This is a genomic window from Arthrobacter sp. (genome assembly GCF_031179985.1).
Lineage (GTDB): Bacteria > Actinomycetota > Actinomycetes > Actinomycetales > Micrococcaceae > Arthrobacter.
On the sequence record NZ_JAPSHJ010000001.1, the window covers coordinates 177803 to 230001 of the forward strand.

43 protein-coding genes, 2 tRNA genes and 1 pseudogene (1 of these 46 cut by a window edge) are annotated in these 52199 nt (G+C 62.8%); 13 read left to right on the forward strand and 33 right to left on the reverse strand.

The window, feature by feature from the left end; translation table 11 throughout:
- A protein-coding gene (thiC, locus tag RIN13_RS00925) for a phosphomethylpyrimidine synthase ThiC (protein WP_375164634.1) crosses the window boundary here: on the forward strand, nucleotides 1-1428 show its 3' portion. It extends 417 nt beyond the left edge of the window; the window shows 1428 of its 1845 coding nt (coding positions 418-1845); its start codon lies beyond the left edge, outside the window; the stop codon is at nucleotides 1426-1428.
- On the opposite strand, the gene RIN13_RS00930 is transcribed toward thiC, so the two are convergent.
- Nucleotides 1397-2131 carry an alpha/beta hydrolase gene (locus RIN13_RS00930; protein ID WP_309105447.1) on the reverse strand — a complete coding sequence of 245 codons (735 nt, stop codon included), beginning with the start codon at nucleotides 2129-2131 and terminating at the stop codon, nucleotides 1397-1399. The genes thiC and RIN13_RS00930 overlap by 32 nt on opposite strands.
- Before the next feature lie 60 nt (nucleotides 2132-2191).
- Nucleotides 2192-3778, reverse strand: a complete 1587-nt coding sequence (gene ffh, locus RIN13_RS00935; protein WP_309105448.1) for a signal recognition particle protein — start codon at nucleotides 3776-3778, stop codon at nucleotides 2192-2194.
- A gap of 164 nt (nucleotides 3779-3942) precedes the next feature.
- Between ffh and RIN13_RS00940 the strand changes: the two genes are divergently transcribed.
- Entirely contained in the window at nucleotides 3943-5337 is a 1395-nt protein-coding gene (locus RIN13_RS00940; protein WP_309105449.1) for a glucose-6-phosphate dehydrogenase, read from the forward strand.
- A 79-nt stretch (nucleotides 5338-5416) separates the two neighbouring features.
- On the opposite strand, the gene RIN13_RS00945 is transcribed toward RIN13_RS00940, so the two are convergent.
- Both RIN13_RS00945 and RIN13_RS00950 read right to left on the reverse strand, forming a co-directional pair.
- On the reverse strand, nucleotides 5417-5755 hold the full coding sequence (locus RIN13_RS00945; RefSeq protein WP_247045651.1) for a P-II family nitrogen regulator: 339 nt from the start codon (nucleotides 5753-5755) through the stop codon (nucleotides 5417-5419).
- Nucleotides 5752-7113 (reverse strand): ammonium transporter, encoded by a 1362-nt coding sequence (locus RIN13_RS00950; RefSeq protein ID WP_309105450.1) that lies wholly within the window; start codon nucleotides 7111-7113, stop codon nucleotides 5752-5754. Before RIN13_RS00950 ends, RIN13_RS00945 begins: the two co-directional genes overlap by 4 nt.
- Nucleotides 7114-7361: 248 nt before the next feature.
- Here RIN13_RS00950 and RIN13_RS00955 point away from each other — a divergent pair, with 248 nt between their 5' ends.
- A complete protein-coding gene (locus RIN13_RS00955; protein ID WP_375164635.1) occupies nucleotides 7362-8609 on the forward strand; it encodes an MFS transporter in 1248 nt (415 codons plus the stop codon).
- Nucleotides 8610-8618: 9 nt separating this feature from the next.
- On the opposite strand, the gene ftsY is transcribed toward RIN13_RS00955, so the two are convergent.
- From ftsY to coaD, 7 genes are all read right to left on the reverse strand, one after another.
- Entirely contained in the window at nucleotides 8619-9833 is a 1215-nt protein-coding gene (gene ftsY / locus RIN13_RS00960) for a signal recognition particle-docking protein FtsY (protein ID WP_309105451.1), read from the reverse strand.
- An 87-nt stretch (nucleotides 9834-9920) separates the two neighbouring features.
- Entirely contained in the window at nucleotides 9921-13586 is a 3666-nt protein-coding gene (gene smc / locus RIN13_RS00965; RefSeq protein ID WP_309105503.1) for a chromosome segregation protein SMC, read from the reverse strand.
- Nucleotides 13587-13776: 190 nt separating this feature from the next.
- Nucleotides 13777-14745, reverse strand: a complete 969-nt coding sequence (mutM, locus tag RIN13_RS00970; RefSeq protein WP_309105452.1) for a bifunctional DNA-formamidopyrimidine glycosylase/DNA-(apurinic or apyrimidinic site) lyase — start codon at nucleotides 14743-14745, stop codon at nucleotides 13777-13779.
- 8 nt (nucleotides 14746-14753) lie between these two features.
- Nucleotides 14754-15473: a ribonuclease III gene (gene rnc / locus RIN13_RS00975; protein WP_309105453.1), complete on the reverse strand. Its 720-nt coding sequence runs from the start codon at nucleotides 15471-15473 to the stop codon at nucleotides 14754-14756.
- A 23-nt stretch (nucleotides 15474-15496) separates the two neighbouring features.
- Complete coding sequence (gene rpmF, locus RIN13_RS00980; protein WP_247045637.1) at nucleotides 15497-15700, reverse strand: 50S ribosomal protein L32; 204 nt, start codon at nucleotides 15698-15700, stop codon at nucleotides 15497-15499.
- A 37-nt stretch (nucleotides 15701-15737) separates the two neighbouring features.
- Entirely contained in the window at nucleotides 15738-16262 is a 525-nt protein-coding gene (locus RIN13_RS00985) for a YceD family protein (protein WP_309105454.1), read from the reverse strand.
- Nucleotides 16263-16429: 167 nt separating this feature from the next.
- Entirely contained in the window at nucleotides 16430-16930 is a 501-nt protein-coding gene (gene coaD / locus RIN13_RS00990) for a pantetheine-phosphate adenylyltransferase (protein ID WP_309105455.1), read from the reverse strand.
- 92 nt (nucleotides 16931-17022) lie between these two features.
- Between coaD and RIN13_RS00995 the strand changes: the two genes are divergently transcribed.
- The gene (locus RIN13_RS00995; RefSeq protein ID WP_309105456.1) at nucleotides 17023-18252 is read left to right on the forward strand and encodes an aminotransferase class I/II-fold pyridoxal phosphate-dependent enzyme; all 1230 of its coding nucleotides are present in this window, start codon (nucleotides 17023-17025) and stop codon (nucleotides 18250-18252) included.
- The gene (locus RIN13_RS01000; protein WP_309105457.1) at nucleotides 18252-19037 is read left to right on the forward strand and encodes a fused MFS/spermidine synthase; all 786 of its coding nucleotides are present in this window, start codon (nucleotides 18252-18254) and stop codon (nucleotides 19035-19037) included. Before RIN13_RS00995 ends, RIN13_RS01000 begins: the two co-directional genes overlap by 1 nt.
- 18 nt (nucleotides 19038-19055) lie before the next feature.
- Here RIN13_RS01000 and rsmD read toward each other — a convergent pair.
- The 4 genes and pseudogenes from rsmD to thiL form a co-directional block, all read right to left on the reverse strand.
- Nucleotides 19056-19643, reverse strand: a pseudogene (gene rsmD / locus RIN13_RS01005) (16S rRNA (guanine(966)-N(2))-methyltransferase RsmD); the annotation flags it as partial.
- Between the two features lie 33 nt (nucleotides 19644-19676).
- Nucleotides 19677-21944 (reverse strand): ATP-dependent DNA helicase RecG, encoded by a 2268-nt coding sequence (locus RIN13_RS01010; protein WP_309105458.1) that lies wholly within the window; start codon nucleotides 21942-21944, stop codon nucleotides 19677-19679.
- The gene (locus RIN13_RS01015; protein WP_309105504.1) at nucleotides 21934-23004 is read right to left on the reverse strand and encodes a DAK2 domain-containing protein; all 1071 of its coding nucleotides are present in this window, start codon (nucleotides 23002-23004) and stop codon (nucleotides 21934-21936) included. The genes RIN13_RS01010 and RIN13_RS01015 overlap by 11 nt, the downstream gene beginning before the upstream one ends.
- A 22-nt stretch (nucleotides 23005-23026) precedes the next feature.
- The gene (thiL, locus tag RIN13_RS01020) at nucleotides 23027-24052 is read right to left on the reverse strand and encodes a thiamine-phosphate kinase (RefSeq protein ID WP_309105459.1); all 1026 of its coding nucleotides are present in this window, start codon (nucleotides 24050-24052) and stop codon (nucleotides 23027-23029) included.
- A 77-nt stretch (nucleotides 24053-24129) separates the two neighbouring features.
- Here thiL and RIN13_RS01025 point away from each other — a divergent pair, with 77 nt between their 5' ends.
- Nucleotides 24130-24633, forward strand: a complete 504-nt coding sequence (locus RIN13_RS01025; protein WP_309105460.1) for a DUF3515 domain-containing protein — start codon at nucleotides 24130-24132, stop codon at nucleotides 24631-24633.
- Between the two features lie 181 nt (nucleotides 24634-24814).
- On the opposite strand, the gene RIN13_RS01030 is transcribed toward RIN13_RS01025, so the two are convergent.
- From RIN13_RS01030 to leuC, 6 genes are all read right to left on the reverse strand, one after another.
- A complete protein-coding gene (locus tag RIN13_RS01030) occupies nucleotides 24815-25963 on the reverse strand; it encodes a D-alanine--D-alanine ligase family protein (RefSeq protein ID WP_375164638.1) in 1149 nt (382 codons plus the stop codon).
- On the reverse strand, nucleotides 25960-27012 hold the full coding sequence (locus RIN13_RS01035; RefSeq protein WP_309105462.1) for an NAD(P)H-dependent glycerol-3-phosphate dehydrogenase: 1053 nt from the start codon (nucleotides 27010-27012) through the stop codon (nucleotides 25960-25962). Before RIN13_RS01035 ends, RIN13_RS01030 begins: the two co-directional genes overlap by 4 nt.
- Nucleotides 27009-27836 carry a lysophospholipid acyltransferase family protein gene (locus tag RIN13_RS01040; protein WP_309105463.1) on the reverse strand — a complete coding sequence of 276 codons (828 nt, stop codon included), beginning with the start codon at nucleotides 27834-27836 and terminating at the stop codon, nucleotides 27009-27011. The genes RIN13_RS01035 and RIN13_RS01040 overlap by 4 nt, the downstream gene beginning before the upstream one ends.
- Nucleotides 27837-27848: 12 nt before the next feature.
- Nucleotides 27849-29174 (reverse strand): UDP-N-acetylglucosamine 1-carboxyvinyltransferase, encoded by a 1326-nt coding sequence (gene murA, locus RIN13_RS01045; protein ID WP_309105464.1) that lies wholly within the window; start codon nucleotides 29172-29174, stop codon nucleotides 27849-27851.
- A 152-nt stretch (nucleotides 29175-29326) separates the two neighbouring features.
- Nucleotides 29327-29929 carry a 3-isopropylmalate dehydratase small subunit gene (gene leuD, locus RIN13_RS01050; protein WP_309105465.1) on the reverse strand — a complete coding sequence of 201 codons (603 nt, stop codon included), beginning with the start codon at nucleotides 29927-29929 and terminating at the stop codon, nucleotides 29327-29329.
- A gap of 8 nt (nucleotides 29930-29937) precedes the next feature.
- Complete coding sequence (gene leuC / locus RIN13_RS01055; protein ID WP_309105466.1) at nucleotides 29938-31392, reverse strand: 3-isopropylmalate dehydratase large subunit; 1455 nt, start codon at nucleotides 31390-31392, stop codon at nucleotides 29938-29940.
- Between the two features lie 112 nt (nucleotides 31393-31504).
- On the opposite strand from leuC, the gene RIN13_RS01060 reads away from it, so the two are divergent.
- Both RIN13_RS01060 and RIN13_RS01065 read left to right on the forward strand, forming a co-directional pair.
- Nucleotides 31505-32224 carry an IclR family transcriptional regulator gene (locus RIN13_RS01060; RefSeq protein ID WP_309105467.1) on the forward strand — a complete coding sequence of 240 codons (720 nt, stop codon included), beginning with the start codon at nucleotides 31505-31507 and terminating at the stop codon, nucleotides 32222-32224.
- Nucleotides 32225-32283: 59 nt separating this feature from the next.
- Complete coding sequence (locus tag RIN13_RS01065) at nucleotides 32284-32844, forward strand: DUF1697 domain-containing protein (protein ID WP_309105468.1); 561 nt, start codon at nucleotides 32284-32286, stop codon at nucleotides 32842-32844.
- 32 nt (nucleotides 32845-32876) lie between these two features.
- On the opposite strand, the gene RIN13_RS01070 is transcribed toward RIN13_RS01065, so the two are convergent.
- The 8 genes from RIN13_RS01070 to RIN13_RS01105 form a co-directional block, all read right to left on the reverse strand.
- Nucleotides 32877-34493 carry a GTPase gene (locus RIN13_RS01070; protein ID WP_309105469.1) on the reverse strand — a complete coding sequence of 539 codons (1617 nt, stop codon included), beginning with the start codon at nucleotides 34491-34493 and terminating at the stop codon, nucleotides 32877-32879.
- Complete coding sequence (locus tag RIN13_RS01075) at nucleotides 34490-36265, reverse strand: dynamin family protein (protein WP_309105505.1); 1776 nt, start codon at nucleotides 36263-36265, stop codon at nucleotides 34490-34492. The genes RIN13_RS01070 and RIN13_RS01075 overlap by 4 nt, the downstream gene beginning before the upstream one ends.
- Nucleotides 36266-36439: 174 nt before the next feature.
- A tRNA-Glu gene (locus tag RIN13_RS01080) sits at nucleotides 36440-36515 on the reverse strand.
- A 124-nt stretch (nucleotides 36516-36639) separates the two neighbouring features.
- Nucleotides 36640-36711: transfer RNA gene (locus tag RIN13_RS01085), tRNA-Gln, on the reverse strand.
- 362 nt (nucleotides 36712-37073) lie between these two features.
- A complete protein-coding gene (locus tag RIN13_RS01090) occupies nucleotides 37074-37802 on the reverse strand; it encodes an HAD family hydrolase (RefSeq protein WP_309105470.1) in 729 nt (242 codons plus the stop codon).
- Nucleotides 37802-39325, reverse strand: coding sequence for a glutamate--tRNA ligase (gltX, locus tag RIN13_RS01095; protein ID WP_309105471.1), 1524 nt, complete (start codon nucleotides 39323-39325; stop codon nucleotides 37802-37804). The genes RIN13_RS01090 and gltX overlap by 1 nt, the downstream gene beginning before the upstream one ends.
- Before the next feature lie 96 nt (nucleotides 39326-39421).
- Nucleotides 39422-40198 (reverse strand): fumarylacetoacetate hydrolase family protein, encoded by a 777-nt coding sequence (locus RIN13_RS01100; protein ID WP_309105472.1) that lies wholly within the window; start codon nucleotides 40196-40198, stop codon nucleotides 39422-39424.
- 38 nt (nucleotides 40199-40236) lie between these two features.
- On the reverse strand, nucleotides 40237-41016 hold the full coding sequence (locus RIN13_RS01105) for an MBL fold metallo-hydrolase (RefSeq protein WP_375164639.1): 780 nt from the start codon (nucleotides 41014-41016) through the stop codon (nucleotides 40237-40239).
- Between the two features lie 141 nt (nucleotides 41017-41157).
- On the opposite strand from RIN13_RS01105, the gene RIN13_RS01110 reads away from it, so the two are divergent.
- Nucleotides 41158-41751, forward strand: coding sequence for a hypothetical protein (locus tag RIN13_RS01110; protein WP_309105474.1), 594 nt, complete (start codon nucleotides 41158-41160; stop codon nucleotides 41749-41751).
- A 140-nt stretch (nucleotides 41752-41891) separates the two neighbouring features.
- Here the strand turns inward: RIN13_RS01110 and RIN13_RS01115 are convergent, their stop codons facing one another.
- The 4 genes from RIN13_RS01115 to RIN13_RS01130 form a co-directional block, all read right to left on the reverse strand.
- A complete protein-coding gene (locus RIN13_RS01115) occupies nucleotides 41892-43004 on the reverse strand; it encodes a branched-chain amino acid aminotransferase (RefSeq protein ID WP_309105475.1) in 1113 nt (370 codons plus the stop codon).
- Between the two features lie 109 nt (nucleotides 43005-43113).
- Nucleotides 43114-44166, reverse strand: a complete 1053-nt coding sequence (locus tag RIN13_RS01120) for a 3-isopropylmalate dehydrogenase (protein WP_309105476.1) — start codon at nucleotides 44164-44166, stop codon at nucleotides 43114-43116.
- Nucleotides 44167-44264: 98 nt separating this feature from the next.
- Nucleotides 44265-44981 (reverse strand): sortase domain-bontaining protein, encoded by a 717-nt coding sequence (locus RIN13_RS01125; RefSeq protein ID WP_309105477.1) that lies wholly within the window; start codon nucleotides 44979-44981, stop codon nucleotides 44265-44267.
- A gap of 159 nt (nucleotides 44982-45140) precedes the next feature.
- A complete protein-coding gene (locus RIN13_RS01130) occupies nucleotides 45141-46064 on the reverse strand; it encodes a hypothetical protein (RefSeq protein ID WP_309105478.1) in 924 nt (307 codons plus the stop codon).
- A gap of 465 nt (nucleotides 46065-46529) precedes the next feature.
- Between RIN13_RS01130 and RIN13_RS01135 the strand changes: the two genes are divergently transcribed.
- The 4 genes from RIN13_RS01135 to RIN13_RS01150 all read left to right on the forward strand — a co-directional run bounded on the left by RIN13_RS01135 (nucleotide 46530) and on the right by RIN13_RS01150 (nucleotide 51852).
- The gene (locus tag RIN13_RS01135; protein WP_309105479.1) at nucleotides 46530-47711 is read left to right on the forward strand and encodes a histidine kinase; all 1182 of its coding nucleotides are present in this window, start codon (nucleotides 46530-46532) and stop codon (nucleotides 47709-47711) included.
- Between the two features lie 96 nt (nucleotides 47712-47807).
- Complete coding sequence (locus RIN13_RS01140; RefSeq protein ID WP_309105506.1) at nucleotides 47808-48494, forward strand: response regulator transcription factor; 687 nt, start codon at nucleotides 47808-47810, stop codon at nucleotides 48492-48494.
- Between the two features lie 98 nt (nucleotides 48495-48592).
- Nucleotides 48593-49366: an ABC transporter ATP-binding protein gene (locus RIN13_RS01145; RefSeq protein ID WP_309105480.1), complete on the forward strand. Its 774-nt coding sequence runs from the start codon at nucleotides 48593-48595 to the stop codon at nucleotides 49364-49366.
- Between the two features lie 2 nt (nucleotides 49367-49368).
- Nucleotides 49369-51852: an FtsX-like permease family protein gene (locus tag RIN13_RS01150; RefSeq protein WP_309105481.1), complete on the forward strand. Its 2484-nt coding sequence runs from the start codon at nucleotides 49369-49371 to the stop codon at nucleotides 51850-51852.
- Nucleotides 51853-52199: the final 347 nt, after the last annotated feature.

Below are 52199 nucleotides of genomic sequence, written 5' to 3' on the forward strand. Positions count from 1 at the left end.
ATCATCACCCCGGAAATGCGGTTTGTGGCTCTCCGCGAAAATTGTGACGTTGAGTTGGTCCGCAGCGAGCTGGCTGCAGGCCGGGCCATCATCCCGAACAACATCAACCATCCTGAGTCCGAGCCGATGATCATCGGCAAGGCCTTCCTGGTGAAGATCAATGCGAACATCGGAAACTCCGCCGTGACAAGCTCCATTGCCGAAGAGGTGGACAAGCTGCAGTGGGCCACGCGGTGGGGTGCTGACACTGTCATGGACCTCTCCACCGGCGATGACATCCACACCACCCGCGAATGGATCATCCGCAACTCCCCCGTGCCCATCGGCACCGTCCCCATCTACCAGGCACTCGAGAAGGTCAATGGAGAAGCCAACGCCCTGACCTGGGAGATTTTCCGCGACACTGTCATTGAACAGTGCGAACAGGGCGTGGACTACATGACCATCCACGCCGGCGTCCTGCTCCGCTATGTGCCGCTCACAGCCAACAGGGTTACGGGCATCGTGTCCCGTGGTGGCTCCATTATGGCCGGCTGGTGCCTCGCCCACCATGAGGAGAACTTCCTTTACACCCACTTCGACGAGCTGTGCGATATTTTCGCGATGTACGACGTCGCGTTTTCGTTGGGTGACGGCTTGCGGCCCGGCGCCACAGCAGACGCCAACGACGCCGCACAGTTCGCCGAGCTCGACACGCTGGCCGAGCTCACCCAGAGAGCCTGGGAGTTCGATGTCCAGGTGATGGTGGAAGGCCCCGGCCACATCCCGTTCCACCTGGTGCGGGAGAACGTGGAGCGCCAGCAGGAGCTCTGCAAGGGAGCGCCGTTCTACACCCTTGGCCCCCTCGTCACCGATGTCGCCCCAGGGTATGACCACATCACTTCGGCTATTGGCGCAACTGAGATCGCCCGCTATGGCACCGCCATGCTCTGTTACGTCACCCCCAAAGAACACCTGGGCCTGCCGAACAAAGACGATGTGAAGACGGGTGTCATCACCTACAAGATCGCCGCCCACGCCGCAGACCTTGCGAAAGGGCATCCCGGGGCGCATGAGCGCGACGACGCACTTTCCAAGGCACGGTTCGAATTCCGCTGGCGGGACCAGTTCGCGCTCTCGCTCGATCCGGTAACCGCCGAGGCTTTCCACGATGAAACACTGCCGGCCGAACCAGCCAAGACTGCTCATTTCTGCTCCATGTGCGGCCCCAAATTCTGCTCCATGCGGATCAGCCAGGACATTCGGAACGAGTTCGGGTCTGCGGAGGCCCAGGCGCAGGTTGCAGAGATTGCTGCGCTGACGGCCGGTATGCGGGAGAAAAGCGAGGAATTCCTCGCCGCCGGCGGCAAGGTGTATTTGCCCGAATTGCTGGTTCCGGCCAATTCCGGGACAAGGATCAGGAAGCCCGGGACTGCTGACGCCGACTGACGTCAGCCAGGAATGAGCGGATGATGCGGTCTCCCTCGACGGAATCGTGAGGCCGGTGCCCTCCCGCCGCAGTGCGGTGCAGGGCACCGGTTTCGCGCAGATAAGCAGCGATCTCCTCATAGAGCGGCTCCCACCCTCCAGTCAAAACCAGGGTTGGTACCCCCGGCACAATGTGGAGCGGCGCTTCCCACGGCGGAGCCTGGAGCCGAAGCCGCATCGCTGCTCTGCGTGCCTCGGAGGTGGTTGGCCCGGGCGCTTCGGCCGAAAAAGCGCGGCGGACGAATTCGCGCTGGAAGTCTTCGTCCCCAAGCTGGTGCCTGACCTCGAAAAGCGGCTCCATGAGGGACCTATGGGCCGTGGTCGCGGGAAGTTCAGCAGTCAAGGACAAGCAGGCCGGCTCCACCAGCGTCAGGGAGTGCACCAGATCCGGGCGCTCCACTGCTGCCATCATTGCCGAGATTGCGCCCTGGGAGTGCGCCACGACATGACCGCCGGCGACTCCGCGCCCCTCATCGCTCAACGCCCCCAGAATGATGGCAGTATCAGCGGCGAAGTCGGTCTCAAGCGGCTCCGCCTCGGCGTCGAATCCGTAACGCCGCAGGAAGAGGGCATCATAGGCCAGGGCCATGCCGTGCTGTTTGGGCCAGGCAGCCGATCCAAAGCTGCCTGAGCCGTGGACGAACACTACCCGCTGCTTGAACATGACCCAACCCTAAGGCAATGCCCGGGCAATGAGCCCGGGCGACATCGATGCCTTGGTTACTTACTTGTTTCCGCCGAGGAACTTGTCGAAGCCCTTGGGCAGGTTCAGCTGGGCGGGATCGAAGTCGCCGCTCTGTTGGCCGAAAGCGGCACCGGTGGGAAGGGCTTTGGCAGCCTGCGAGCGCCGGGTCTCGGCGTCGCGCAGTTCCTGGGCCGCCTTGGCAGGGTTACCCGACCTTGCCTTCTTCTTCGGGGCGTTTTTCGCACCCTTGCGGGCTCCCGCACCGTTTCCTGCTCCGGGCATGCCCGGCATCCCCGGCATGCCGCCGCCCTGGGCCATCTTCTTCATCATCTTCTGGGCCTGGGCGAAGCGTTCGAGCAGTCCGTTCACCTCAGAGACGTGCACACCCGAACCACGGGCAATACGCGCCCGGCGTGAGCCGTTGATGATTTTCGGCGCAACGCGTTCGTGCGGCGTCATGGACCGGACGATCGCTTCAACCCGGTCAATTTCCCGCTCGTCGAACTGCTCAAGCTGCTGGCGGATGTTTTGGGCACCCGGCATCATCATGAGCATTTTCTTCATGGAACCCATGTTGCGGATCTGCTGCATCTGGGCCAGGAAATCATCAAGCGTGAAGTCTTCCTGGTCAGCGAATTTCTTCGCCATCCGGGCAGCTTCGTCCTTGTCCCAGGACTTCTCGGCCTGCTCGATCAGGGTGAGGACGTCACCCATGTCGAGGATCCGGGAGGCCATGCGGTCAGGGTGGAAGAGTTCGAAGTCATCCAGGCTTTCACCGGTGGACGCGAACATGACGGGCTTCCCCGTGACGGAGGCGATCGAGAGGGCAGCACCGCCGCGGGCGTCGCCGTCGAGCTTGGAGAGCACAATGCCCGTGAAGTTCACACCTTCATCGAAGGCCAGCGCGGTGTTGACGGCGTCCTGGCCGATCATGGCGTCGACGACGAACAGCACTTCGTTGGGGACAATGGCCCGGCGGATGTTCCGTGCCTGATCCATCATGTCGGTATCCACACCGAGACGTCCGGCGGTATCGACGATGACGACGTCATGCAGTTTCTGCCGCGCTTCCTCCACGCCTGCCTTGGCAACGGCAACAGGATCGCCGGCCGGGTGCTCAAGTTCGGAGGTGGCGCCGGGGTGCGGTGCGAAGACTGGTACGCCCGCCCGCTTACCCACCACCTGCAGCTGGGTCACGGCGTTGGGCCGCTGAAGGTCGCAGGCAACGAGGATGGGGCTGTGGCCCTGGGACTTCATCCATTTGGAGAGCTTGCCGGCGAGCGTTGTCTTTCCTGCACCCTGCAAACCCGCCAGCATGATGATGGTGGGGCCGGTCTTGGCTAGGCGGATCCGCCGGGTTTCACCGCCGAGGATCTCGACGAGTTCCTCGTTGACGATCTTCACGATCTGCTGACTCGGATTCAGGGCCCCGGAAACTTCAGCGCCCAGCGCGCGATCGCGCACCCGTGCGGTGAATTCACGCACCACAGGCACGGCGACGTCGGCATCCAGGAGGGCACGACGTATTTCACGGACCGTGGCATCAACATCCGCCTCGGTGAGGCGGCCCTTGCCGCGGAGATTCTTGAAGGTTGCTGCCAACCGGTCAGAGAGTGAATTGAACACGCGCCGTGCACTTCTTTCAGTTGTTCTCGGATGACGGCCAATGAGGCACGCCAACGTCGTGGACTGGTGTTCGTCCGGACTGCTCGTCCGGACGGACTGCCTCGACAACGGGACTCGACTATCTAGGGTACCAAGAGCCACCTTCAAGATGGCATGCTGGCAGGGTGACCAGCCAATCAAGTGTGCAAACCCTCCTCATTCTCGGCGCTTCCGGTGATCTAACCGGCCGGCTCCTGCTACCCGGGCTCGCCAGACTGGCTGCAAAAGGCCGTGCAGGCGGCCTCACGCTCGTGGGCGCAGGCTCGGACCCGTGGACGCCGGAACAGTGGCTTCGGCGGGTGGAGACCTCCTTCTCGGATGCGCTCAGCGAGGCAGATCCTGTCGGGAAGCTGGAACTGGAGAGAATTGCCGGGTCCACGGGCTACCAGCAGCTGGACGTGACAGCCGGCGGGGAGCTCGGAACCCTGCTGAAAGAGTTGGAGGGCCCGGTGGCCGTCTACTTTGCGCTCCCACCGCAGGTAAGCCAGAAAGCCTGTGAAGTCCTTATCCCTGAGGAGGTTCCGCCGGGGACGCGGCTGGTGATGGAAAAGCCGTTCGGATCCAGCGAGGCCACGGCCCGGGAGCTGAATAACACGTTGGTGGGCCTTGTTCCGGAGGACCACATCCATCGCGTAGACCACTTCCTGGGAAAAGCGACGGTGCTGAACATCCTTGGCCTCCGTTTCGCGAACACGTTCCTGGAACCGGTCTGGAACCGGAACTACATCGAGAAAGTGGAGGTCATCTTCGAAGAGGACCTCGCCTTGGAAGGGCGCGCACGCTATTACGACGGCGCGGGTGCTTTGCGGGACATGATTCAGAGCCACTTGCTGCAGATCATGGCACTGATGGCCATAGAACCGCCCGCAACGGTCGGCGAACGCGATCTGAGGGACGCCATCAGTACCGTTCTGCGGGCCAGCAGCATCAAACCGCCCTTCAGCAACACCTCCCGCCGGGCGCGCTACACAGCCGGTTCCATCTCAGGCCGAAGTATCCCTGATTACGTCCAGGAACAGGGTGTTGATGCGTCCAGGAACACGGAGACTCTTGCAGAGGTCCGGGTTGAAGTGGACAACTGGCGCTGGCAAGGAGTCCCGTTCATCCTCCGCTCCGGAAAAGCCATGGGAAACAAGCGTAAGGAAGCGGTCATCACCTTCCGCCCTGTGCCCCACCTTCCGGCGGGCTTCACGGGGGTGGACTCCCCCAACCAGCTCCGGATCGGATTCGGGCCTGACACGCTTCAGTTCGACGTCGACGTCAATGGTCCGGGCAATATCCTGAGCCTTGACCGGACAACGCTGAATGCGGTGTTGAGTGCCTCCGACCTCCTGCCCTATGGCGAAGTCCTGGAGGGGGTGCTCACCGGAGATCCTTTGCTGTCCGTGCGCGGCGATGCCGCGGAGGACTGCTGGCGCATCGTGGACCCTGTCCTGCGCGCCTGGTCAAACGGTGAGGTGCCTCTGGAGGAATACGACGCCGGAACCACAGGGCCGGCTTCCTGGCCAGGTTCGCCATAACCAGCAAAAGCAGGCCGGATACCTTTCCAGGTACCCGGCCCGCTTTGTGTTTCAGCTGTGTCAGCCTCTGGTCCTTGAACTAGATTGCTGCGGAACCGCGTTCTCCGGTGCGGACCCGGACGGCTTCAAAAACGTCCACGGTCCAGACCTTGCCGTCACCGGCGCGCCCTGTGTTGGAGCTGGCGATGATGACATCGAGGATGTCGTCCGCCTGTTCGTCGGTGGCCAGGACCTCCACACGGATCTTCGGCAGAAGGTCCACGTTGTACTCAGCACCGCGGTAAACCTCGGTGTAGCCGCGCTGCCGGCCGTAGCCGCTGGCTGCGCTGACCGTCAGGCCCTGTACCCCGTACGCTTCAAGCCCTTCCCGGATGGACTCAAGCTTTTCCGGCCTAACGATTGCTGTAATCAGTTTCATGCGCCCACGCTTTCCTTACCTGCTGCTGCATCAGTCTTTGTGCTGTCTGCGGGTGCTGCTGCGGCGTCGCCCTGCGGCTTGCCGGTGATCAGTTCATGCAGCGGCTGGAAGCTTCCGCCGTGGCCGCCCACGCCGAACTCGTAAGCCGTCTCTGCGTGCAGGCTGAGGTCGACACCCACAGCTTCCTGCTCCTGGGAGACCCGGAAGCCCATGGTCTTGTGGATGGCCAGGCCGATCAGGGCGGTGAGGATCGCGGAGTAGGCGATGGCGATACCGGCTACTGCAAGCTGCGCCCAGAGCTGGGTGAAGCCGCCGCCGTAGAAGAGCCCGCCGCCAACGCCGTCAGTCGGCGTTGCGATAAAGCCAAGAGCTACAGTACCGATGATGCCCGAAACGAGGTGGACACCCACAACGTCCAGGGAGTCATCGAAGCCCCAGCGGAACTTCAGGCCAACAGCGAGGGCTGATGCGATGCCGGAAATGAGGCCAAGACCCAGTGCACCGATCGGCTCGACGTCTGCACAGGCCGGAGTGATGGCCACGAGGCCTGCGACAACACCGGATGCTGCGCCCAGGGAGGTGGGGTGTCCGTCGCGGATGCGCTCAACGATGAGCCAGCCGATCATGGCTGCGGCAGGGGCAGCGAGAGTATTTACCAAGATGAGGCCGCCCTGCTCAGCGGAAGAGGCGAGGCCGCCGTTGAAGCCGAACCAACCGAACCACAGGATCGCAGCTCCAAGCATCACGAACGGGATGTTGTGCGGGCGGTGGTTGGGATCCTTGCCGAAGCCCTTGCGGTTGCCGATGATCAGGACGAGGATCAGAGCCGCCACACCGGCGTTGATGTGGACAACGGTACCTCCGGCGAAGTCGATCGCCGTGCCGAGGGCCTGGCCGATTGCGCCTTCCGCACCGAAGAGGCCGCCACCCCAGACCATGTAGGCCAGCGGGCAGTAAACAAGAGTTACCCATACTGGTACGAAGACGGTCCAGGCGCCGAACTTGGCGCGGTCTGCAATGGCACCGCTGATCAGGGCCACGGTGATGATGGCGAAGGTAGCTCCGTAGCCGGCGAGGATGAGGCCATTTGGCGAGTCCGCCGAGTTGACGCCCTCAAGACCGAAGCTGGTGAACGGGTTTCCGACAATCTGCAGGAAGCCTTCACCCCCCGTCATGGAGTAGCCCCAGAGGACCCAGACAACGCCCACGATGCCGATGGAGATGAAACTCATCATCATCATGTTCAGCGCCGCCTTGGCGCGTGTCATGCCGCCGTAAAAAAATGCCAGCCCTGGTGTCATGAACAGCACGAGTGCCGCCGCAACCATGAGCCATACGTGACCTGCGGTAAGTTCCATGGTGCACGTCCTCCCTTGCCTGATGCTTGATAGATGCCTATTGATGCTGCGAAGTGATCCGCTTGCCAACGCCTTGTTTGCGTTCTTAGAAGATTTTGGCTGTGCTGTGTTTCACTCACGGAGGATTTAGATTGCCGGGTTGTTACAAGAATCTCCCGGAAGTAAATGGTGCATATCCTGCTTGTTACGGATATGTTTCACGAGTCCAAAACCCCATCCCCCGCTTCTATCGCTAGGATCCAAGCACCATGACCAAACGATCCCCTTCCGGTAACGGGGCCAAGGGAATTTCCGCGGATACCGCACCGCCGGGCAGGGGGCTGCCCCGCGATATCAAGGTGATGTTGGTTGCAGCGTTCCTTATCGCCCTGGGATTCGGCCTGGTAGCGCCCGTGCTCCCGCAGTTCGCCACCACTTTCGACGTCGGGGCGACTGCCGCTGCCGTGATCGTGAGTATTTTCGCCTTGATGCGCCTGGTCTTCGCTCCGGCCGGTGGCGCCCTGATTGTCAGGTTCGGTGAGCGGCCCATCTACGTGGGCGGGCTGCTGATCGTTGCTGCTTCTACGGCAGCGTGCGCTTTTGCCCAGGACTATTGGCAGTTGCTCATTTTCCGGGGGCTGGGCGGAGCAGGTTCAGTGATGTTCACGGTTGCCTCAATGGCACTGGTGATCAGGCTCGCTCCCCCTGAGAGCCGCGGCCGCGTTTCCGGAGCGTATGCTTCCGCGTTCCTGATCGGCAACGTCTGCGGGCCAATCGTGGGAGGCCTGCTGGCAGGTTATGGGCTCCGCGTTCCCTTCCTGGCCTACGCCGGTGCCCTGGTGTTGGCTGCCTTGGTGATCCAGACACAACTCACCCATGTGACGGGATCACGCGAAGCGGGTAAAGCCAATCCGCCCATGGAGCTTCGCCAGGCGCTGGCAGACAGCGCCTACCGTGCAGGCCTCGTCTCCAGCTTCGCCAACGGCTGGGCAACTTTTGGCGTAAGGATGGCCACCGTACCCCTGTTCGCCGTGGCCGCGATAGGCGCGGGCACTGAAGCAGCAGGGTGGGCTTTGGCAGTTTTCGCCGCCGGAAACGCCGCTTCGCTTTCCTTCTCGGGACGGCTGGCAGATTCTCTGGGCCGCCGGCCAATGATGATTACCGGCCTGCTGCTGACCGGTGTGGCCACAGGTGCCATTGGATTCACGTCCGACATGATCTGGTTTCTGGTGGCATCAGCCGCAGCCGGCATCGGCTCAGGGATTCTGGGGCCCGCGCAGCAGGCCGCCATTGCCGATGTGATTGGCAATGAGCGGTCCGGAGGGCGTGTTTTGGCCGTGTTTCAGATGACGGCGGATACCGGGGCGATCATCGGGCCAGTACTCGCCGGCGTCCTGGCGGACCAGCTTGGGTACGGCTGGGCGTTCGGCGTCACCGGCGGTGTGCTTGTGGTCGCCGCCGTCGGCTGGCTGCTGGCCCGGGAGTCCCTGCAGCGCCCGTCCGGTCAGCCAGCCTAGTTGGTGGTGCTAGTTCAGCAGGGCGTCCACGAAGCCTTCAGCCTCGAACGGTGCCAGGTCATCAGCACCTTCACCGAGGCCGATGAGCTTGACGGGCACTCCAAGGGATTTCTGGATGGCGACGACGATCCCGCCCTTCGCGGTGCCGTCCAGCTTGGTGAGGACGATGCCGGTGATGTTTACTACCTCGGCAAAGACACGGGCCTGGTTCAGCCCGTTCTGGCCGGTGGTTGCGTCCAGGACCAGGAGGACCTCGTCCACCTCTGCGAGCTTCTCGATGACCCGCTTTACCTTGCCGAGTTCGTCCATCAGCCCGGTCTTGTTCTGAAGCCTTCCGGCGGTGTCAATCATCACCACGTCGACTTCCTGGTCGATGCCGGCCTTGACCGCCTCGTAGGCGACAGAGGCAGGATCCGCACCCTCGACGTCGGACTTAACGGTGGGTACGCCCACACGCTGACCCCAGGTGGCCAACTGCTCAGCGGCGGCTGCGCGGAAAGTATCGGCAGCGCCGAGCAGCACGTCCTTGTCCTCGGCCACCAGTACCCGGGCGAGCTTGCCCACAGTGGTGGTCTTGCCGACGCCGTTGACGCCAACTACCAGCATCACGGCAGGAGTATCAGCGTGGCGCTCCACCCGCAGGCTCCGGTCCATTGAAGGATCCACCAGCTTGATCAGCTCTTCGCGCAGGAGTGCCTTGACCTGTTCAGGCGAGCGCGTGCCAAGTACCTTGACCCGTTCGCGGAGGGCATCCATCAACTGCATGGTGGGCCCCGTGCCAAGGTCCGCCAGCAGGAGGGTCTCTTCGACCTGATCCCAGACGTCCTCATCGATTTTGTCACTGGACAGCAGGACCAGAAGCCCCTTGCCCAGGATGTTGTTGGACTTGACGAGGCGCTCCCGGAGCCTGTTCAGGCGGCCGGCCACCGGGAGTGGTGTTTCAACCTGAATGGTCTCCAGCCCGGCAACGTTGTCCGGCACCTCAGTGATTTCAAGGTCTTCGAGGTCGACGCCGGCAGGAGCGTTGCGCTCCTTATCAGCCACAGGCCTGTCCGCAACCAGTGTGCCGCGGGCTCCTTGCTGCGGCGCCCCGGGATCGTTCAGGTCACGCGTTCCGGGGTAGCGGTTGATGTTCTTCCGGGTCTTCATGAAAACCGGAATCAGGCCGCCGATAACCACCAGGGCAGCAAGAATGGGCAGAAGAATAGGGAGGATGTCGTTCACTCCCCTAGCTTCTCACAATCGGGAACGGTGTTTTCTGAAGGCCCGTAGACCGTGGCGCTCCCTGGGCCCGTCAGCTGGAGCCTTTGCTCAGACCTCAGCGGCGAGGCGTTGGCTGATGACGGTGGAAACGCCATCTCCCCGCATTGTCACGCCATATAGAGCGTCGGCCACTTCCATCGTCCGCTTTTGGTGGGTGATGACGATGAGCTGGCTGGATTCCCGCAGTTCCTCGAAGATGGTGATGAGGCGACCAAGGTTGGTGTCATCAAGTGCTGCCTCCACTTCATCCATGACGTAAAACGGCGACGGCCTGGCTTTGAAAATAGCAACAAGGAGAGCCACTGCTGTGAGGGACCGCTCCCCGCCTGACAAAAGTGAGAGGCGTTTTATCTTTTTTCCGGCCGGACGGGCTTCCACCTCGATGCCGGTGGTCAGCATGTCTGTGGGATCGGTCAACACGAGCCGGCCTTCGCCGCCGGGGAACAGCCGGGCAAACACCCGCACGAATTGGGCTGAGGTGTCGGCGAAAGCCTCCGCAAACACCTTCTGCACGCGTTCGTCGACTTCCTTGATGATGTCCAGGAGGTCCTTGCGGCTGGACTTGAGATCTTCCAGCTGCGTGCTGAGGAACTGGTGCCGTTCTTCGAGGGCTGCGAATTCCTCCAAGGCAAGGGGGTTGACGCGACCCAGCGAGGACAGGTCCCGCTCAGCCCTTTTCAGGCGTTTTTCCTGTTCCTCCCTGACATAGGGCTTGCCCTCGAGTACAGGGTTTCCGTCTTCATCGACCGGGGCGCGCAACGATGCCCATTTGTCGGTTGTCTCCCCTGCAGGCACCGGAACAGGCAAATGGGGACCATAGTCAGCTATGAGCTGCTCAGGCGTAAGCCCAAGTTCTTCAACAGACCGGAGCTCGAGCGCCTCGATCCGAAGCTGCTGCTGGGCGCGGGCCAACTCATCCCGGTGCACAGAATCGGTCAGGTCAGCCAGTTCCCGGGCAAGGGCATCGTTGCCTGACCTGACTTCCACGAGTTCGCGGTCCCTCGCTTCCTTCTGTTCCTCAGCCTCATCCCGTTCCTGGCGGGCAAGTTCAACCGATACGTCCACGAAAGCGGCGGCCTGCTCCACAGCAGCGGCGACAGAGGCGGCCCGGGCAGCCTGGAGCCGGCGCCTGGCAGCCCGCTGCGCCGCTTCCTCCCGTGCGCGGCGCTCGGTGGCGGCCGCCCTTTCAAGGGAGGAGGCCCGGTTCCGGGTGGCTGTCAGTTGTTCTTCGGCACTCCGCAGCGCGAGCCGGGCATCCATTTCGGCAGCCCTGGCCAGCGACGCCGCCAATGCCAGGGCGTCGCGGTGCTCTGAGGACGGTTCCTGGTCTGCGGGCGCCTCCTCTGCGGCGGCGAGGCGGGCCGCTACCTGCTGCAGAGCTTCCCGCTCGGTGAGGATGTTTGCTTCCGCCGCCGTCAACGAGGCAGCCAGCCGTTCGCTCTCCCCCACAGCGCTGCGCAGCACCGAATTCAAATGGCCAAGGCGTTCGGCGACAGCGGCGAGCCTGGCATCGGAATCGTGCAGTTTTTCGAGCGCCGCTTCCGTCCTGTCCTCGGCTTCCGCCCTTTTTGACTCGGCAGAGGCCAACGCAAACCGCGTGCGCTCCAGGTCCGCCACAATGCCTTTTATCCGGGCATCGGCGTCGTCGACCGCGGCTTGCACCTCAAGCAGCGACGGAACCGAGGCGGAACCACCGCTGACGGTCAGAGCCGTAAAGACGTCCCCGGCACGCGTCACGGCGGTCAGCTCGGGACTGCCGGCTACGACTCCCGCTGCGGACTCCAGGTCTTCAACAACGACGACGCCGGTAAGCAGCTCCGCCAAGGCTGCCTCGCCTGGCCTGGACGTTTCGCCCTGGTTCGAGGATTCCCCCAGATTCGAGGATTCGATGAGCTCCGAGGACTGAACAAAACTCAAGGCCCACCGGGCACCTGCTGGGAGCTCTGGAGCAACTGCCTGAACCCGTTCCCCGGGCGTGGCTGATGCGCGGGTCCCCGGCCCGGCGCCTGCGAGCAGCAGCGACGCACGTCCGGCGTCGTCGTCCTTCAACAGCTGGACTGCTTCAAGGGCGGTGCCGGCATCCCTTACCACCACGGCGTCTGAGCACGAACCCAGAGCCGCAGCGATAGCCGCTTCGTAACCGGCCTCAACCTTCAACGTCGAGGCCAGTGTGCCCATTGCGCCGGGAAGCCTGGCATCAACGATGTGGCTGGTACCGTCCTTGCGGTTCAGGCCCATTTGCAGGGCATCCCGCCGGGCGACCAAAGCGTCCCGCTCGCGTTCGGCCTCGCGCTCCGCGGCTCTCAGCTTCTCGATCTCGGCGAGTATTTCCTCAAGCACGGCGCTGGCGTTTTCGTAGTCAGCGTCGAGGCTTTCCTCGCCGTCCTCAACCCCTGCCACCTGGGATTCGAGGGCAGTGAACTCGGACTGTGCCAGACGGCGCCGTTCATCACCGGCGGCTTTTGATTCCCGGAGGCGACCCAGTTCAGCTTCCGCTGACTCCACACGGGACCTCGCCGCGGCAACCTGCCCGGCCAGACGTGCCAGCCCTTCCCGCCGGTCTGCCGCTGCCCGAAGAACTGCGGCCAGTCGCCTGTCCTCGGCGGCCGCGGCCTCTTCGGCCTCTTTCTTTCCTGCTGTCGCAGTTTCCAGCTCAGTGCTCTTGACCCCAATGAGATGCTCGAGCTCAGCCTGTTCGGCCCGCACCCTGGCTGCCTGCTTTTCCAGCTGTTCAGGATCCCGTCCAGAGTCAGGAAGGGGGTCGGAGGCGCCAAGCAGCCGGCGCCGCTCCGTGGCCAAGGAGCCCAACGAGCGGAGACGCTCCCTGTGGGCGGTCAGCTGGTACCACGTATCGCGGGCAGCGCTGAGCCTCGGCGTGGCTTCAGCTGCCAGCTGCTCCAAAGCTGCCTGCCTCCGTCGACCGCCTTCAAGCTCCAGCTCCACCACACCACGGCGCTCCTTGAGGGCAGACTCGTCGGCAACATCCTGTTCGAAGGCGGACTGCAGCTGGACAAGGTCGTCGGCCAGGAGTCTGGCACGCGCGTCACGGACCTCGAACTGAACCGTCTGGGCACGCCGGGCGATTTCAGCCTGCTTGCCCAGGGGCGTCAGCTGGCGGCGGATCTCCGATGTCAGGTCACTAAGCCGTTGGAGGTTGGCCTGCATGGCTTCGAGCTTGCGGACTGTCTTTTCCTTGCGACGGCGGTGCTTGAGTATCCCAGCGGCCTCTTCAATGAAGCCCCGGCGGTCCTCGGGTGTTGCGTGCAGCACCTTGTCCAGCTGCCCCTGGCCGACGATCACGTGCATCTCACGGCCCAGTCCCGAATCCGAGAGCAGCTCCTGAATATCCAAAAGTCGGCAGCCGGCACCGTTGATGGCGTACTCGGAGCCGCCGGTCCGGAAGAGCGTCCGCGAGATGGTGACCTCGCTGTATTCGATCGGCAGTGCGCCGTCGGTGTTATCGATGGTCAGCGAAACGTGCGCCCGGCCAAGGGGCGGGCGGCCGGAGGTTCCGGCAAAAATGACGTCCTCCATTTTGCCGCCGCGCAGGGTTTTGGCGCCCTGTTCACCCATGACCCAGGCCAGGGCGTCCACCACATTGGACTTACCGGAGCCATTGGGACCCACCACAGCAGTGACGCCAGGCTCAAAATCGAAGGTCGTGGCCGACGCAAACGACTTGAATCCCCGGACAGTCAGGCTCTTAAGGTGCAAGGTGGTTCGGATCTCCTGAATAGCTGCGATACTGGTTGACGCGGACAAGGTTCACCTGCAAGGTGACGGAAGCAGCGGTAGCTTTCCTGCCCAAATCTACTGCTTGGCAGCGACATTCAGCGGATTTCCGGCGCTTTACCAGGCAGTTTTGCCATCGGTCACTCGTCTGAAGTCGCGGCGGCAGGAGCGGTTACCAGCGTCCGTTTCGTGGTCTGGGCTGGCACACGGGGCAGGTGTAGGAGGAGCGGTTCATGAACTGCTCCCGCTTCATCAGACTGACCAAGCCGACGCCGGCGCACCGCTTGCACTCCTGCCCCTCCCTGCCGTAGGCGTTCAGGGAGCGGTCGAAGTAACCGGAGACTCCATTGACATTGACGTAGAGGGAGTCGAAACTGGTGCCGCCTGCTGCCAGGGCGTCCAGCATCACTTCGCGGACCGCCTCGATTAAGCGCAGCGCTTCGGCCTTTCGAAGCGTATCTGTGGGACGGGCGTAGTGCAGCCGGGCTTTCCATAACGCCTCGTCCGCATAGATGTTGCCGATGCCCGAAACAAGGCCCTGATCCAGGAGCGCGCGCTTCAGACCTGTCTTGCGAAGATGCAGCCGGCGATAGAACGCATCGAAAGAGAAATGGGGATCCAACGGGTCACGGGCTATGTGGGAGGCCTCTTCGGCGATCATCGGCAGAGGCTCCTCTGCAAGCCCGCCGGGGCCGCCGTCGTCTGTTGGAACGAGCGATGTGACGAAAAGCCCGCCGAAAATCCGCTGGTCCACAAAACGCAACTCGTTGGGCATGCCGTTGCTCGGGCTCAGCCGCAGCCGCACCTTCAGGTGATTTTCATCAGGCTCCGCCGCATCCTCAACCAGGAGTTGGCCGCTCATGCCCAAGTGGGCCATCACCGCTACGGCCGGCTGCGTATTCTGACCTGAGGCCGAAGCCGGGGCAGCTTGTGCTTCCACCAACGGCATCCAGAGGAATTTGCCGCGGCGGACGACGTCGAGGACTGTGGCGCCCTCGAGGTTCCCGGCAAAGTCCTCAGGACCCAGCAGATGCCTACGGACGGAACGGGGATCGAGAACGTCCACCGAGATGATGGTGCGTCCGCGGACCCAGTTCACCAGGCCGCGGCGTACGACTTCTACTTCAGGCAGCTCGGGCAAGGAACCGCCTAAACGCCCGCCTGTGTACCGGATGCTGCGCTGGTGTCCTGGGGTGAGGAGAGCTTGCGCCACGCGTCCGCGGCAGCTTCCTGCTCCGCTTCCTTCTTCGAGTGCCCTGCACCCTTGCCATAGTCGATCCCGCCGATGCGAAGCACGGCCTGGAAAGTACGGGCGTGGTCCGGGCCCGAGCCCTCAACGGCATAGTAGATACTGCCCAGTTGCCGGCTCGCAGCCAGCTCCTGGATGCTGGTCTTCCAGTCGGTTCCGGCGCCAAGGGCGGCGGCGTCCTTCAGCAGCGGTCCGATGAGGCGCATCACCAGCTGGCGGGCTGTCTCGATGTCGTTCGAGACATAGGTGGCCCCGATCAGGGCCTCCATGGTGTCCGCGAGGATGGACGCCTTGTTCTTGCCCTCGGTGAGTTTTTCACCCTGGCCAAGATAGATGTACTCCCCGATGCCGAGGCTTCGCCCGATTCCTGCCAGCGCCCTTGTACTGACGACGGCGGAGCGCCGCTTGGCAAGATCACCCTCCGGAAGGGAAGGGTTGTCCCGGTACAGGGCGTCGGTGACGGAGAAGCCAAGGATGGAATCACCCAGGAACTCGAGACGCTCGTTGGTGGGTATGCCCCCGTTTTCGTAGGCATAGGAGCGGTGTGTGAGCGCAAGACGAAGCGTCCCGGCGTCAATAGAGACACCGAGACGCTTCAGAAGCTCTTCAGTTGAAGACATCTTGTTCAGCCTTGTATGGCCGATTAGACGTCCGCGACCCTGCGGCCCTTGTACTCAAGGAACAGCGCAGTGCCAGCCGAGTCGGTAACGACCTTTGCCTGGTGCGGCAGGCTGTAGGTAACCTGGCCGTTCTCAATGGTCTTCACCAGGTGGGGGGCGGTCGCCTTCCACTGGGAACGGCGGGCGCGGGTATTCGAGCGAGACATTTTCCGCTTGGGAACAGCCACGGCTAACTCATTTCTCTCTTAGTCCAACACTTACAAATCAATTTTGCCGGTCAGGCTTAGCCAGATCAGCTAGGGCAGCCCAGCGAGGATCTACGACCTCGTGGTGGTGCCCCGGCTCGTCTTCCAGGCGCGCTCCACATTCGGAACACAGGCCCTGGCAGTCTTCCCGGCACACCGGCTGGAACGGCAGCATGGTAATCACCGCGTCCCGCAACACCGGTTCAAGATCGATCAGATCGTGCTCGACTCGACGTTGCTCTTCATCGTCTTCTCCGTCAGAGAACTGAGCGCCCTCGTAGAAGAAAAGTTCCTGCACATTGACCTCAAGGTCATACGCAAGGGGATCCAGGCATCGGCCGCATTCACCGGAAACTTCGGCGATGACATTTCCTGATACCAGAATTCCTTCGTGTACGGCCTCAAGCCTCAGGTCCAGTTCGATATCCGAACCTTGCTGAACGCCAATGAGTGCTACACCAAGATCACTTGGTGCAGGTACATGCTCCGTCAGTGTCCGCATGCTTCCCGGACTGCGTCCGAGGTCCTTGACGTCAAACACCAAGGGCGAACTAGCATCTCGTTTTATGAGAACTCCTGTTGAACATATGACCGACGTACCATCTTAGCCTGATGGGTGGTGTGGACTCAAACTGAGGGCTGAACCGCTGCATGCAGCGCTTGCCGGTCGGATGAATGCCACAGTCGTCTGGCGATGTGTACCGATAGAGCTTACCCTCTGGGCGATCCTTCTGCTGAAGACTCGCCAGCAAGCATCCGTTTCAGGACCGATCTGGGGACAAACTCCGAGATATTGCCTCCCAGGGAGGCGACTTCCTTGATCAAGGTAGAGGACAGGTGGAGGTAATGTCCCTCAGCGGGAAGGAAGACAGTCTCCACACCGCTTAGCTGCCGGTTCATTGTGGCCATGGGCAGTTCGTAGTCAAAGTCCGAGGAGGACCTCAGGCCCTTGACGATGGCGGACACACCCCGCTTGCGGCAGTACTCAGCCAACAGTCCGTCCCCTACCGGCTCAACCACGATCCCGCGCAGTGACGCGAGTGTCTCCCGTGCCATATCGATGCGTTCTTCGAGCGTGAAACGGTACTTTTTCGCATAGTTCGTGGAGACGGCCACGATGACTTCGTCAAAAAGCCCGGCCGCCCTGGCGATGACCTCCAGGTGGCCGTTATGGATGGGATCAAAGGAACCTGGGCATACTGCGCGTCGCATATTCCGAACCTACCCCATGGGCGGAGCGGGATACCATGACAGCACCGCAAGGACGCGCGATTCAGCCGGGGATAAGCCCGGGATAAACCGGGATGAGCACAGACAGGAAGCACGTGACCCGAACAACTCCTTCCCCTTGGCAGCGGGCCGCCACCGGAGCCAATTTGCTGGCCGCCGATGGTTCCCTTGGCGTCACGATCTTCGAAGAGATGACCACCCTCGCGGTGAAGACCGGTGCCATCAATCTCGGGCAGGGGTTTCCGGACGAGGACGGCCCAGCCGAGATTAAGGCTGCGGCGCAGGCTGCCATCGCCGCAGGTGCCAACCAATATGCCCCGGGTAAGGGAACAATGGAGCTTCGGGAAGCCATTGCCGTCCACCAGGGACGGTTCTACGGGCTTCGGCCTGATCCCCAAACTGAGATAATCGTCACCACCGGAGCCACGGAAGGTATAGCCGCCACCCTGCTGGCACTGGTGGAACCGGGGGACGAGGTCCTTACGTTCGAGCCGTTCTACGACTCCTACGGCGCAATAATCGGCCTCTCGGGGGCCACTCATACCACCGTGCCCCTCCTCGCACCGGACTTTATGCCCGATGTTGCATTAATGGAGGAAGCCTTCACGGAACGGACCAAGGTGGTGCTGATCAACAATCCGCACAACCCCACTGGCGCTGTGTTTCCCCGTGAAGTACTTCAGCGCGTCGTCGAACTGTCAGCCCGGCACAATGCCGTCATCGTCACGGATGAGGTGTACGAGCACCTGACCTTCGATGTTCCCCACATTCCCGTCGCCACCCTTCCCGGTGCCGCGGAGCGCACCGTCACTATCTCCTCCGCCGGCAAGACTTTTTCGTTCACCGGTTGGAAGATCGGGTGGCTCAGCGGCCCAGAACACCTGGTCTCCGCCATCCGGACAGTGAAGCAGTTTCTGAGCTACAGCTCCGGCACTCCCTTCCAGGGCGCCATTGCTGTAGGGCTCGGCCTTCCCGATGACTTCTACACAGGGATCGCCAAAAGCCTGGAGCGCAAGCGTGACATCCTCAGCGAGGGACTGCGGGCCGCAGGCCTGGACGTGTTCACGCCGCGGGGAACATATTTCGTGAATGTCGACACCTCCCCGTTGGGAATCTCCGATGCCGTGGATCTGGCCCGGAGGCTGCCGGCGCTTGTAGGCGTTGCTGCCATACCCGTTCCGGTGTTCTGCCACCCGGAAGGTGCAGAGCGCACCCGGAGCCTCCTGCGCTTCGCCTTCTGCAAAAAAACGGCAGTCCTCGAAGAAGCCGCCGCCCGCCTGGCGACGCTGCGGGAGAGGCTCTGATGATCAGCCGCAGCGGCCCGCCGGCCGCGCGGTTCCTCCAGGGCATCGGAAAACACGCAAGCATAGAGCCGGATGCCTACACTCAAGGCGGCTACGTCCTCAGCATCGGCGGTGCGGAGCAATCCCACGTCAACCTCGCGGACCCCCATGAGGTCTTTTATGAGTACTTGCGGAGGATCGCCAACGTCGTGGATCTCGCCGCCCCTCCCGGCCAGGCCGTCCACGCGCTGCACCTTGGCGCAGGTGCCCTCACCCTGGCCCGCTACATTCAGGCCACCCGGCCCGGTTCCCGCCAGTATGCAGTGGAGCTGGAACGGGAACTGCTGGACTTTGTGCTCCAGCACCTTCCTTTGCCTGAAGGGACTGATTTGACTGCGATTGTTGGGGACGCCCGCGAGTCCCTTGCCGATCTTCCGGCCGGACTCAGTTTCGACATCATCATCCTGGACATTTTCTCCGGCCCCGAAGCCCCCGCCCATATCGCCTGCAGCGAATTCTACGGAGAGGCTGCTGATCGACTGGCTCCGGGAGGAGTCCTCATCGTGAACGTGGGTGACGAACCCGGGCTAAGCCTCGTCCGGAGTCAGGTTGCAGCCATGCGCGGGGTATTCCAGACGGTTGCAGCAACGGCTGAGGCCGGGATGTTCGCCGGGCGCTACCCCGGCAACATTGTCCTGGTGGGAACGCAAGACCCTTGGCCGGAGGAGTGGACGGCGTCCCTCAATTCCCGTGGCCCTCATCCGGCGAACGTATTGGCCGGGGTGGAGCTCGACGCGCTCAACTGACCGGATCAGCCGCTTGCTCTACTCCCGGGCCGAGGGTTCAGCAAACCACAGCTTGGTTTCGCCGTATTTGCGTTCCGCAAATCGCTCCATTGAGGCAGGCCATTGGGGTTCGGGGGTCCGTGACGATCGTTCGACCACCACCACGGCAGCGTCGGCGAGATGTCCGGACAGTTTCTCCAGCACAGCGGCGAGGGCCCCCTCATCCAGCGGATAGGGCGGATCCAGGAACACCAGATCCCATAGAACTCCCGCCTCTGCCCGTTCAAGAAACGGCTCCACCTTTGACCTGTGAACCGAGACGTTCTTGCCGCCCAGCGCTGTGTTGATCATGTCCGCATTCCGCTGGCAGACGGCGCTTGCCTTCGCATCGAATTCCACGAGGTCTACGGCTTCAGCACCACGGCTGGCGCTTTCTACGCCCAACGATCCGGAACCCGCATAGAGATCCAGAACCCTGGCCCCGGCGATGACGTCGAAGGCCTCCAGTCGGGAAAACAATGCCTCCTTGACCCTGTCCGTGGTGGGCCGTGTCAACGAACCCGGGACGCTGACCAGGGGTGTCCCGCCGGCCACGCCGGCAACGACCCGGCTCAAGCCGGTCCCCCGGAGCGCGGGCCGGCTGCCATGGCGGCATTTGTTTTAGCCTCGCTCAAGGAAGGCCTCCTTTTCGGGGTTCAGGTATTCGTCGATGGCTGAGGCCAGGACAGGATGGGTCAACAGCTGCGGATCCAGGCCGACGATGCGCTGGGCGTCCTGCCGCGCGCGGGCAATGACATCCTCATGTTCCAGCACCCTCAACAGCCTCAATGTGGAGCGGCCACCAGACTGCGAGGCTCCGAGGATATCGCCTTCGCGGCGGAGTTTGAGATCCTCCTGCGACAGCTCAAAGCCATCGGTGGTCGCTGCGACGGCGTCCAGCCGGCGACGGCTTGGATGCCCGGGTTCCAGGGTGGTCACCAGTAGACAGGTACCGGGCAGTCCGCCGCGGCCAACGCGCCCGCGGAGCTGGTGGAGCTGCGAAATACCGAACCTGTCGGCATCAAGGATCACCATCAGCGTCGCGTTATGGACATCGACTCCGACCTCGATGACCGTGGTGGAGACGAGGAGCTTGACCTGATTCGCGGTGAAAGACGCCATGGTCTCAGACTTCACACCGGGATCCTGCCTGCCATGAAGGGGCGCCAGTGGCACCCCTGCGAGGGCAGGTTCCTCCTTGAGATGTTCGACGACGGCGGTCACCGAGGCCAGTTCGCGTCCGGTCGAGTCACCTTCCGGTTCCGCCCCGGACGGCTCCGCCTCACCAGGACTGAAGTCGCCGTCGTCGTCCGTGCCGATCTTGGGGCACACCACATATACCTGATGACCGGCGTCGATCTCTTCGCGGGAGCGGGACCAGATTCTTGCTGCCCACGCGGGGTTTTCGGCGAGGCCGACGATGTGCGTGGAGATCGGGGCACGCCCGGCGGGGAGCTCGTCGAGGACAGACGTTTCCAGGTCTCCGAAAACGGTCATGGCCACGGTCCGCGGGATGGGGGTGGCTGTCATGACCAACAGGTGTGGCGGCTTGCGGGCTTTGGCGCGGAGGGCATCGCGCTGCTCGACTCCGAAACGGTGCTGCTCATCCACCACAATCAGGCCCAGGTCGTAGAACGAGACGTTCTCACTGAGCAGCGCGTGGGTGCCGATGACGATCCCGGCCGTTCCGGAGGCTGCATCGAGCATGGCCTGCTTTCGCGCGGCAGTGGGCATTGATCCCGTCAGCAGGGTTAGCTGGACCCCGTCGATGCCCGTGGCCGCCGCCGCGCCTCCAAGGAGACCGTCGCGGACCAAGGGCCCGAGCGTCCGGCGGATTGACTCGAAGTGCTGGGCGGCGAGGACTTCAGTAGGTGCGAGCAAAGCCGCCTGCCCCCCGGAGTCAACAACCTGCAGCATGGCGCGTAAGGCCACGATGGTCTTTCCAGAGCCGACTTCTCCTTGCAGGAGCCGGTTCATCGGGCTGTCCTGCGACAGCTCACCGGACAGTGTCTTTCCGACGGCGGCCTGGCCGGCGGTAAGAGTAAAGGGCAACTGCCGGTCGAAGGCTGCCAGCAGGCCATTGGGTACCGGCCTCCGCGCCGTAGCTTCCTCGGCGGCGAGCTGGGCGCGCCGCCGGGCGAGCGCCGATTGAAGGACCAGTGCCTCCTGGAACCGGAGGCGGTCCCTGGCCCGCTGCCAGTCCGGCTGCGTCTCCGGGGCATGGATCAGACGGTAGGCCTCACCGACCGGAAGGAAATGTTCCCTGGCCGTGATCTCGGCTGGTAGCGGGTCCTCAAGGTCGCCCAGATCAACGGTGTCGAGCAGCGTGGAGATCACTTTCTGGATGGACCAGCTGGTCAGTTTGGCAGTGGCCGGATAGACGGGAATGGGCATTGCCGCCAGCTTCTCCGGGTCCAGGCCTGGAGCATCGGGGTCCTCGTCCAGCAGGAGAAAGTCTGGATTGGTCAGCCCCAGCGTCCCCCCGAACATGGTGACTTTCCCGGAGAACATGGCCCGCCGGCCCGGAAGGAGCTCTGCCTTGGCCCTGTATCCGTTAAAAAAGCTGATCTTGAGCGTTCCCGCCCGGGCGCCGGAAGCGGCACCTGTCCCGGTAGCGGCCCCGGCGTCGTCGGTAATGACGACGTCGGTCAAGGAACCACGGCGGGCCCTCATGGCACGCGTGCTGCTGGAGACCACTCGCGCAATCAGCGTGACGTCCTCGTCCAGGGGCACCTCGCTGATAGGTGTCAGCTCCCCCCTGCTCAGATAGCGGCGGGGGAAGTAATTGAGGAGTTCACCGACAGTGGCAATACCGAGGTGCTTCTCGATGACAGCCGCGGAGCGCTTTCCGATGCGGCGCTCCAGGGCAAGGTCCAGCTCAGCGCTCATGCCCGTTATAGTCTCCGACCTCAACATTCCGCGCCTGTGCCAGCTCGCTGATGGAGATTTCAGTAGGCTCACCCAGTGCGCGGATTACGGCAACGGCGGGCGCCTCTTCCCTTACATGAACGTGGACACGCCAGCGGTACTTGCCGTCCGTGTCTGCAGAATGGCCCAGCTGGCTCATGATGACGGAGTCGCCCATCTGGTCAAGGCGTTGCCGCAGAGTGGCTGCATCCAGCGGCGAAAGGTTGATGGTGCACATGACTTCCACGCCGTCGTCATCAGGCATGGAAGTGTGGATATGGGGATCCTGGACGTCGTAGCCGTGCAAGCCATCCAGAAGTTCGCTTTGCAGCTCTTCCCCCAGGACAGCCGAGCGCAGGCAGTCCAGGATCAGGAGCATACCGACTCCCCCGGCATCTACGACCTTGGCCGCTTGCAGGGCGTCCAGCTGTGATTCAGTGCGGATCACCGCTTCCAATGCAGCCTGCACGGCGGCGTCGAGGGCGAGGCCCAGGGCATGATTGCTGTCGTCCCCGTTCAGAGCCGAGTCGACGGCGGAGACTGCCCGGGAAGCGGCTTCGATCACGGACAGCATGGTGCCAGGTACCGGATCACTGAGCGCAGTCCACGCCCTGATCTGTGCCCTGTTCAGGGCAGCTGCCAGCAGAGGGGAACTGAGCCGTGTGTGCCCGGCCAGAGGTTCGGCGGCGGCGCAGAGGAACACCGAAAACAGGGTTCCGGAGTTGCCGCGTGCTTTCTCCATAGCCGCCTGGCCTGCCACTGCCAGCACGGCCCCAACATCATTGTGTCCGGCAGCTCCGTGGACGGGAGTTCCGTGGACGCCGGTTCCGTGGAGGGGAGCCCCTGAGTCGCGCAGGACGGTCTGGGATGGACCGGCCTTGGCCCCGTTGCCCCATCCGCCAAGGGCTTCAGTCGCGGCACGGACGGTGAGATACAGGTTGGTGCCGGTGTCGCCGTCTGCGACCGGAAAGATATTGATCGCATTGAGTCGGTCGCTGTGGTTTCCAAGGGCTGTTTCTGCCTTGCTCAACCACCGCTTCATCGCTTGCGCGTTCGCGGCAATCTTAGTCTGCAAAGTGATCCCATCCCACAAGGTCAGCGGGCCGGCCCGCTATATTGACACCCGTACTGTTGTTTCCTGCAAGGGCCTGCACTGAGCCTATCGCAGCAAAGCCCCTGGGCAACTGAACTCCAGCGGGGAAGGTTGCAAGCAGGCCGTGGTCCTCGCCACCGCCCAGGACCCACTCAAGCGGCTCCCTTCCAAGCAGCCGCCCCGCGGGAGCCAATGGGGCCGCCAGGAGCTTCAAGGACTCAAGATCAAGGTCCACGATCACCTGGCTGGCTTCCGCCATCCGGCCGGCATCCTTGACGAGCCCGTCAGAGACGTCGAGCATGGCCGAGGCCCCCGCCTCCAGCGCCAACGGCCCCGAAGCCAGAGGAGGAAAGGGGCGGCACTGGGCGTCCACGATCTGACGCAGGCCCGGGGCCAGTGATGACATGCTGTGTCCTGACTCCAGAATGGCAAGGCCTGCCGCGGCCCGCCCGACGGTGCCGGCAAGCGCCAGTACGTCCCCCGGAGCGGCACCGGACCGCAGCACAGGGTCCCTGCCATCCAGGGTCCCAAGTATGGCCACGGTAACCGCAAGTTCACGCCCCCGGCCAAGGTCCCCGCCCGCAACTGAGCAGCGGAGTGCTCCCAGTTCACGGATGCTGGCCGACAATCCGTCCGCAAAATCCTCGACCCAGGACACATGGGTTTCCCTGGGAAGCGTCAGGCTCACCACCATGGAGGTTGCCTGGGCTCCCATGGCATTGATGTCGCTGAGGTTCTGGGCAGCGGCCTTCCAGCCGACGTCGTACCCCGTGCTCGCGTGGCCGTTGGGCCACTGGAGGCGAAAGTCCTGGTCTTGGACCTGGGTATCGATGCTGAGTACGGTACGTCCGTCGGGACTGCCGACGATTGCGGCGTCGTCGCCAGGGCCGAGCAGCAGCAGGGCGCGGGCCTCGGGAGCGCTTTTGAGGCGGGGGAAGATCCGGGCAAGCAGCCCGGATTCGGTTAGGTCAGCAACGGTCAGCGGAGTTTCAAGCACGGCACTACGCTATCGCGGGGGAGGACATCGCGGGCCGCCGGCATCACTGGGCGGCCGCCGCAGGATAGGCTTGTTTGATGCTTCGGCCCAACTCAACGGTCACCTCACCCCGGATCCGCCTCCTCGCCATTCTGGCCGCTGGCACGCTTTCGCTCACAGCCTGCTCTCCCGTCGTAGATGTCGCCCCGGCGAAGGATGCCGCCAATCCAGCGTGTGCACCCATGATGGTGGCCCTTCCCGAGGCAATCGGGGACGCCCCGTTGCGCAAGACGAACAGCCAGGCGACAGCGGCGTGGGGAGATCCCTCGCGTGTCATCCTCCGGTGCGGTGTCAACCCGCCGGGACCCACCACTGACAGATGTGTCAGCGTCAACGGCATCGACTGGGTCATCAAGGAAGGGGACCCGGTCTACACGCTCACCACGTTCGGCCGGGAACCCGCGACAGAAATCCTGATGGATCCCGAAAAGATCTCCTCGGCAACGGTGTTGGCTGATCTTGCCAGCGCTGCAGGAAAGATCCCCGCAAACCGCAACTGCGTGGGCAAGGAAGATTTGCAGAACCTGCCGCCAACCAGCTAGGTGCCGCCTGGGCCCACGCCGGCAGGGTTCCCTGGCCGAAGCGGAGCGAGGTTAGGGTGCCGCCTGGGCCCACGCCGGCAGGGTTCCCTGGCCGAAGCGGAGCGAGGTCAGGGTGCCGCCTGGGCCCACGCCGGCAGGGTTCCCTGGCCGAAGCGGAGCGAGGTTAGGGTGCCGGTGGGGACTAGCGGAGCCCCGTTTTCCGGTGGAGGGCCAAGTAGATCAGTTCGTCAATGAGGGCCGGATAGCTCAACCCTGACGCGGCCCACATCTGCGGGTACATGCTCTTGGGGGTGAAGCCGGGCATCGTGTTGATCTCATTGATGATGATGTCGCCGTCGGGAGTGTAGAAGAAGTCCACGCGGCTCAGGCCTTCGGCACCTACGGCGTCAAAGGCTGCGGCGGCGAGTTCCCGGACCCGGGCGATGGCTTCTTCCGGGATGTCTGCCGGGCAGCTCAGCTGCGCAGCATCGTCCTCAACGTACTTGGCATTGAAGTCGTAGAATTCGTGACCGCCCCCTGCAACTGAGATTTCGCCGGGCATGGAGGTGCGCGGCGGCTGGGTTCCACGGCCCTCAAGCACGGCGCACTCGATCTCCCGCCCGACGATTCCTGCTTCAATAACAAGCTTGAGATCGTGGCGGCGTGCCTCCTCGATGGCGGCATCCAGCCCTTCGAGGGAGTCCACCTTGGAAATGCCCATGGAGGAGCCTGCCCGGGCCGGCTTCACAAAGACGGGGAATCCGAGCAGGTCGACGCGTTTACGCACCGACTCCGGGTCAGTGAGCCACTGGCGGTCTGTCACGGCCACGTACGGTCCAACATGAAGCCCGGCGGCCTCAAAAACAACCTTCATGAAGTGCTTGTCCATGCCCACGGCTGAAGCCAGCACCCCGGCCCCGACGTAGCGGGTATCAGAAAGCTCCAAGAGCCCCTGGATGGTCCCGTCCTCGCCAAACGGCCCATGTAGGACGGGGAACACGACGTCAACAGTCCCGAGTTCCTGCGGGATCTGGTTCGGTGCGGCCACAATGAGCTGGTGCTCGCCGCCGATCTCGGCCAGCGTGACGGTACTGGGCGACGGCTCGACCTCCGGTATCAATGACGAGGACAGCGACCATTGCCTTGTATCTGCGGACGTCAGCACCCATTGGCCTGTCTTGGCGATGCCGATGGGAATGACGTCGTATTTATCCTTGTCAATGGCACCCAGCACCCCGGCGGCGGTGACGCAACTGACGGCATGCTCGCTGGATCGTCCACCGAAGAGCACAACGACGCGGGGGCGGCGCGGCTTGCCCGCGACTTCTACATTCTCATCCGACACAGTCAGTAATCGCCTTCGGGTTTCAGTTCCCGGGCAAGCAGCCGCGGTCCCAGTTCGTCAACGGACATCTTTCCGGCAAGGACGGCCACCACGGCCGCTGTAATGGGCATATCAACGCCCAGTTTTCCTGCCAGTTCATGAACAGCCTGGCCGGATTTGATCCCTTCGGCCGTCTGTGTCATTTTCTCAGTTACCTGGCCGAGGGAAAGACCCTCCCCCAGCAAGCGGCCGGCGGTATGGTTTCTTGACAGCGGCGAGGAACACGTTGCCACAAGGTCACCCAAACCTGCCAGCCCGGCCATTGTCTTGGCCTCGCCGCCCAAGGCAAGCGCCAGACGTGAAGTCTCGGCCAGTCCACGCGTGATAACAGACGCTTTGGTGTTGTCACCCATCTGTTTGCCTTCGCAGATGCCTACGGCCAGCGCGATTACGTTCTTCACAATGCCGCCGATTTCGACGCCGACGACGTCGCCTGTGGTGTAGGGACGGAAATACGGGGCAGTGCAGGTGCGCGCGATCCAGCCGGCGGCAGCAGCGTCGGAACAAGCCACAACCGAGGCGGTGGGCTCTTCCCGGGCGATCTCCATCGCAAGGTTTGGCCCTGAAACCACTGCTATCCGATCGGCCGGAATCCCCAGTTCCTCGCAAATGACTTCACTCATGCGGGCATCTGTACTCAGCTCCAGGCCCTTCATCAGTGAGACCACCATCGCATCAGCACCGACAAGGTGTTTCCAGCTCCTCAGCTGTGGCCGCAGTGTCTGCGCAGGCACAGCCAGCACCACCAGGTCAGCGCCGGCCAGAACCTCATCCACATCCATGGACGCCGTGATGCTTGCCGGTAATTCGACATCCTTGAGGTACTGCGGATTGCGGTGGCCTGCGTTGATCTCCTCCACGACCTCACGGCGACGGCCCCAGATACGGATGCTGCGGTCGACGCCGGATGCAGTGGCGGCATCAGCCAGGATCTTCGCAAAGGTGGTGCCCCAGGAGCCTGCACCCAGGACGGCCACGCTGAGTGCCGAACCGGGTTTGGTGTCCTGCTCGGTCATTCCAGACCCCGGGAAGGATCCGTCAGGTCGCTCTCTGTCGGGCTGCTCCGGGGAGCGGTGCCGCCGTCGGCAATCGTTTCCGGGGCGCTCTTGTGCATCTTCCGGCCATGCTTGGACTGGTTGTGGGCCGAGGGATCCCAGCGCTCGGCCGGCGGCTCCTCACCGCGTAGCCCCGCCAGCAAGGCTGTGATGTCCTGCATGATCGCTTCGGTGGCTGCGGTCAATGTTGCCTTGTCCAGGGGGCGGCCTTCGAAGGCGCTGAGGTCAACCGGCGGCCCAACCACCAGCCGCGAACGTTTCCGCGGAAAAAGGTGGAAGCTTTTGGCGTAGCGCGGAAAAACTTCGTGCGCGCCCCAGTGGGCTATGGGAACCACGGGGATCCCGCCCTCCAGAGCCAGGCGGGCCGCCCCGGTGTGGCCTTTCATGGGCCAGAACGCCGGGTCCCGGGTGAGGGTTCCTTCGGGGTAGATGACAATAGCTCCGCCTTCGGCCACAATCTCCTGGGCGAGCTGCAGCGAGCGGTTCGCTCCCGCCGTCGAGCGTTCCACCGGAATCTGCTTGGTTGCCCGCAGAATCCAGCCCAGGACGGGGACCTTAAATAGGCTCGCTTTGGCGAGGAAGTGCGGTGCCCGCTTCTGGTTGTAGAGCATGTGCCCCACAATGAGGGGGTCGATTTCGGTGCAGTGGTTGGGCGCAGCGATGAAGCCGCCTGCGGGAAGCTTCTCCGTGCCCTCCCATTTCTTGTCCATCATGACGTTCAGCAGGCTCCGTGCGATGCCGGCGATAATCACGAACGTGACATGGCTCTTGGCCGTTTCCTTCAAAGGGAGCCCCCGCTACTTAACTGCAGTGATGTCGAAATCGGCGCCCAGGCCCGCGAGCTTTTCGGTGAACCGTTCATAGCCCCGGTTGATGATGTCGATGCCGGTGACACGCGACGTTCCGGTCGCGGCCAGGGCTGCGATGAGGTGGCTGAAGCCGCCGCGAAGATCGGGAACATCGATGTCGGTTCCCTTGAGTTGGGTGGAACCGGAGATAACGGCCGAGTGCAGGAAGTTGCGTTGCCCGAAGCGGCAGGGGACGCTGCCCAGGCACTCCCGGTGCACCTGGATGTTGGCGCCCATGCGGAGGAGTGCATCAGTGAAGCCGAAGCGGTTTTCGTACACGGTCTCGTGGACGATGGACACGCCCTCGGCCTGGGTGAGTGCTACGACCAGCGGCTGCTGCCAGTCGGTCATGAAGCCGGGGTGCACGTCGGTCTCCAGCACCAGGGGACTCAGCTTGCCGCCGTGGTGATAGAAGCGGATGCCGTCCTCGCCGATGTCCATGCCTCCTCCAACCTTGCGGTAGGTGTTGAGGAACGTCATCATGTCGCGCTGTGTTGCACCTTCGACGAAGATATCGCCTCGTGTCACCAGTGCCGCCGAGGCCCACGACGCCGACTCGTTGCGGTCCGAGAGAGCGCGGTGGTTGTAACCGCCCAGGTCACGGACGCCCTCGATACGGATGGTCCGGTCCGTCTGAACGCTGATGATGGCGCCCATTTTTTGGAGCACGGCGATGAGGTCCACAATTTCAGGTTCGGTGGCCGCCCCCGAGAGCTCGGTGATGCCTTCAGCTCGCGTTGCGCTGAGCAGAACCTGCTCTGTGGCGCCTACCGAGGGATAAGGCAGGGAAATCTTTGCTCCCTGCAGGCCCCGGGGGGCAGAGATGTGGATGCCGCCGGGCCGCTTCTCCACCACAGCGCCGAACTGCCGGAGCACGTCGAGGTGGTAGTCAATGGGCCGGTCGCCGATCTTGCAGCCGCCGAGGTCGGGGATGAAGGCCTCGCCAATCGCGTGGATCAGCGGTCCGCAGAGCAGGATGGGGATGCGCGAGTCCCCCGCGTGGGCATCGATAGCGGTGCTGGAGGCCGTCTTGGCATCCTTGGGGTCCAAGGTGAGATCGCCGGTGACGGGATCCTTGTCCACGGTGACGCCATGCAGCTGCAGGAGGCTGGTAACAACCTCGACGTCCTTGATTTCAGGAACGTTCCGCAGCAGGGACGGCTCGTTGCCCAGCAAGGCCGCAACCATCGCCTTGGGGACGAGGTTCTTGGCCCCGCGGACGGTGACGCGGCCTGTAAGCGGGACGCCTCCGCGGATTGTCAGAACACTACTCATTTACCGGTTTCCTCACGATTACTCGCCCCCCAATACTTCCAAAGGCTCCCGCTAAGCATATGAGTTCGCTGTTCCGAACCGAAATACAGGCGCTGTGCAGCGTCCCGCGGAGGCAGTATCGCGACCTCCCGAGACCGCTCTTGAGAGTACGCTCAGGACAGCCGTGCAGGCAGGGTCTTGGGTTTGAACGAGGGCCGGGTGGCTTCGTAGGCGGTGATGTGTTCCTCGTATTTAAGGGTCAGCCCGATGTCATCCAGGCCTTCCAGGAGCCGCCAGCGCGTGTAGTCATCAATGTCGAAGGGTGCAACGACGTTACCGCAGGTGACGGTCTTGGAAACGAGGTCGACAGTCACCTCGGTGCCCGGGGCGTTCTCGAGGACCTTCCAGATGAGTTCGATGTCATCCTGGGCGAGTTCGGCCGCGAGCAGACCCTGTTTGCCGGAGTTGCCTCGGAAGATGTCAGCGAAGCGTGAAGAGAGAACTGTCTTAAAGCCGTAATCCTTCAGCGCCCAGACAGCATGCTCTCGGGAGGAACCGGTACCGAAGTCGGGGCCGGCAACAAGTACGGAGCCGGCGTTGAACGGAGCCTGATTCAGGATGAAGGAGGGGTCCTTGCGCCAGGCTGAGAACAAGGCGTCCTCGAAACCGGTCCTGGTGATGCGCTTGAGGTAAACCGCGGGGATGATCTGGTCGGTATCCACATTGCTCTGTCGCAGCGGGACGCCAATTCCGGTGTGGGTGGTGAACTTTTCCATGGATACTCCTAGGCGGCGTCGGTGCGGATGGCTGCGGTATCCGGAGCGGGGTCCAGATCCGACGGGGAACTGAGGGTTCCGCGGACAGCGGTAGCGGCGGCCACTACGGGCGAAACGAGGTGCGTCCTGCCGCCCTTGCCCTGCCGGCCCTCGAAGTTCCGGTTGGAGGTCGAAGCGCAGCGCTCCCCCACCTCCAGCTGGTCGGGGTTCATGCCCAGGCACATGGAGCAGCCGGCGAAGCGCCACTCTGCACCGAAGTCCTTGAAGACCTTGTCCAGACCCTCAGCCTCGGCTTCAAGCCGCACCCGGGCGGATCCCGGCACCACGAGCATGCGGATGTTGGGGTCCTTCTGGCGCCCGCGGACGATGTCCGCAGCGGCACGGAGATCCTCCATGCGTGAATTGGTGCAGGAACCCAGGAACACGGTGTCCACCCGGATTTCCTTCATTGGCGTTCCGGCTGTCAGTCCCATGTACTGCAGGGCACGTTCGGCCGCCGCTTTGGCGTTTTCGTCGCCGAAATCCTCGGGAGACGGGACCTTGGACGACAGGGATACACCCTGGCCCGGGTTGGTGCCCCAGGTAACAAACGGCTCCAGTGTGTCTGCGTCGAGATCCACCTCGGCGTCGAACGTCGCGTCTTCCTCCGTCAGCAGGGTGTTCCAGTACTCGACGGCGGCGTCCCACTCGGCATCCTGAGGAGCGTGCGGGCGGCCCTTCATGTAGGCGTACGTGGTTTCGTCCGGAGCCACCAGGCCCGCGCGCGCGCCGGCTTCGATGGACATGTTGCAGATGGTCATCCGGGCTTCCATCGAAAGCGCCCGGATGGCTGAGCCGCGGTACTCCAGGACGTAGCCCTGCCCGCCGCCCGTACCGATTTTCGCGATGACCGCCAGGATAATGTCCTTGGCGGAAACGCCCGGCTTCAGGGTGCCTTCGACGTTGATGGCCATGGTCTTGAACGGCTTCAGCGACAGGGTCTGGGTGGCCATGACGTGTTCCACCTCAGACGTGCCGATACCCATTGCAAGTGCGCCGAAAGCCCCGTGGGTGGAGGTGTGGGAGTCACCGCAGACAACCGTCATGCCGGGTTGGGTCAGGCCCAACTGCGGGCCAACGACGTGCACGATTCCCTGCTCGGCATCACCGAGGGAATGCAGCCTGACGCCGAATTCCTGGCAGTTGTTCCGCAGGGTCTGGATCTGGGTCCGGCTGGTGAGGTCGGCAATGGGCTTGTCGATGTCCAGTGTCGGCGTGTTGTGGTCTTCGGTGGCAATAGTGAGGTCGGGGCGACGCAGCTTGCGGCCGGCCAGCCGGAGGCCTTCGAAGGCCTGCGGTGACGTCACTTCGTGGACGAGGTGAAGGTCGATGTAAAGAAGGTCCGGCTGAGCGTTGGCGCCATCGCCGTCGCCTTTGCGCACCACGTGCGCGTCCCAGACTTTCTCGGCCAATGTCTTTGCCATGGCCATCTCCCTTCAGTGCTGTTGGCTGTTAATATCCACTGAATCAGCAGACCTCTGTAATAAGCCAGTCCAAAGATTTGCATCTCAGATAATGAGACGGCAATATCAGTACATGGACAATTCTAGCGGAGTCGGTGTCATCGATAAAGCGGCCCATGTGCTTGACGCACTGGAGGCCGGACCCACCACCCTGGCGCAGCTTGTGGCGGCTACGGGACTGGCGCGGCCAACGGTGCACCGGCTCGCTCTTGCCCTTGTCCATCACAGGCTGGTGAGCCGGGATATCCAGGGAAGGTTTGTCCTGGGCAGCCGGCTGGTTGAGCTCGCATCCGCTGCTGGCGAGGACCGCCTGATAGCTTCCGCCGGCCCCGTACTCATGCAACTGCGCGATGCCACCGGCGAAAGTGCCCAGATCTTCCGCCGCCAGGGCGACTGGCGCGTCTGCGTCGCCTCCGCCGAACGCCCCATCGGGCTCCGCGACACCATCCCCGTTGGCACGCAGCTGTCCATGAAAGCCGGATCTGCTGCCCAGGTCCTGTTGGCGTGGGAGGACCATGACCGCCTTCTTGAAGGTCTCCAGTCAGCCCGCTTCACGCCCACAGTCCTCGCAGGAGTACGACGGCGGGGCTGGGGTCAGAGCCTGGGTGAACGCGAGCCTGGTGTCGCCTCAGTTTCGGCTCCCGTCCGCGGACCGTCAGGACGGGTGATTGCCGCGGTTTCCATCTCCGGCCCGATTGAGCGCTTAACGCGCCAGCCCGGGAGGCTCCACGCCGAAGTGGTGTGCAACGCTGCCCGCCTCCTGACTGATGCCCTCCGCAAGACCAACGACTGACAGCAAACCGGCTGCCCGATGTGCTCAGGTACAGTTTGCGCCGGCAGTACGCTGGCAAGATGACCAGCTACGCAGTCTTCCTCCGCGGCGTCAATGTGGGCGGCATCAATATCAAGATGGCTGATCTCCAAAAGGCCCTTAAGCAGTGTTCGTTCAAAAACGTGAAGACGCTCCTGGCCAGCGGAAACGTTGTGCTGACCAGCGATCTGGACCCGGCATCCCTAAAGAAGCAATTTGAGGCCTGCCTGCGGGAGGCCTTCGGCTATGACGCCTGGGTGGTGGTTTTGACTTGCCAACGGGTGGCGGATCTTGTGCAGGCCTGCCCTTATCCAGCAGACGATAAAAGCACCCACAGCTACGTCACGCTGTCATCGGATCCGGCAATGCTCGACGACATGGTCACAGCCGCCGTAACTCTTGAAGGCGGGGAGACCGACGGAAACGGCGTCCAGCGGCTGGGCCCGGAGGCCCTGGCCTGGCTGGCTCCCGCAGGGGGTACCCTCGAAAGCCCGGTCAGCAAAGTATCCGCTAAAGCCCGCTACAAATCGACCACCACCACACGTAACCTTCGCACGCTGATCAAGGTGCGGGATGCTGCAAAGGCTCTCTCAGAGGTGTGATGTTAGCCGACGCAATTTAGCGCGGGCCGGCGTCACTTGGCGCGGGCGGCCTTGAGCGCGGCACTGAAGGATCGCAATCGGCTGATCTGCTCCTCCAAGGGCTCCACCACTCTCCGCTCAGCTACTGCGGTTACGGCAGTTTTCAGCCTCCTCCTTGCCGCAGCAGCGCGGACCCTGGCCGCAACAGCCCCTATGACCCTCCCGGTGATCGCAAGGAATATCCCCAGCACCACTCCACAAAGGATCATCAGCGTGGGCAACGGCCACCCTTCGACCCTGGGGGCCTGCGGAACCGGCAACTGCAAGTAGCCGAGGACCCCGAGGACACCCAGCCAGCCGAGTCCGCCAAGGACCGTCAGCAGCGCCAGCCACTGGACAAAGTTGAAGAGAGGCCACCACCAGGACTTTTTTCCGGCCGATAACTCCGTCCCGGCAACTGCCTGGTCGAGGGCATCTGGCAATTGGTCCCGGGCATCCCGGGCAGCACTGCGGATTGCCGCACGCCAAGGTCCCGGAGCGCCTTCGCTTGCGGCGTCGGCAAATTCGCGGACGGCAGCGTCCGTCCTTGCACGTTCGGGAGCTCCAGCCGGCGGCAGCGACGTCCTGTTAACGGCCGACGGTTCATCCCTGCGCAGATTGAGCCTGCGCAATGGATCCGGACGGAGACGCACCAGCCAGCGCGTGACCGGCCAGCCCGTCCGTCGCGTGGATTCAATGGTGTACGACTTCGCGACGGCTTCCACCACGAGCGGAACATTTGCGGCGGACGCCAGCTCGTCAGCGAGGCGTGCCCGTGCCCCTGAAGACACTCCGGCGGCTTCCCCATCACCGGATTCCGCGGCCAGCCGGGAAGACTCACGCGTGACATCGGCAGCCAGTCGCTTGGACGATGCCTCGCGCTGCAACACCACGCGTCGGATCGCAGCCCTGACCTCATCAATGCCTTCCCCTGTAACCGCCGACGTGCCGAGTACCTGTACCCGTCCCAGTCCTTCACGGGCGAGGATTCCCTGCAGGGACTCCAGCACCGGATTAACCTCCGATTTTGGCAGCCTGTCAATCTGGTTCAGGACAACCAGGGTCACGGCTGCATGCGAGGCCAGAGGGGTCAGGAAATCGTTGTGGACGGCCGCGTCGGCGTATTTTTGCGGATCAAGTACCCAGACAAGGACATCCACCAGACCAACCATCCGCTGCACGATTTCACGGTTCGCAGCCCGGGTGGAGTCGAAGTCCGGAAGGTCAAGCAGGATCAACCCGGTTGTTTCATCGGCAAACCCCGGCAGAGCCGACGCATGGTGACGTTGGCTGACCTCGAGCCAGTCAAGGAGGGGTTCACTTCCCGGTACGCCCCAAACGCTCGCCAGGGGTTCTGACGTCGTTGGCCTCCGGGCAGCCGCCGTCGCAATTTCCGCTCCCCCGACAGCGTTGAAGAGCGAAGACTTTCCGCTGCCGGTTGCTCCGAAAAATCCCACCACCGTGTGCTCGGCCGAGAGCGAGCGACGCGAACTTGCCCGTTCCAGCACTTCGAAGACGGCATTCAGCGATTCGTCGGATAAGACGCCCTCCGCCAGTTCGCGGGCGTCATTCAGGGCCTCCAGCCTGCGGTAAAGTTCTGAAGCTTCCCGGGCTGCACCGTGACGGCTCATGCGGCGGCCGCAAGCGTCTCAAGTGCTTTCGCACGGGCCTGCAATGTCTGGGGGGACACGCCGCTGTCGCTCTCGAGCCGTACCAGGAACCTCTGCTGCTCGGCCCGAAGCAGCTTTTCGCAGCGCACGTGCAGGTCCTCCCGGGCCGTCCGTGCAAGGCGCCTCACGGCGTCCTCACCGAAAACAGCTTCCAGCAGTTTTTGCCCGACGACGGCGGTACCGCCGGCAACTCCGATCTCCAGGCCCGTCAGGCCGGCAGTCATGGAAAACACAACAATCATCAGAGCCGCCCCGAGCCCATTCACGCCAATGGAAAGCCACCGGGCCTGGGTGCGCCTTCCCTGGCCCTCGGTCCTGATCAGTTCCATCAGCCCGCCCTGCCAGTCCCGGATCTCAGCGGCCACCTTGTTTCCGAAACCCGGACTCGTGCCGCTCAGGTCATCGGTTCCCAGCAATTGTCGGCCAGCCGGGTCAGAGCGCCAGCGCCGGTCTGAATCTTCGGCAGCATTGGCCGCTTCGTCCAAGATCACGGCTTGAAGACCAGTTTCGATTGCGGTCTCCACCTTGACTGCCGGGGGCGGCTCACCGCGAAAGTAGGCACCGATCCTGTCGCGGGCGCGGCCAATGTTCTGTTCAAGTGTCCGGAAGAACTCCCCCGTGCCAACAAAGTCCTGCCAGCGCGCAAGCACCTCGCCCCTGAGCAAGGCTCCGTCCCGGGTGGATTCAAGAATCCTGGCAACGGCGTCGGTGTAGGCGTCCCGTACGTCGTCCGCCAGAACCTCCGCCGCCCGCTGTTGATCATCCACGGCCTTGCCTGCGCCGGCAACGCGCACCGCCAGTCCTTTGACAGTTCCGTTGAGAGTCCTACGTGCAATATCTGCCCTCCCTACAGCATCTGCTGCCAGGTCGCGCAGCCAATTCCTGATGGGCTCTACGGTCGCTCGCGGCAGCATCCCGAGACTTTCCAATTCCACTTCCGGAACAATGAAGAGCCTGGCTTCGCCCAATCCTTCGCGCTGGAGCATGGCCCGGAGGTCGGTGCTGACCTCCGTCTCGGCTGAAGGCGGGACCCTGTCCAGGACCACAGCCACCAGAATGTCCCGTGAGGCGGCATCAAGGAGGAGTTTCCACGGCACCGCGTCTGCGTAGCGGTTGGCCGTGGTAACAAAGATCCAGAGATCCGCTGCGGCGAGCAGTTGACCTGCCAGGTGGCGGTTCGCGTCTGAGATGGAGTCGACGTCGGGAGCGTCAAGTACCGCTATACCCTCCGGCACCGAGGGATCACCCACCAGAACGAGGGACGAAACCGGCCCCGCCTCCGGAATCTGGTCTGCGTGGCCCACCTCACTTGTCTGGAGGGGTGCGGGGAGGACTGTGCCTCGGAGCCTGCTCAGGTTCGGCAGGACGCGTTGGCCTTCAAACCACTCGGCGTCAGCGGGATGGTGCAGCAGAATGGGCTGGCGCGTCGTGGGACGAATGGCGCCCGCGCGGGTAACGGGGTGACCCACCAGCGCGTTGACCAGGGTTGATTTCCCGGCACCTGTGGAGCCGCCCACTACGGCAAGCAGCGGCGCGTCCAGGCTGCGATACCGCGGCAGAATGTAATCCTCAAGCTGGGCAAGAGAATACCGGATATCCATTCGCGCCTCGTCCGCGCCGGCGAGGGCGAGGGGCAGCGTCACGGCTGACAGGTCCTCGTGAACGACTTCAAGGAGTTCAATCGCCGCGGCCGTCCGTTGGGCCGGTGTCGGGCTCCCGGCAGGACCGGTCATTTCATTGGAGGTCACATCAACATCATGCCAGCCTTGGAAACGATTTCCGATGAGCCTGATGCAAGTGAAATACGCGTTTTCGCGCGTGATGCAGGGCACCATGCCGTAGCCGGTGACTTCGGGACCTGGATACAAAGACCAGGGGCCGGAAACCCGTAAGTTTCCGGCCCCTTGTGGTGACCCCAGCGGGATTCGAACCCGCGTTACCGCCGTGAGAGGGCAGCGTACTAGGCCGCTATACGATGGGGCCTTGTACTTCCTTGGCATTTCTGCCTCGCGCACCGAAAGATTGTTTCATACTTTCCGTGAGCGTTTCAAATCGGTAAAACCGGTTTGAAGTTCTGAAATTCCGCTTTTCCAGTGATATTTCAGAGCTGGGATACCAGGACTCGAACCTAGAATGACGGTACCAGAAACCGTAGTGTTGCCAATTACACCATATCCCAATGGAACTTTCGGGCTGGATCTGCGGGTCAAAACCCGCGCTCCCAGCGCCTCAGCACGAGTAATTACTTTACCCGAGAGTTTTGGCTCGCACAAATCGGCTCCAGCGACGCAACCGGCCCGGGCCATGGAAAGCGGGATCGTTGTTGGCTCCGCACTTCGCTGAGCCTCTCGGCCCCGACTCTGTGGCACGGATGAGTCCTCTCGATGGATTCACCGGGAAGCGGCTGTGCGCCCTCTCGCCGTCGAGCGCCTTAGACTCTTCCGGAACCGCCGCGGCACTCGCCCTGGTCGCCATTCTCTGTGTCGGCTCGCTCGCTGCCTTTCTGATTCTGAGGAAACAGAAAAAGGCCGAAGGAGCGGACTAGGCCAGCAGTTCAGCGAGGGTGCTGACTTCCCTGCCGGTGAATTGCTTGGTCGGCTGTCCGGTTCTATTGAGCCACACTCCCAGCAGGCCGGCCGCGGTTGCTCCTTCTGCATCAAGCAAAGGATTATCGCCCACGAACAGTGTTTCCGCGGCGGGAATTCCCAGAAGCCGGACGCCCTCCAGGTAGATCGCAGGATCGGGCTTCGGGACTCCCACGGTGTCCGTGCCGACCAGCAACCGGATACGTTGCAGCCCTGCGTTGTCCAGCTTTGCCCTTTGATAGTCATGAACGTTGTTGCTGACGGCTCCATAGGGAATCCCGGCGGCATCGAGTGCGTCAAGGACGGGTTCGACGTCGGCAAAAGCCCGGACGTAACCTGGCTGGATCCGGGCATAGGAGGTGAGCCAGTTGCGGGCTTCCTCCCCTTCCCCCAGATCCACCCCGAAATGTCCTAAGGCAGCCCGTCCCCGCAGAAGCCTCTGCTCGTTAAACGTCAGTTCGCCCGCCAGATAACGGTCGAAAAAATGGGTTGTCTCATGGGTGAAGATCTTGCCGAACCTCTCCCACCCGGCGTGATCCAGCCCGGGCAGGAGGTGCTCACTGACATCACGGAGGGCAGTGGTCATGGAAAACTCGAGATCAACCAGGGTGTCATCAATATCAAACAGGACCCCCTTTACTGCTCCGAATTCCGTGTGCAAGGCCCCTCCTGCTGGATGATTCATCAGCCGCGGAAGGCGTGCAGGCGCTTCAGCGAAGACTCCTTGCCCAGAATCACCATGGATTCGAACAGAGGCGGCGAAATGCGCCTGCCGGATACCGCGGTTCGCACGGGACCGAAAGCGAGCCGGGGTTTAATCCCCATCCCTTCGACCAGGGCTTCCTTCAAGGCAATCTGGATATTCTCAGCGGTCCAGTCCGTGACGGGTTCGAGCGCAGCTATGGCGGCATCCAGCACCTCAGTGAGGTTCTGCGGCAGTCCCTTCCGGGCGTCGTCCGCAACGTCGATCGCGTCGTCGTTCTTGAAAAGGAAGGCCAGCATCTCAGGGGCTTCTCCCAGCAGGGCAATCCGCTCCTGGATCAGCGGTGCCGCCTCGCTGAGAACCTCCTCCTCACGGACAGTAAGGGTTTCGCCCACAAGGCCCGCCGAGCGGAGGTACGGAACCAGGCGGTTCCGGAAGTCCTCGGCGTCCAACATGCGCACGTGGGTGCCGTTGATGGCCTCGGCCTTCTTGATGTCGAACCGCGCCGGGTTTGCCAGAACATCGTGAACATCAAAGTGTTCAATGAGCTGATCGACGGTGAAAATGTCCTCGTCCGCGGACAGGCTCCAGCCCAGGAGGGAAAGGTAGTTCAGGAGTCCCTCGGGGATGAAGCCGCGGTCACGGAGCAGGAAAAGGTTGGACTGCGGATCGCGCTTGGAGAGCTTCTTGTTGCCCTCACCCATGACGTACGGCAGGTGGCCGAACTCGGGAAGGTACTGGGCGACGCCGAGCTTGATGAGTGCGTTGATCATTACCACCTGGCGGGGCGTTGAGGACAGCAGGTCCTCTCCGCGCAGCACGTGGGTGATACCCATGAGGGCATCATCCACGGGGTTAACCAGCGTGTAGAGCGGTGAGCCGTCTGCCCGGACGATTACATAGTCCGGGATGCTCCCTGCCTTAAAGGTGATCTCGCCCCGAACCAGGTCCGTAAACGTCACGTCCTCGTCCGGCATGCGCATGCGCAGCACAGGCTGGCGGCCTTCGGATTTGAAGGCTGCAATCTGCTCCTGTGTAAGCTCACGGTCAAAGTTGTCATAACCCAGCTTGGGGTCGCGGCCCGCTGCCCGGTGGCGTGCTTCGACCTCCTCCGGGGAGGAGTAGCACTCGTACGCGTGGCCGTCCTCAATGAGCCGGGAGACGACGTCCTTGTAGAGGTCAAGCCGCTGTGACTGGCGGTAGGGCTCGTGCGGCCCCCCGACCTCAACGCCTTCTTCCCAGGTGATGCCAAGCCACTTCAGCGCCTCAAGCAGCTGCTGGTAGCTCTCCTCGGAATCGCGCGCTGCATCCGTGTCCTCAATTCTGAAGACGAAGGTGCCCTTGGTGTGCTTGGCGTAGGCCCAATTGAACAAGGCTGTACGGATGAGCCCGACGTGGGGCGTACCGGTGGGTGAAGGGCAGAAGCGGACGCGGACCTTGGAAGCGGAACCGGTGGGGGCGGCGGCAGCGTCGAGGGCGTCGTTGGGCACGGAAGGAGTAGTCATAGTGCGTCCAACTTTACCGTCCCTGCGGGGGACGTCGTCCGCGACGCGGGGAGCACCCCCCCCGGTTGGGCTCTCTCAGCGGCTCCGCCGCATCAGTCAGCGGCGGACTATCGGGTTGGAGAGGCGGCCGATGCCCTCAATCTCGACTTCGTAGCGGTCGCCCGCCTGGACCAGGCCTACGCCGGCAGGAGTGCCGGTCATGATGACGTCACCGGGCAGTAGAGTAAAGGCCTGCGACACGATCGAGACGAGCTCGCGGACCCCGCGGATCATCTGGCTGGTGCTGCCGTCCTGACGCAGTTCACCATTAAGCCTGCCCTGGATGGAAAGGTCTTCGGTGTCCAGTTCGGTTTCGATCCAGGGACCCAAGGGCGCAGACGTGTCAAAGCCCTTGGCCCTGGCCCACTGCAGGTCCGTTTTCTGGACATCCCTCGCAGTGAGATCGTTCCCGCAGGTGTATCCAAAGATGACGTCGTCCACCCGCTCCTCGGGGACGTCCTTGCAGATCCGTCCGATAACGACGCAGAGTTCAGCCTCGAAAGATACTTCATCCGAGAACTCAGGCAGCACTACTGGGTCATTGGGACCGATCACCGACGTGTTGGGCTTCAAGAAGAGAAGCGGATGAGCAGGGACCTCGTTGCCGAGCTCGCGGGCATGTTCCACGAAGTTGCGGCCTACGCCAATAACTTTGCTCCGCGGAATGATGGGGGCGAGGAGACGGACATCCTCCAGCTTGTGCCTGACGGCCGTGCGCTCCACTCCATGGAAGAAGGGATCGCCGTTGATAACGGTGATCTCCTCGCTTCCAGGCTGGCCTTCAACAACGCCGTAGACGGGATCAGAATCAACAACAAACCGGGCGATACGCATGGTTTCCAGCCTACCGTCTCCGGCCACCGCGCCCGCGCTCAGCCGTGGCCAGCGGACCCACGGAGGTAGTCGAGCTGGGCTGCAACTGACATTTCAGCCGCCCTCCGCACTGAAGGTCCGACGTCGGAATACACCAGATCCGCAACCTCGCCGACCGAGGCATCGAGGCCCAGCCGGTCCAGTGCTTCCCGAATCTGACCCAACCGTTCCTGACGGTGGTCGCGATAGGCGGTGACGATCGCCTCCAGGGAAGGCAGCACGGGACCGTGGGCAGGCAGCACCGTCGCGGCCCCAAGCGCCTCAAGCCGGTCCAGTGACTTCAGGTAATCTCCGAGTCTCCCGTCTGGATAGTCCAGCATGGTGGTGCCACGGCCCAGGATGGTGTCGCCGGTCAGGACAGAGCCGCGCGGGCCATCGTCGGGGAGGTGGAAGCAGACAGAATCCGAGGTATGGCCGGGGGTGGCCAGGACCAGGACTGTCAGCCCGGCTGCCGCAACGGAATCGCCATCCTGCAGCGGCGTGCCGCCCCCATGGCAGTGGGCGGAGTCAGCAGCACGCACGGGGGCACCCGTCAACTCATGCAGCCGGGCCGAGCCCGCTGTGTGGTCAGCGTGGCGGTGGGTGACGAGGATGAGTTCCACGCCGCCGGCCCTGGCAAGAGCTTGGAGGTGGGCCTCGTCCAGTGGCCCCGGGTCCACCACAATGGCGGCCGGACTGCCGGAAGCACGCAATATGTAAGAGTTGGTGCCCTCCAGGCTCATTGGCCCGGGATTGGGGGCCAGGATGAACTGCGTCAGGGCTGAGCTGCGGTGCATCATGGAGCCGGAAGCCGAAGTCACTATCCCATCTTTGCATCGACTCCGGCATAGCCACCGTCTTCTGGGCCGGAATAGACACCAAGCGGCCCGGGTTGATCTCCAGTGAAGATCATCTCCACCAGAAAGCCGGAATCAGCCATCATGAGCACTACCACGCTTGCAGAACTCCTCGCCGAAGCTGATGCTGCCGGCCACGACCATGCCGCAACGGAGAAGAGCAGCGGACTCCAGCACATCCACAACCACGCAACGGGCAGCATTGTCTGGTTTCCCACATGGAAGAAGTTCCGCCAGACCGCCGACTGGGCCGAGGCGGTGGACGGGGTGACCGAGGAACTGAAGTCAGGCTCCGGATCCCGGGAAGAATGGGCGGCCAAATACCTGGCGGACGACCTTGCCTTGCTCATGAAACGAGCCGCGGCTTCCAGCGACGTTCATATTTTTGTCCAGGAGAACCTCACGCAGCACCTGACCCGGACCTGGGCTGTGGCAGATGCCGTCGCCAAGGCGACGGGGACGGATCTGCCCAATGGCAGCACCACGCCGTCCATCTTTGCCGACTACCCCTATGAGGTTTACGCGCAGGACGGCGGCGTCTTTGCGACCACGCTCTGGAACGACGTCATCGACGCCCGCCGCAACCAAGCCCTGGCGGATGAAGCGGCCCGGAAGGCTCTGAAGCCGGTCTCGCGCAAGGCATTGAAGAACGCTGCCCGGAAGGCCGCTCGGCGCTGACGCCCAAGGCCAGCCTCGCGTCCGGCGCGAATTAAGTCGGCAGGGATTAAAAGGTCGACGCCGGCTGCCCGGCACTGTGTTGGCGTTACTGCAGTGCCGGCCACCCGCCGTCGTACTTCTTTTCGTGCGTAGAGCCGCTGCTAGGCCAGCCGGGTGAGCCAGCCGTGCGTGTCCGCGACCGTTCCGGTCTGGATGCCCAAAAGCTTCTCGCGGATAGCCATGGTGGTCTTCCCCGCCGTCGCTTCTTCAGACCCGATGAACTCAGTAGCATCCTTCAGAACACCGATCGGAGTAATGACGGCGGCTGTGCCGCAGGCAAAGACTTCGGTGATCTCGCCTGAAGCCACGCCGTCGCGCCATTCGTCGAGGGTAATCTTGCGTTCGCTGACTTGGCGGCCCATGTCCTTGGCCACCTGGATGACGGACATCCGGGTGATGCCTTCCAGGATGGTGCCGGTGAGGGCCGGTGTCACCAGGGAACCGTCCTTCAGAACGAAGAACACGTTCATGCCGCCCAGTTCCTCAACAGCGTTGTCATTGAACTGGTCGAGGAAGAGGACCTGCTTGCAGCCATGCGCTTCGGCTTCTTGTTGGGCGATCAGGGACGCCGCGTAGTTGCCACCGCATTTGGCGTCCCCTGTGCCGCCACGGCCTGCGCGTGCGTACTCGCGCGAGATCCAGATGGAGACGGGCTTGAGTTCGCCGCCGAAGTAGTTTCCTGCAGGTGAGGCAATGACCCTGAAGGACACTTCGCGGGCAGCCCGCACTCCCAGGAAGGCTTCAGTGGCGATCATGAAGGGGCGCAGGTAGAGGGCTTCGCCGTCGCCGGAAGGTACCCATTCCTTGTCCGCCGCCACGAGCTCGCGGATTGCGCCAAGGAAGTACTCCTCCGGAAGTTCCGGGAGTGCCAGCCGTCGGGCGGACTTGTTCAGGCGTGCTGCATTCGCCTCAGGCCGGAAGGTCCAGATGGAGCCATCGGCGTGGCGGTAGGCCTTAAGGCCTTCGAAGATTTCCTGGCCGTAGTGGAAGACGGCGGCGGAGGGGTCCAGGATAATTGGCCCGTAAGCCTCCACACGGGGGCTGTGCCAGCCGCCCTTCCCCTCGGCGTCGACGCTGTAGTCGACGACGGCGGTGTGGTCGGTAAAGAAGTTGCCAAATCCTGGGTTCGCCAGGACGGCTGCACGCTCTTCAGCTGACTTCGGGGTTGCCGAAAGTTGCTGGGTGAATTCGACGCCATGGGCAGTCTGAGTCATGTTTCCTCCACGGTTGGCTGCCTGATGGTGAACGTGGTTCAGCCTCGGACCACGGCAGCGGTTTGGTGATTCGAAACTAGCTTACGCCTGCTGGCCGGACGGGCCGGACCTACAGGGCGGCTGCGATTGCGTCGCCGATAGCGGAGGTACTGCGGGCTCCGCCGTCGCGGCTTTCGACGTCGGCAACTACTGCCGCTTCGACCTTCCGTGCCGCCTCGGAGTAGCCGAGGTGGTCCAGCAGGAGCGCCGCAGACAGGATGGCCGCCGTCGGGTCTGCCTTTTGCTGTCCCGCGATATCCGGTGCAGAGCCATGAACGGGTTCGAACATGGAAGGCGCTGTGCGTTCCATGTTGAGATTGCCCGAAGCTGCGAGACCAATGCCGCCTGTCACGGCCGCCGCCAGGTCGGTGAGGATGTCTCCAAAGAGGTTATCCGTGACGATGACATCAAAGCGGGCAGGGTCGGTGACCATGAAAATCGTGGCGGCATCCACGTGCAGGTAATCGTGGCTGACCTCGGGGAACTCCTGGGCGACAGCTTCGACGGTGCGCTTCCACAAGTGACCGGCGTACACCAGGACGTTGTGCTTGTGGACCAGGGTGACCTTCTTGCGCGGACGCTCGCTCGCCCGGCGGAACGCATCGCGGACGACTCGTTCCACTCCATGGGCTGTGTTAAGCGAAACCTCAGTAGCCACCTCGTGGGGCGTTCCACCACGGAGGGTGCCACCGTTTCCTACGTAAGGGCCCTCGGTCCCCTCACGGACCACGACGAAATCAACAACTCCCGGGTTGGCGAGCGGACTTCCCACTCCCCCATACAGCTTGGAGGGCCGCAGGTTGACGAAGTGGTCGAGGCTGAACCTCAGCTTGAGCAGCATTTCGCGTTCTATGAGACCGGACGGAATCCTGGTGTCCCCCGGCGCTGCTCCCACTGCGCCGAAAAGGATGGCATCCCGCGTTCTCAGATCCTCGAGGACCTTATCCGGAAGAGTTTCGCCGCTCTCCAGCCAGTGCTGTGCGCCCAGTCTGTAGTGGGTCTGCTTAATGGCGACGCCTTCGGCGGCCGCCACCTTCTCCAGGACCTTCAGGGCTTCGGCAATGACCTCAGGGCCGATGCCATCGCCGGGAATGACAGCAAGATCGATGGTGGATGCGCTCATGTTTTCAGGGTAGCCAAACCATCCACATGATGGTCAAGTTGTCTCAAGATGCGAACAGGGGCACTTGACTTTCGTCGGCATTCCTCATCCAGGCAGGGCTATGCGGCTGCAACCGGCGAGGCGACCACCACAACATTCCTGCCCCAAGGATCTTCTGAGTAACAACTGACCAAGACCAGGCGGTTGGGCACCACGGCCCATATCGGACTGTCTTTGAGCGCGGACTTCGAGTATGTCGCCACCGACTCCACCCGATAAGTAATAACGCCTGTTGCCGTGGTCACCGTTAGTTCATCACCTTCATGTGCAGCCGAACTTAAGTGGTTGAACGGGGCGTCCCGGTCCAGCCAACTGTGACCGACGATGTACGTTGTGTCGGCCGACCCTTCGCCCGGCAAACCGAAAGGAGTCAGCCAGTACCCTTCCACTGTCACAGGTGGTTCAATGCTCTGGCTGTCAGCATGGGGCTCCAGGGCGTGGACCACCACGTCCATCTCTGCTTTCGGGTACGTGACGCGCAGGGGTGCTGACGAAGCCGGGAGCGACGCGGCTCCCTGCTCGGGCACTGGGGCCACCCCAGGTCCAGCCGGCGACGGCATGTCCGGCGTTGGAGTGGCGGGGGCCGATGCAGGCGGTTCCTGGGTTCCCAGGGTGACAGAAGGTTCTTGCGCCTCACTGCTTACTGATGCGCTGGCGGTTCGAGAAGGGACACCGGTAATAAGGTCGTCGCTGTTTGCACTGCCATAGGCTCCACCCGTTCCGTGGGCAAGCCAGGCGGTCAGGAGGCCTACGGCGCAGATGGCAAGGATGAGCATATCCCTGCCCCTGAGAAGCAGGCCGCGCCCAACGGCTCTCCGACTCTGCCGGGTCCTGCGTTGATTTGCCATCGGGCACTCCTGTGATCCGGAAGTGGAACGGCGGGTGCCACGAATACTTTTCGTGGCACCCGCCGTCGCTGTCTGCTTGGGTTCTGCCTAGCTGTGAGCTCCCCTGGTCCTGGCTCCGCTCCTCCAGAGCACAAGCGCTGCCACAGTGGCCAAGAGGCCCGTCACGCCGGTGAGCCACGTGGGGATGCCCGCCACGGTCTTGCCTCCGGCAGCTGTCTGGACGTTGTAGCCGCGCTTGCTCACGGAGTCAGCGGCCGCAGTCGTAGCTGTGCCCCCGCCAGCTGGAGTAGTCGTCACCGTCACCGTTGGCGCCACGGTGGGCTCAACTGTTGGTTCCACGGTGGGTTCCACGGTTGGCTCAACTGTGGGTTCGACTGTCGGTTCAACGGTTGGCTGCACTGTTGGCTCGACTGTCGGTTCAACGGTCGGTTCGACCGTTGGCTCGACTGTTGGTTCAACGGTCGGTTCGACCGTTGGCTCCACTGTTGGCTCGACCGTTGGCTCGACTGTCGGTTCAACGGTCGGTTCGACCGTTGGCTCCACTGTTGGCTCGACCGTTGGCTCGACTGTCGGTTCAACGGTTGGCTCGACCGTCGGTTCGACTGTTGGCTCGACTGTCGGCTCGACCGTTGGTTCGACCGTTGGCTCCACTGTTGGCTCGACTGTTGGCTCGACTGTCGGCTCGACCGTTGGTTCGACTGTTGGCTCGACCGTTGGTTTGACACACTTATTGGCCAACAGTGCAATGTTCGCCGGTGTCAGGTTCTGGCCGTTCGGCATAATGTCCCCGGAGTTTGCAGGGACAATGTCGTTGGTATCACCAACATGGGCGCTCAGCGCGTTCAGATTGATCGTCTCAAAGAGATACGGATTGTCTGCTGAACCCGTGGCGTGGCAGATACTGATCTTCTTCTCATCATTGGTGTTAGCCGGCGGAGCAGCGTTCGCAGCCACAGTTGCACCCATCAAGCCGAGGCCCAGCACCCCCAAGGTGGCAATAGTTCGTTTCATTTCGGTCCCTCCATACCAAATCCGATTCGAACCGACCAGACTTTGCGGAGTAACCGTCTTCGAGACCAGGAATGAATAAACTATTTGAGACCTCAAACAGCGAAATGAATAGTGACAGTTACTCCCCAGAAAGTGCCATCAGTTCGCTTTGCCTTTTCAGGCTAAATTTGTGCCTCTAAATAATCCCGAGTAGCAGGTACGCGTTAATTCGACGACTCCAGAGCCTCGAATACTTGGTTCGGGCCCGTGTCACTCAATTCCTGTACTTGCTTCTACTTGGAGAGACTCGCAAACCCTCCCTCACCTTCCGCAACCAAAACACAAACCCTCCCTCACCGCCGTCACGCACGTGAGGGAGCGTCGCCAGAAAACCCGCGAAACGTGAGGGAGCGTTCGGCTGGGAAAAACGGGAATCTCGGACCACGGTATGAGGCCCGAACGTAGCGAAGGAAATAGAGTTTCACAGTGGATAAACGTCACGCTCTTTATAGCTGGGTCCGGAACAACCCATTCAAAGTGGACCTCATTGCCACCGGGCTGCTTTTTCTGGCCTTCGGTCCTGTTTACCTGCTCGCGGACCGGCCACTGCTGTTTTTGTTGTCCTGCAGCCTTCTGGTCCCCTTGGCATGGCGCCGAATACGGCCCGTAGCGGCGGCCGGAGCGATCGTCGTCGTGTGCCTGGTGCAGTGGGCTTTCGCAGTGGAACCGGTGGTCGGACAGCTGGCCGTGCCGCTGGTCATCTATGCCGTGGCTGCTTACGGACCTGCCTGGGCAAGCCGGTCTGTACTGGCTCTCGGAGTGGTGGGTGGCGTCCTGCTCACCACCCGCTACTTCACCAGTCCTTCGGAATCCGGCATCCTGGGTTTGAGCATCGGAGTCCTCTATACGGTCCTGATCTGGATGCTTGTGGTTGTCAGCTGGACTCTCGGCGACCTTACGCGGGTGCGGCGGCTGCAATTGCAGGCTCTGGAGGACCGGACCCGCCGGCTGGAGATTGAACAGCATCAGGAACGGTTGCTGGCGGCGGCCGATGAGCGATCCCATATCGCGCGTGAAATGCACGACATCGTGGCCCACTCGCTTTCCGTAATCATCACCCAGGCCGACGGCGGTCGGTACGCCGCCGCTTCCGACCCAAGAATCGCTACGGAGACACTCAAGACGATTGCCTCCGCCGGACGCAGTTCGCTCAAAGAAATGCGCCGGCTGCTGGGCGTGCTCCGGAGCGACGAACAAGCGTCGACGCGGCCGCTCCCCGGGCTGGCCGATCTGGACGAACTTCTCCTGGGGTTCCGTGCTGCCGGCCTTCCCCTGAGATTCGAACAGAGCGGAACTCCCCGGCGGAATTTGCCCTCCGGCGCCGAACTCACGGCCTACCGAGTACTCCAGGAAGCCCTCACCAATGTACTCAAGCATGCGGGATCACAAGCCAAAGCAAACGCTTCAATGCAGTGGCAGTCATCAGGGCTCCGGCTGGAAGTGACCGACGACGGCCATGGAGCTGCTGCCGACACCGCCACCGGGGATGGCAACGGCCTGCACGGCATGGGCGAAAGGATCAGCCTCTACGATGGTTCACTGGAGGCCGGCCCGGCTGCCGGCGGCGGTTTCCGGGTCTCCGCGTTCATCCCCTACACAGAGGCATAGCCCATGACCAGAGAAATTCAGGAAAGTGTTCTTCCTGTGTCCGATTTCAACCAGGAAACGCTAACCGCGCCAGTGGCTGCACCGGATGTCATCAGGGTGGCCCTGGTGGATGACCAGCGGCTGGTCCGTTCGGGCTTCAGCATGCTGATCAATTCCCAGCCTGACCTGCAAGTGGTGGTTGAAGCCGGCAACGGGATCGAGGCCATCCAGGCACTCAACGCCACTGTGGCCGATGTGGTGCTCATGGATGTCAGGATGCCTGGAATGGATGGCATCGAAGCCACTGCCCGGCTCCTGGAGCAGGCAGCCGCCGCACCCGCAGGATCCAGAAGGGCTGACATCAAAATCGTCGTCCTGACGACATTTGACCTGGACGAATATGCCTTGGCTGCCATCCATGCCGGTGCCAGCGGCTTTCTCCTCAAAGACGCACCGCCCGAGGAACTGCTGAACGCCATCAGGACTGTGCACAGGGGAGATGCAGTGGTGGCACCTTCCACCACCCGGCGACTATTGGACCACGTCGCGCCGCTGCTTCGCACCCAGGGACCTGAGCAGGCTCGGCACAGCGCCGCCGTCGAGCGCCTCACTGCCCGCGAGCGCCAAGTCTTCGAACTCATTGCCCAGGGCCAGTCCAATCCCGAAATCGCTTCTGGACTTTTTCTGTCAGAAGCCACGGTCAAGACGCATGTGGGCCATATCCTGGCGAAACTGAACGCACGGGACCGGGTGCAGATTGTCGTCATAGCCTACGAGACCGGCGTGGTCACCCCCGGCGCATAATCACCGGCGGAGTCTCCTCCCCCGGTATGAGTAAGCCGGCGGATTGACCAGCCCTGGGCACGACGACATGAGCCACCTTCCCTCAATAGCGTGGAAGCATGACAACTCCCGTGCAACTCCCTCAAACCGGCAAAGACAGCACCACCGTCCAATCCGCCGTCGAAGCTTTCTCACTCTCGAAGGGCTACGGCCGCGCTGAAACCCGGGTGATGGCCCTCCGGGACGTCAGCGTAAGCTTTGAAACGGGCAGGTTCACCGCCATCATGGGCCCCTCCGGATCCGGAAAATCAACCCTCATGCATTGCCTCGCCGGGCTGGACACGGCGGATACCGGCAAGATTGTGGTGGGCGGTACCGAAATCACCGGGCTCAACGACAAGCAGCTCACCACCCTTCGCCGTGAACGCATCGGCTTCGTCTTCCAGGCCTTCAACCTGGTCCCCACTCTGACGGCGGAGCAGAACATTACTCTGCCGCTCGCCCTTGCCGGAGCCAAGAGTGACGCGGCGTGGTTCGCGGAAGTAGTGGCAACTCTCGGGCTGAAGGACCGGCTCTCCCATCGTCCGCACGAATTGTCCGGCGGGCAACAACAGCGGGTTGCGGTGGCCCGCGCGCTGCTGACCCGTCCTGACGTCATCTTCGGGGATGAGCCCACGGGCAACCTTGATTCGAAGTCGGGTGGGGAAGTCCTTGCGTTGCTTCGCCGCAGCAGCCAGCAGATGGGCCAGACAATCATCATGGTGACCCATGATCCGGTAGCGGCCAGCTACGCTGACAGGGTTGTGCTGATGAGCGACGGCGGCCTGGTAGGCGAACTGCGGAATCCCACCACTGAGAGCATCCTTGTTGCCCTTGGCAAGCTGGGGGCCTAGTCATGCTCCGTGTTGCACTCTCCCAACTCACCACGCATGCGAGGCGCTTTATCGCCGTCGGGCTCGCCGTGATGTTATCCGTTGCATTCCTCTCCACCACGCTTATGGTAAGCGCGAGCACCCAGGCGTCTCTCGGTTCCAGCCTGGGCGAGACGTACCGCAAGGCTGATCTCATTGCTTCACCTGGCACAGCTCCCCTTGCACAGGCAGCCATCGCATCCGTCAGCGGCCTTGCCGGAGTTTCGGCTGTCTACGGACAGCAAACAACCTTCACCGCGTTCGGCGTCGGACGTGAGGAAGTCTCCGGACGTATCCGGAATCTGGCCCCCGATGCCCTGGAACCGTCAATTCTGGAGAGCGGGCGCTACCCGCAGTCAGCGAGTGAGGTCGCGGTTGATGCCGACACCGTCAAACGCTACGGCCTGCAAACAGGCGGGCAACTCGTACTCAAAGCCGGCGACGATTCCACCACAGTGTCCCTGACTGTCTCCGGGGTCCTGGTTCCGAGCAACGATCCCTTCGCGTCCGCCCTTCCCCAGTTGTTGGCCCAGACACCTGCAGTCAGCACCCTTGCCGGTGACGCTCAAGGTCTGGAGTCGATCCAGGTTGTTCTGGCCGACGGCGACGGCGATGCAGCAACAAAGGGGCAGCTTGCGGCCGCGCTCGCAAAAGCGGGAGCGGGCGACGCCGTGCTGCGGACTGCAACGGAACAGGTCACGTATCAGGTGGCCCAGTTCAGTTCAGGAAAGGACGAGCTGACCGTGATCCTGCTGGCATTCGCGGGTGTGGCGCTGGTCGTGTCTGCCCTGGTTGTCAGTAACACCTTTGCCGTGTTGGTGGCCCAGCGCACCCGTGAGCTTGCTCTGCTGCGCTGCCTCGGTGCCGGCCGGTCCCAGATCCGCGGTTCAGTCCTGTTGGAGGCCCTGCTCGTTGGAGCGGTTTCTTCAGTGGCAGGAGTCCTCGCCGGTGCAGGTCTTATGTACGCGCTCATCGCATGGGCCAGGAGCCAGCCTGACATGGCTTTTGCCACCCTCGCTGTGCCACCGTCGGCCATCTTCACGGCGCTCGCTGTGGGAATGGTTCTGACCGTCCTCGCCGCCCTGGTTCCTGCGCGGGCAGCGACGGCTGTGGCTCCCCTCGCAGCCCTCCGCCCTGCTGACCCGGCAGCGTTGGGGAACCGCAAGGGCCGCCTTCGTCTCATCGGAGGATTGTTTGCGCTGCTGGGTGGTGCTGGGGCCCTGGGACTCGGAGCATCGAGCAATCAACTGCTGCTAGCGCTGGCCGGCGGGGCGTTGTCCTTTCTGGGAGTGCTGCTCTGCGCCACCCTGTTCGTGCCTCGACTCGTGGCGCTTGCAGGTCGGCTGGCTGCTCCTTCCGGTGTGCCCGGCCATCTCGCTGCCCGCAATGCCGTCAGGAACCCGGGACGGACATCAGTAACAGCGGCGGCGCTTCTGATCGGCGTGACTCTGGTGGCCTTGATGATGACCGGGGCATCGTCGGCCCGCATGGCCTTCGATCAGGTCCTGGCCCAGAACTACCCCGTGGATATGGCGGTACTGGCTTCCCCTGAGTCGCCAAAGAGCCATCTTGAAGCGGTCCGCACTATCGATGGAGTGAAAGCTGCTGCCCTGTTGCCCGAAGCGGGGACGGTCAAACTCGACGGCGCCGACGTCCCCGTGTACTCCCTGGCAGCCTCCCATGCCGGCGTGTTGCGGGATTCAACGTTGCGGCCGGAACCCGGCAAGATCTACCTTCCCGAGGGGTCACCCGCAACGGCTGTCACCATGATGACGGTGGGCGGAAACACTCTCCAGCTTGAACCCGTGGTGCTCAAGACCCGCAACATGGCACCGCTCGTCGACAGCGGCAGTTTGTCTTCGCTTCCAGATGCCTCCCTTCCGGGCGACTTGGCACACGGTCCCGTGTCGGGTGGGGGCGCGGCCCTGTGGCTGCTGTTGGATAAGGAGATCTCGGGTGATGCAATTCGTGACGTCCAGCAGTCCGTGGCAACAGCCCTGGGGGTACCGGCAGCGTCTGTCAGCGGAGCGGCGATTGAACGGGTGACCTTCAACGAGATCATTGATGTCCTGTTGCTGGTGGTCACAGGCCTGCTGGGCGTGGCAATAGTCATCGCCCTGATCGGCGTCGCAAACACCCTGTCCCTGTCCGTACTGGAACGCACTAGGGAAAATTCGCTCCTGCGTGCCCTTGGACTGACGCGCGGACAGCTTCGGGGAATGCTGGCCATCGAGGCAGCGCTGGTGGCCGGCGTTGCAGCCGTTCTGGGAACAGTCCTGGGGGTCGTCTATGGCTGGCTCGGTGCCAAGTCAGCCCTGGGCAGTGTGGCAGACGTGGTCCCGGCGGTCCCCTGGCTACAGCTTTTGGCTGTGTTTGGCGTTGCGATCGTCGCGGGATTGCTGGCCTCGGTCATGCCGGCACGCCGGGCCGCCAGGCTCTCCCCCGTGGAAGGACTCGCCGCCACCTAACCCCAAACGCTCCCTCACATCCTGCAGTAAAACGGCAAACGCTCCCTCACTTGTGTCACAAAAGTGAGGGAGCGTTCATCCAAAACCGACGAAACGTGAGGGAGCGTCCGCCCAAAACCGACGAAACGTGAGGGAACGTTCATCCAAAACCGACGAAACGTGAGGGAGCGTCCTACCAAAACCGACGAAACGTGAGGGAGCGTCCTACCCCTCGGCTGGTTCTTCGTACTTCGGAAACACCGGCGCCGGGGCGGGAAGGCCGGTACCGGGCACGATCGGCGTCGCGATGGCGGAGAACTCACGTGCTTCCCCTTCCGGCTGGCCGAGGGTATCCAGCAAAGCAGCTG

Bases quoted from the DNA above. Each gene is read 5' to 3' on its own strand.
- RIN13_RS00930 (WP_309105447.1), bottom strand. From the start codon at position 2,131: ATGTTCAAGCAGCGGGTAGTGTTCGTCCACGGCTCAGGCAGCTTTGGA.
- RIN13_RS00945 (WP_247045651.1), bottom strand. From the start codon at position 5,755: ATGAAACTGATTACAGCAATCGTTAGGCCGGAAAAGCTTGAGTCCATC.
- RIN13_RS00950 (WP_309105450.1), bottom strand. From the start codon at position 7,113: ATGGAACTTACCGCAGGTCACGTATGGCTCATGGTTGCGGCGGCACTC.
- RIN13_RS00955 (WP_375164635.1), top strand. From the start codon at position 7,362: ATGACCAAACGATCCCCTTCCGGTAACGGGGCCAAGGGAATTTCCGCG.
- rnc (WP_309105453.1), bottom strand. From the start codon at position 15,473: ATGTCTTCAACTGAAGAGCTTCTGAAGCGTCTCGGTGTCTCTATTGAC.
- coaD (WP_309105455.1), bottom strand. From the start codon at position 16,930: ATGCGACGCGCAGTATGCCCAGGTTCCTTTGATCCCATCCATAACGGC.
- RIN13_RS00995 (WP_309105456.1), top strand. From the start codon at position 17,023: ATGAGCACAGACAGGAAGCACGTGACCCGAACAACTCCTTCCCCTTGG.
- RIN13_RS01000 (WP_309105457.1), top strand. From the start codon at position 18,252: ATGATCAGCCGCAGCGGCCCGCCGGCCGCGCGGTTCCTCCAGGGCATC.
- RIN13_RS01010 (WP_309105458.1), bottom strand. From the start codon at position 21,944: ATGAGCGCTGAGCTGGACCTTGCCCTGGAGCGCCGCATCGGAAAGCGC.
- RIN13_RS01015 (WP_309105504.1), bottom strand. From the start codon at position 23,004: ATGAAGCGGTGGTTGAGCAAGGCAGAAACAGCCCTTGGAAACCACAGC.
- RIN13_RS01025 (WP_309105460.1), top strand. From the start codon at position 24,130: ATGCTTCGGCCCAACTCAACGGTCACCTCACCCCGGATCCGCCTCCTC.
- RIN13_RS01035 (WP_309105462.1), bottom strand. From the start codon at position 27,012: ATGACCGAGCAGGACACCAAACCCGGTTCGGCACTCAGCGTGGCCGTC.
- murA (WP_309105464.1), bottom strand. From the start codon at position 29,174: ATGAGTAGTGTTCTGACAATCCGCGGAGGCGTCCCGCTTACAGGCCGC.
- leuD (WP_309105465.1), bottom strand. From the start codon at position 29,929: ATGGAAAAGTTCACCACCCACACCGGAATTGGCGTCCCGCTGCGACAG.
- leuC (WP_309105466.1), bottom strand. From the start codon at position 31,392: ATGGCAAAGACATTGGCCGAGAAAGTCTGGGACGCGCACGTGGTGCGC.
- RIN13_RS01060 (WP_309105467.1), top strand. From the start codon at position 31,505: ATGGACAATTCTAGCGGAGTCGGTGTCATCGATAAAGCGGCCCATGTG.
- RIN13_RS01065 (WP_309105468.1), top strand. From the start codon at position 32,284: ATGACCAGCTACGCAGTCTTCCTCCGCGGCGTCAATGTGGGCGGCATC.
- RIN13_RS01070 (WP_309105469.1), bottom strand. From the start codon at position 34,493: ATGAGCCGTCACGGTGCAGCCCGGGAAGCTTCAGAACTTTACCGCAGG.
- RIN13_RS01075 (WP_309105505.1), bottom strand. From the start codon at position 36,265: ATGACCGGTCCTGCCGGGAGCCCGACACCGGCCCAACGGACGGCCGCG.
- RIN13_RS01090 (WP_309105470.1), bottom strand. From the start codon at position 37,802: ATGAATCATCCAGCAGGAGGGGCCTTGCACACGGAATTCGGAGCAGTA.
- gltX (WP_309105471.1), bottom strand. From the start codon at position 39,325: ATGACTACTCCTTCCGTGCCCAACGACGCCCTCGACGCTGCCGCCGCC.
- RIN13_RS01100 (WP_309105472.1), bottom strand. From the start codon at position 40,198: ATGCGTATCGCCCGGTTTGTTGTTGATTCTGATCCCGTCTACGGCGTT.
- RIN13_RS01105 (WP_375164639.1), bottom strand. From the start codon at position 41,016: ATGATGCACCGCAGCTCAGCCCTGACGCAGTTCATCCTGGCCCCCAAT.
- RIN13_RS01110 (WP_309105474.1), top strand. From the start codon at position 41,158: ATGAGCACTACCACGCTTGCAGAACTCCTCGCCGAAGCTGATGCTGCC.
- RIN13_RS01115 (WP_309105475.1), bottom strand. From the start codon at position 43,004: ATGACTCAGACTGCCCATGGCGTCGAATTCACCCAGCAACTTTCGGCA.
- RIN13_RS01120 (WP_309105476.1), bottom strand. From the start codon at position 44,166: ATGAGCGCATCCACCATCGATCTTGCTGTCATTCCCGGCGATGGCATC.
- RIN13_RS01125 (WP_309105477.1), bottom strand. From the start codon at position 44,981: ATGCTCATCCTTGCCATCTGCGCCGTAGGCCTCCTGACCGCCTGGCTT.
- RIN13_RS01130 (WP_309105478.1), bottom strand. From the start codon at position 46,064: ATGAAACGAACTATTGCCACCTTGGGGGTGCTGGGCCTCGGCTTGATG.
- RIN13_RS01145 (WP_309105480.1), top strand. From the start codon at position 48,593: ATGACAACTCCCGTGCAACTCCCTCAAACCGGCAAAGACAGCACCACC.
- RIN13_RS01150 (WP_309105481.1), top strand. From the start codon at position 49,369: ATGCTCCGTGTTGCACTCTCCCAACTCACCACGCATGCGAGGCGCTTT.